Raw genomic sequence first — 56,178 nt, forward strand, 5'->3', positions numbered from 1 at the left:
GCCCACCGGCCCGTCAGGCGGGACCCCCACGCGGGGCGGCTCGTGCTCGTGACTCCCCCTCTCTCCCGAGCCGCCCCGCGCGGTCCGCTTTTTCTTGTTTCCAGGCGCGTTCTGCATAACGGTGCAAGTAGCGGAACCTCAGAAGCCTTCTCGACTCCGGGATCCCCGACTTACGTATGCCCAATACGCGGCGTCGGGGCTGTCCTCGCGAGAAGGCCTCTGAGAACCCGCGGCGGTGCAAGTTGCGAGGGTGGGCTAAGCGGCTGCGCCGCTTGCGACGGCTCCGGCACCCGCGGCGTTGGGCGTCGCGGGTGCCGGCTACCGAAGCAGAGGAAGAGAAAGCGGCTACGCCGCTTGCCTGGCGTATTCGTGCCCCCTCTGCCGGTCCTTCCGGCTCAGAGAGTTGTCTTGCGGAGGGCTTTGCGGCGGCGGTGCAAGAGCCAGGCCGCCGTTGCCGGCACCGCGAGCACCACCGCGAACGGCAGCACCGCGCCGAAGGCCGTCAGCAGGAACGCGCCGATCTCAGACAGCGCCCGCCAGCCGCCGAAGAGCCCCGCCAGGAAGCCCGTGTCGTCGTCGGCGACCGCGGCCGGGCGCTCCAGCCGCACCGTCACCGTGGCCAGCTCGACCTGGCCGGACAGCGTCGCTTCGCGCCGTTCGAGGGCGTCCAGTTCCGTTTCGCGCGAGGTCAGCTCGCTCTCGATCGACACGATCTCGTCGACCGTCGCGGCGCGGTCCATCAGCGCGCGCAACCGCTGCACGCTGGCCCGCTGGGAATCGATCCGGCTCCGCGTGTCCACCAGCTGGTCGGTGACGTCCTCAGCCTGCTGGCTGCGCGACGTGACCCGCCCCAGAGCCGACAGCTCGCCCAGCACCTGGTCCAGCCGGTCCGCCGGAACCCGCATCGTCATCGTCGTGCCCGACCGGTAGGCGTCCTCCTGCTGGAGGTAGCCGCCCGAGCCCTCGCTGCGCCGCCGCACCTCGGCCGCGCCCCGCTCGATGTCGTCGACCTCGATGTCCAGCTCGGCCGTCCGGATCACCTCGCGCGCACCGGTCGCCGGGCTCTGCGCGTCGCCGGATGCCGTGTCGGTCGCGAAACCGCTGTCCGAGGTGTTGCGCTCCTGCGGAGCCGCCGGCGCCACCGCGCGCGACTCCGAGACCGCCGAATCACCCGCCCCCGAGGAACACCCGCTCAACAGGCCGAGCGCGACCAGCGCCATGATCGGCCCGCGTAATCGCCGCTTGCCCATGCCGTTCTCCTCCGCATCGTCGTGAACACGGCGGAGACGGAGCGGGACGATCTTCCGGTTGCACCGATCGGGCGACGAGCGCCGCTACGGCCGGTCGTGCAGGGGCTGGACCGGGCCGTCGCGCTCCACCAGCTGCCGGAAGGGCTGGAGGTTCGCCAGGGACTCGCCGCGCGACTCGCGCCAGCCCCACTCGCGCCGGATGGCCGTGGCGAACCCGAGCTCCAGCAGGGTGTTGAAGTCGCCGTCGGCCGCCTCCAGGACCTGCCCGAGCACCCTGTCGAGCTCGTCGGCGGTCACCGCGTGCAGGCCGATCCGGCCGACCAGGTAGATGTCGCCGTTGCCGTCGATCGTGTAGTGCACGCCGTAGAGCCGGGCGTTGCGGCGCAGCAGGAACCGGTAGACGTCCTCGTGCGCCTCGTCGGGCTGCCGGCACACGAACGCCTCGACGACCAGGGCGTGCTCGGCGACGATGAGCCAGCAGTTGGTCTGCAGCTTCTTGGTGCCGGGCAGCGTGACGAAGTACCGCCCCGCGCCCTTGGGCGCGTACTCCAGCCCACTCGCGTCCAATGTGGACTTGATGACCTCGTCGACGCTCACGCCGTGACCTCCCGGATGCGCAGCTGCGCGTGGAACGACATCTTCGCCTGCGCGTAGGCGTCGAGCAGGGCCTCGGTGGTGCGCTGCCACGAGAAGCGCGCTGCGTGCGCGGTGGTGTTCGCGGCCAGCCGAGCGCGCAGCCCCGGTTCCAGCATCGAGCCGAGCGCATCGGCCCACTGCCCGGCGCCGTGCCCGTCCACCAGCAGCCCGGACACCCCGTCGTCCACCGCGACCGGCAAGCCGCCGACGGCGGCCGCCACCACCGGCGTGCCGCAGGCCTGCGCCTCCAGCGCGACCAGCCCGAAGGATTCGTTGTAGCTCGGCACTGCCACGACGTCCGCCGCCCGGTACACGTCGCGCAGCGCCGCCCCGCTGCGCGGCTGGAGAAAGCGCACCACGTCGGTGATGCCCAGCTGCACGGCGAGTTCCTGCAGCGCCCTGGGACGTTCCAGCCCGCTGCCGGACGGGCCGCCGACCACCAGCACCACGAGGCGGTCGCGAATCTCCGGCCGACGGGCGAGCAGTTCCGCGGTCGCCCGCAGCAGCACGTCCGGGGCCTTCAGGGGCTGGATCCGGCCGACGAAGGCGAGCACCACCGCGTCCGGCGGCAGGTCCAGGGCCGCCCGGGCGGCAGCGCGGCCGCCGGGGGTGAAGAGTTCCAGGTCGACGCCGGGCGGGATGGTCGCGACCGCATCCGGATCGGCGCCGTAGCGTTCGATCAGGTCGGCGGCCTCGAACTCGGTGTTGGCCACCAGCATGTCCGCCTCGGCCACCACCTGCTCCTCGCCGAGCACCCGGCCCCGCGGCTCGGGGCTGTCGCCCTCGGCGAGGTTGGCGTTCTTGACCTTGGCGAGGGTGTGCGCCGTGTGCACCAGCGGGACGCCCCAGCGCTCCCGCGCCAGCCAGCCGACCTGCCCGGATAGCCAGTAGTGCGAGTGCACGATGTCGTAGTAGCCGGGCTCGTGGCGGGCCTCCACCCGCAGCGCGCCGGCGGCGAAGGCGCAAAGCTGGGACGGCAGGTCGTTCTTGTCGAGCCCCTCGAAGGGGCCCGCGACCACGTTCCGGACCAGGACGCCGGGGGCCAGTTCCGCGATCGGCGGGATGTCCGAGGAGGTCGCCCTGGTGAAGATCTCGACCTCGGTGCCGAGCGCGGCGAGCCGCTTGGCGGTCTGCGCGACGTAGACGTTCATGCCCCCGGCGTCGCCGGTGCCGGGCTGCTCCAGCGGGGAGGTGTGCAACGAGAAGACGGCGGCGCGGCGCGGCCGCATGCGTAACGTGCTGGAAGTCATCTGCTGCCCATCGCAAGCCGAGCGGCCCGAATTTTTCGGGCCCGCGTCAAACCCCGACACCCGGCGCGGCGGAAACATTCCCGTCGCCGTTCCGGAACACAGCCGGGGCCGACGCGACGCTACCGCTCAAGGGCCGCCGGACGGTCCTGCCAGGCGGCCCCGGGTGGCACTGCTCACACGTCGACCGACCGACCGGCACGCAGCGCGAGCAACGTCCCGACGAGCGCGATCACCGCCGTGGCCGCGACCGCGGTGCGCAGCCCGTCGGCCGTGCTGGTGCCGGCGAGCGCGATCAGCAACGCGAGCCCGACGGCGCCGCCGACCTGCTGCGCCGTTGACGCCATCCCGGACGCAACACCCTGCTCGGCCGGCGCCACGCCCGTGCCTGCCGCGATCCACATGCCGGTCCAGGTGAAGCCCTGCCCCAGGCTCAGCAGGACGATCCCGGGCAGCAGCGCGAGGTAGCCGTTCTGCTCGGACATCGCCAGCGCCACCGCGCCCATCCCGATCGCGCCCAGGACCAGCCCGGACGCCAGCGTCGCGCGGATCCCGAACCTGGCGATCAGCCGCTCACCGGTGAGCGTGCCGACCGTGGTGACCAGCGTTTGCGGCAGGAACGCGAGCCCGGTCGCCAGCGCGCTGAAGCCCAGCACCTGCTGGAAGTGCAAGGTCAGGAAGTAGTACTGGATGCCGAAGGTGGCCATGAACACCGCAGTGATCGCCATCGCCCCGACCAAGCTCCGGTGGCGGAGCAGCCGCAACGGCATCAGCGGGTCGCGGCTGCGGGCCTCGGTCCGCGCGAACACGACCAGCAGCACGGCGCCGAGGACGACGCCGGTCAGGATGCTCGGGTCCGCCCACCCGACTTCCGGGCCCTGCACCAGCGCGAACACGACCGCAGTGACGCCGACCGTGGCGGTCAGCGCGCCGAGCAGGTCGAAACTGCGCTGCCGGTCGACCGGCCCGTCCGCGGCCAGCAGCGGGAACGCCGCCACCGCCCCGAGCAGCCCCAGCGGCACGTTGACCAGGAAGACCGACTCCCAGCCGAAGGCGTTCGTCAGCACGCCGCCGAGCAGGGAGCCCAGCGACAGGCCGACGGCCGATGCGGCGCTCCAGACCGCCAGCGCCCGGTTGCGGTCGCGGCCTTCGGCGAACGTCGTGTTGATCAGCGCCAGCGTCGCGGGGAACAGCAGCGCGCCACCGAGCCCCTGCGCGGCGCGCGCGGCGATCAGCGGCCACGTCGCCGTGGCCAGCCCGCCGACCAGCGATCCGGCGGCGTAGAGGGACATGCCCAGCACGAACATCCGGCGCCGGCCGAGCAGGTCGGCCGCGCGCCCGCCGAGCAGCAGGAAGCCGCCGAAGGCCACCGCGTAGCCGCTGACCACCCACTGCAGGGTTTGCGCGGAGAAGTCCAGCCCGGCCCCGATCTCGGGCAGCGCCACGAACACGATGTTGTAGTCCAGCGCGATGATGAACTGCGAGAACGCCAGCAGGGCCAGGGTCAGGCCGAGGCGCGGTCGCGATCTGGTCTTGGCGGGATGGGCCACCAGGGCTCCTTGGTTCGACAGTACGGGAACAGTCGTACAGTTCGACTGTTCGCCGATCTTCGAACAATGGGAGCGGCGGGGTCAACGCCGACGTGATCAGTACGACAGTTTGCGTACAATCGGCCCGTGGCGTTGAATCACCCGACACTCGAACAGATCCGGCTGCCGGAGGTGCTCACGGCGCTCGGGCACCCGGTGCGGCTGTCGATCGTCCGCGCGCTCGCCGACGGCGTGGAACGCTCCTGCGGCAGCCTGCCGTCGCCGGTGTCGAAGTCGACCATGACCCACCACTGGCGGGTGCTCCGCGAGAGCGGCGTGATCTACCAGCGGCCGTCGGGCCGCGAGATCTTCCTGACCCTGCGCTGCGCCGACCTCGACGAGAAGTTCCCCGGCGTCCTCACGGCGATCCTCGCCACCGACGCCGAGGACTGAACCCGGAGAACGCGAAGGGGCCGCGAGTCCCCCGGGCCGCGGCGGCGACCCGAAGGGCTCACGGCCCCGTCCCAGCAGCAGCTCAGACCGCGGACTTCTTGGTCCACTGCTCCCAGTTGAGCAGCCAGTCGTAGACGTCGAACTGCGGCGGCATGGTGCTCGCCGAGCCCGTCACCTCGATCGGGTCGCCGAGCAGCGCGCTGTCGTAGTAGTCCTTCGCGTCGGCCGCGCTGAGGTTGATGCAGCCGTGCGAGTTGTTGACCTTGCCGAGCGCGGCGGCGTTCTCCTGGTTCTCGTGGATGAACTCGCCGTGGTTCGAGAACCGCGCCGCCCAGGTCTTGCGCACGTCGTGGTAGCCGTAACGGGGGTTGTCCATGATCTCCACCGGGCGCTTCTCCATGACGATGAACGTGCCGTTGGGCGTGTTGCGTCCCGGGTCGTACTCCTCGCCGTAGCTCGCCGCGTAGCTGGCCACCTGCTCGCCGTTGCGCATCACGACCAGCCGGTGGGTGCCCACCGCCGCCTTGACGATCTGCGCCCGGCCGATGTCGAACTCGGTGCTCAGGTCCGCCAGCCCGTAGGAGCCCTGGCCGTAGGACTGGCCGTAGAGCTTGGCGTGCACGCTGACGTGGGTGTGCGCCGGCCAGTACTCCTTCGGCCGCCAGTCGACCTGCCGGTCCGACAGCCAGGCCCAGGAGCCTTCGACCGGCACCGAGGTCTGCACGGTCAGCGCCCGCTGGATCCCCGCCTTGTCCTGGACCGCCTCGTCGAACTTCACGCTGATCGGCATCGCGATGCCGACCTCGGCGTTGTCCGTCGGGTTGATCGTGGCGCGGATCGTCTTCTTCGGCTGCAGCGTGCTGAAGGCGCCCTGCACCGGCACCTGCTTGCCGTCGTCGCCGATGGCCTGGCCGGTCCAGGAGTAGCTCTTGCCATAGCCGAGCGCCTCGGTGGCGTGCCAGTTCTTGCCGTCCTTGGACAGCTCGCCGGCGACCTGCTTGCCGTCGGCGTTGGTCAGCGCGATGGAGTCGAACCTGCCTCGATCCACGGTGGCCGTGATCGGCGCAGCCGGGTTGACCTCGCCGGCGTCGGCGCCCGGTTCGAAGGACACCTTGGCGACCGGATCCGCGGGTTTCTGCTCCTGCGGAGCGGACGCACCGCAGCCCGAGATCAGCAGCAACGCCGCCACAGCTCCCGCCAGCGCAGCCCACCTCGACCGCAGCTTGGAACCACTCACCTTCTGACCTCTATCCCCTTAGAGAATGTGCGCACGACCATCCGCTTTGCCCGAAATGCAACGGGACGGTCGTCGAAAAGTGACCCGTTATCCATAAGACGCCCGAAGGCGAAAAAAGATGTCTGGAAACCCCAGTGTGTCGTGTCACATCCGGCACGTCACATCAGCCCCGGCCGGACGTGGTCCGATGGACGCGGGCAATCGGCCGTCTCCCGGGAGGAAGAAGACGTGAGCACAAGTTCTGCAGGCCGCTGGGCCGTGGTCACCGGGGCGAGCTCCGGCATCGGCGCGGCCACCGCGCGCCACCTCGCCGCCGCGGGCTTCCACGTGGTGCTGGGCGCCCGGCGGCTCGAACGGCTGACCGCGCTCGCCGAGGAGATCGGCGGCACCGCGCTGCCCCTGGACGTCACCGACCCGGATTCGGTGGCGGCGTTCGTCGAGCAGGTGCCGGAATGCCACGTGCTGATCAACAACGCCGGCGGCGCGAAGGGCCTGGCCAAGATCGCCGAAGCCGACGAGGACGACTGGCGCTGGATGTGGGAGACCAACGTGCTCGGCACGCTCCGGGTCACCAAGGCGCTGCTGCCGAAGCTCGTCGCCTCGGGCGACGGGCACGTGGTGACGGTGACCTCGGTGGCGGCCTCCGAGGTCTACGACAACGGCGCGGGCTACACCTCGGCCAAGCACGCGCAGGGCGCGCTGCACCGCACGCTGCGGGGCGAGCTCCTGGGCGAGCCGGTGCGGTTCACCGAGATCGCGCCGGGCGCTGTGGAGACGGAGTTCTCCGAGGTGCGCTTCGGCGGCGACAAAGAGCGCGCGGCGGCGGTCTACCAAGGCATCACGCCGCTGGTCGCCGACGACATCGCGGACATCATCGCGTTCGCGGTGACCCGCCCGTCCCACGTGAACCTGGACTTCATCTCCGTCAAACCCCGCGACCAGCACTCGGCCACCCGCATGCACCGCCGGACCGAGTGATCCCTTCCGGGTGAAGGTCCGCAATTTCAATGGAAATCGAACCTCTGATTTCCATTGAAATTGCGGACCCGACCGGCCGGGGGCCGATCGGGTCTGGGCAGCAGGGGCGTGGGGTCAGACTCGGATTCGCTGGGATTCGGTGCAGAGTTCCACGTCGAGTTCCGCCAGCACGTCCGCGATCGGGCTGGCGAAGCCGAACGCCCCGCCGCGGCTGCCCGCCACGTGCAGGCCGATGATCCGCCCGCCCGGATCGAGCACCGCCGCCCCGGCGTCGCCCGGCCCGCAGAACCGCAGGTCCGCGGCCGCGATCCGGATCTGCTCCCGCAGCACCCGGACGCCCAGGGCCTCGCCGTGATCGATCCGCACGGTCGCATCGACCGAGGTGACGACGCCGAGCGTCACGCCCGTGCCGAAGCCGTTCTTCCGGACCCGCTCGCCCGGGTACGCCGACGCGTGCCCGGTGACCGGGCCGATCCCGTCGACCACGCACGACGTCTCCGAACCCGGCGCGATCGCGACCGCGGCCGCGTCGACCCGGCCGGACAGCGCCGCCCGCGCCAGCTCGGTGTGCACCCGGCCGTCGTCCGGATCGGCCATCCGGTCGCCCACCGCCCAGGCGTCGTCCAGGCAGGCCACGTCGAAGGTGGTCAGGCCCATCGTGACCACCGTCGGCGCGGTGCCGGTGACGATCGCCCCGAGCGTTCCGATGCGGCAGTACTCGCCGGCGCTCGGCACAGTCGGCGGCGCCAGGTAGACGGCCCGGCAGGGCGCTAATCCGCCGCCGGCCCGCACCACCCCGTAGCGGTCGCCGCGGTGCCGGTTCGGCACCATCGGCTCCTGCCGGGCGCAGTGGATGTGCTGCAGGACCGGCTGTTCCTCGATGACGTCGGTCGGGATGCCGAAGATGTCGCCCGGCACGCAGGTGCCCGGGACGAGCTGATCGCGCGGCCTCTTGCGGATCACCGAGACGACGATCGCCTGATGGCCGGTGGGTGCCCCGGCACGGTGCTTCACACCGATGTCGACAGCGGTCACCCCGGGCAGGTCCAGGAGCTGGTCCTCGACCGCCCTCTTGATCGGGCGGATGACCGCCCGATCCCTAAGCTCCCTGATGCTCAGCATGGTGGCCCCCTCCACCTACCCCATTTAACACTCAGGGTTACGCATCAGTCACGAAGAGTCACTCTTACGGCCGTTCGGCTCTTCGGCTGCTACAGCGAACAGTCCACCAACACGGGCTCGGGTGCCAGCGAAACGCCGAAGGCCACGCGTACCCCGTCCCGAACTTCACGCGCTAGAAGTAGCAGGTCGCGGGTCGTCGCGGCGCCGCGGTTGGTCAGCGCGAGGGTGTGCTTGGTGGACAGCCCCACCCGTCCGCCGGGGCCGGGGTGCCCCTTGGCGAACCCGGCGCGCTCGATCAGCCACGCCGCGGACAGCTTGGTCCGGCCGCCGTCCGCCGGGTACTGCGGGATCCGCTGGTCCGGGCCGATCTCGGCGACGATCCGGGACAGCACCTCGGGCAGGTCGTCGGCCTCGACGATCGGGTTCGTGAAGAACGAACCGGCGCTCCAGGTGTCGTGGTCGGCCGGGTCGAGCACCATGCCCTTGCCACGCCGCAGCGCCAGCACCGCCTCGCGGGCGGCGGCCACGTCGACCTGCCCGCCGGGCTCCACGCCGAGCGTGCGCGCGAGCTCGGCGTACCGGATCGGGGCCGACCGGCCGCCGTCGCGCAGCAGGAACCGGGCGCGCAGCACCACGGCCGTGTCGCTGTGCTTGAGCACGCTGGTCCGGTAGGCCAGCCCGAGCTCGTCGGCCGGGACCGTGCGCACGCGCCCGGTGGCGCGGTCCAGCAGGTCGACCGAGACCAGCAGCTCGGACACCTCGACGCCGTAGGCGCCGACGTTCTGCACCGGCGTCGCCCCGGTCAGGCCGGGGATTCCGGACAGGCATTCGAGCCCGCCCAGGCCCTGGCGGACCGTGTCGGCGACCACCTCGTCCCAGTCCTCGCCGGCCTCCGCCGTGAGCTGCACCAGCCCGTCGCCGACGCTGTCGTACTGGCGCCCCTTGGTCGCGATCCGCACCACATGCCCGGCGTAGCCCTCGTCCGCGACCACAACGTTCGAGCCGCCGCCCAGCACCAGCAGCCGCTGCCCGGCCGAATCCGCGGCCCGCACCGCGGCGGTCAGCTCGTCCGGGTGGTGCGCGACCACCAGGTCGGCTGCCGGGCCACCCAGCCGCAGCGTTGTGTAGCCGGCCAGCGACCGTCCGTCGGCGCCGTGCCCGACGGCGGTCCCGGCTGGGTGCGGATCCGACGACCGAGTGTTGTCGCGCACTTCTTCGGCACCGGACATGGAGGGATTCACGGTTGCCAAAGGTAGCCTCCGCTGCATGGCACGCCGCATCGAGCACCGGAGCACCTCCGAGTGGCCCGCCGCCCGGGTGTACGAGGCGCTGATCGACAAGGACTACCTCACCGACCGGTTGGCGGAGATCGGCGGCGCCAGCGCGGCGCTGGTCCAGCACGTCAAAACCGAGAACGGCGCGCGGTTCCAGCTGCGCCAGGGCGTGCACGCCGACTCGCTACCGTCGGTGGCCCGCACGGTGGTCGGCGGCGACCTGACTATCGACCGCAGCGAATCGTGGCGGCGCGAGGAGGACGGGCACTACACCGGCGAGATCGCCGCCGAGGTCGCCGGCGCGCCCTGCTCGATCACCGGCTCGATGTGGCTGCGCGACCTGGCCGAACCGGCCGGAGCCGCGGTCAGCGAGTTCGTGGTGTCCGGGAGCGTGCGGGTGAACGTGCCGTTCCTGGGCGGCAAGCTGGAAGATCTGATCGTCGACCAGGTGCAGAAGCTGCTGGCCGACGAAGAGCGCTTCACGACCGAGTGGCTGGCCCGCCGGGGATGAACTCGGCCCCGAAGAAGCGGGCGCCCCGGCTCGCCGCCGGTCGGGCCCGCGCCCTGGGCATGCCCACGCGCGGCACCACCAACCCGAACCGGCTGCGGCGCATCGACCGGTGGATCGCCGGCACGCAGTGGGTCGCCGACGCGCTGCGCAACGCGGCGGAGCCGGTCGTCATCGACCTCGGCTACGGCGCCACCCCGGTGACCACCGTGGAGCTGGCGGCCCGGCTGCGGCCGCTGCGCCCGGACGCGCGGGTGGTGGGCCTGGAGATCGACCCGGACCGGGTGGCGGCCGGCAAGCTCGTCGCCGATCCGCCCGCGCTGGAGTTCCGCCGCGGCGGGTTCGAGCTGGCCGGACTGGCCGCCGGGGTGCGCGACTTCCCTGGGCCTGCGCTGGTGCGGGCGTTGAACGTGCTGCGCCAGTACACCGAGCCCGAGGCGTGGAAGGCGTGGGAGGAACTGTGCTCCCGGCTGGCGCCCGATGGGCTGCTGGTGGAGGGCACCTGCGACGAGATCGGTCGGCGCTGCTGCTGGGTGACGCTGGACCGGGGCGGGCCGCGGACGCTGACGCTGGCCTGCCTGCCCGCCGACATCGAGCGGCCGTCGGACCTCGCCGAGCGGCTGCCGAAGACCTTGATCCACCGCAACGTGCCGGGCGAGAAGGTGCACGCGATGCTGGCCGATCTCGACGCGTGCTGGGCGAAGGCCGCCCCGATGGTCCCGTTCGGGCCGCGTGCCCGGTGGGCGCAGGCCGCGCAGTCGTTCGCGGAGCTGGGCTGGCCGGTGCTGGACCGGCGACGCCGGTGGCGGCTGGGCGAGCTCACCGTCGACTGGTCCGCGGTGGCGCCCTGAGCCGACCCGGTCGAGCGGGGTCCTGCCGAGAATGGATTCCGCGCACGCGCCCGGCTCCACCAGGACTTCCGCGACGGCTGATCTCGCGGGCCCGCCGCCGGTGCCCACGACGACGTCCGGATTCCTATTGTGGAGGCATGGCTAGCGACTTCTTGCACCGCGCATTCCGGGACCAGGCCGCTGCCTTCCGCAGCGCCGTGCTCCAGGCCGGACCGAACGCCGAGGTCTCGACCTGCCCCGGCTGGGACGTCCGCAAGCTGGTCCAGCACCTCGGGCAGGCCTACGGGAGGGCGGAGCTCTCCCTGCACCTGGAGCCGGGCAGCGAGCGCCCCGAGGACCTGCGGCCGCCGGCCGAGTTCGACGACGTGGTCGCCTGGTGGGACGAGCGGCTTGCGATCCTGCTCCAGACACTGTCCACAATGGATCAAGATCGGCCCGTGCGGTCGCTCTACCCCGGCGGCACCCCGAAGACCTGGACCCGGCGGATGGCGCACGAGACGGCGATCCACCGGCTCGACGCGGAGCACGCGCTCGCCAGGCTCGGCCCGGACCACGTGCACGACCTGATCTTCGACCCGGAGCTGGCGGCCGACGGCATCGACGAGTTCCTGACCGTGCTGCTGCCCCTGGGCGACTGGGCAGAGCAGGAGAACGAGGGCAAGGTGCTCTTCCACGCTCCGGACGCGGGCCGCGCGTGGCTGGTCGAGTACCGGCCGGGCCGGCCGCCGCTGGCCGGGGCGCCGACCGACGCGGCGCTGGAGGTCGACGCGACGGTCGCGGGCACCGCGGACGCGGTGTTCCGGCGGGTCTGGGGCCGCCCGAGCACTGCCGTGGTCACCGGCGACGCCGCCCTCGCGGCCCTCGCCGCCGGGCGCTGACTACGGCCCGTGCGTACTTTGTGCTGCTAGAGAGCCTGTTTCCAGGCTCGTTTTGCGTGGCGGTGCGGGTAGCGGAACCTCAGGTGTCTTCTCGCTGTGGGATCCCCGACATCATGAATGCCAGCTGGCCGCCGAGGCGGGCATGTCGCGGGCGGCGTTCGCGGACCGGTTCCGCCGGCTGGTCGGCCAACCGCCCATGGCCTACCTCGCCGAGTGGCGCATCTGCCAGGCCGCCGACCTCCTGGCGCGGACCGATGCGACGGTCGACGACATCGCCCGCCGGGTCGGGTACTCCAACGCCTACGCGCTCAGCGTCGCCTTCAAGCGCAGCCTCGGCATTCGCCCCAGCGAGCACCGCGCCACCCTCGCCGGCTGACCGCGCGAGGTTCGCCGTTCATGTCGATGGGCGAGGCGAACAGCTCCGCCCGAGCCGGGCGCAGCACCCGACCAGGCGAAACGATGACTCCTAGTGGGCGTCACGCGGCTCGGCCTGTTGCCGGTACAACCATTGCTACCTGCGATAATCACCGGCCGTGAGCCCTTCCGAACGTCGTTTCGTCATCAGCCTCGGGTGCCCGGACCGCACCGGGATCGTCGCCCGCATCGCGACCTTCATCGCCGAGCACGGCGGGTGGATCGTCGAGGCCGGCTACCACACCGACATCAACACCGGCTGGTTCTTCACCCGGCAGGAGGTCCGCGCGGACTCGCTGCCGTTCGGCATCGACGAGCTGCGCCGCCGGTTCGCCGCCGTCGCCGACGAGCTCGGCAGCCGCACCGACTGGCGGGTGGCGGACACCGGCGAGCGGCGGCGCGTGGTGATCCTGGTGTCGAAGGAAGGCCACTGCCTGCACGACCTGCTCGGCCGCATCGGTTCCGGGGAGCTCGACGTCGACCTGCGCGCGGTGATCGGCAACCACCGGGACCTGGGCCCCATCACCGAGGCGCACGGCATCCCGTTCCACCACGTGCCGTTCGGCAAGGACCCGGACGCGAAGGCGGCGGCGTTCCGGGAGGTCCGGAAGCTGGTGGACGACCACGACCCGAACGCGATCGTGCTCGCCCGCTTCATGCAGGTGCTGCCGCCCGAGCTGTGCGAGGCGTGGGCCGGCCGGGCGCTGAACATCCACCACAGCTTCCTGCCGTCGTTCGCCGGCGCCCGCCCGTACCACCAGGCGTACGAGCGCGGCGTGAAGCTCATCGGCGCGACGTGCCACTACGTGACCGCGGAGCTCGACGCGGGACCGATCGTCGAGCAGGACGTGATCCGCGTGGACCACACCGACGACGTGACCGACATGGTCCGCAAGGGCCGGGACGCCGAGAAGCTCGTGCTGGCCCGGGGCCTGCGCGCGCACCTCGAAGACCGGGTCCTGGTCCACGGCCGCCGCACCGTCGTCTTCTGAGCTACCGAGGCGGGGCCGCCGGGTAGTCGGTGTAGCCCTCGGGACCGTTGGTGCAGAGGCGGGTTTCGTCGATCTCGGCCAGTGGCGCCCCGGTGGCGATCCGGTGCGGCAGGTCCGGGTTCGAGATGAAGAGCCGTCCGAAGGACACCAGGTCCGCGCGGCCCTCCTCGACCAGCGCCGCCCCGGCCTCCGGCGTGGTGGGATGCCCGAACTCGGTGTTGCCGATCAGCGTTCCGGTCCACCGTGGACGGAGGTCCCGCAGGGCCGGGTAGCGGCTGTTGTCGGTCAGGTGCAGGTACGCCAGGCCGAGGGGCTCGAGCGCGTCGACGAGCGCCCGGCGCACCGGGGCCGGGTCCGCCTCGACGAGCCCGGTCAGCGGATTTCCCGGCGCCAGCCGGATTCCGACGCGGTGCGCACCGATCGCGTCCGCCACCGCCTCGGCCACCTCGACGGCGAACCGGATCCGGCCGCGGCCGCCGTACCGGTCGGTTCGGATGTGTTGTCGGCGAGGAACTGGTGCAGCAGGTAGCTGTTCGCGCCGTGCAGCTCGATCCCGTCGAAACCCGCTGCCACGGCTTTCCGCGCCGCAGCAACGTGTTCGTCGATGGCGGCCACCGCGAATACGCGGAGTCCGATGTGGACAAGGTGTCGCTGGTGCAGCGGCTGATCGGGGCCGGCGTGTCGAGCGCGAAGATGGCGGAGATCTTCCCGTGCGTCTTCGGTGGCCACTCCAAACCCACCGTCGAGGTGGTCGCCGACCTCTGCCAGGGACGGGAGCGGATCAACGGGATGATCGACGACCTCGTCGCGCCCCGCGCGATCCTGGACGACATGATCATCGAAGCCCGCGTCGCCGCCGGCGTGTGACTCCAGGCGCGAGCGCGAAGGCCGGCGAGAACCGGCTTCCGCACTCGCGGTTCAGCGGCCGAGGCCCTCCAGGACTTCTGCACCCGGGAGCTGCGCCAAGACCTCGCCCGGCGTGATGATCTTGCTGCGCCGGACGCCGCTGCCGACGACCACGGCCGGGGCCCCGGCCACCTCGGAGTCCACCAGGATCGGCCAGTCGGCGGGCAGCCCGAACGGCGTGATCCCGCCGTACTCCATGCCGGTGAGCCGCACCGCGTCGTCCATCGGCGCGAACGATGCCTTGCGCACGTCCAGCCGCCGCTTGACCACACCGTTGACGTCGGCGCGGGTCGTGGCCAGCACCACGCACGCGGCGTAGCGCACCTCACCGGCGCGCTTGCCCGCGACCACCACGCAGTTCGCCGACAACTCCAGCGGCGAGCCGTACTTCTCGCAGAACGCGGCGGTGTCCGCCAGATCCGGGTCGATCTCGGTCGCCCCGATCCGCTCGTCGTCGAGCTCGCGAACCGCGGCCACGACCGGCTCGGCGAGCAGTTCGAGGCGCTCCAGCGCCGACGTGACGTCCAGCGTTCCAGCCGCCGCAGACCAATCAACACCCATGACCAGACAATACGAATCCCGCCGGAGCGGCCGGACGCGGGTTCAGCCGAGGAAGTCCACCAGCAGGCGGCGCAGCTCCCGGCGGTGCGTGAGCATCGGCGCCGGGGAGGGCAGGATCTCCAGCCGCGCGCGGGCGAAGGCCGCGGCCACCGCCTTCGCGACCTCGGCCGGGTGCAGCGGATCGTCGGTGGCGCCGACGACCAGCACCTCCGACCGGACACCGGCCAGCACGGCGGCGTCCGGCACCGGAACCTGCTCCGGCAGCTCGCGCAGCGCGTCTTCCAGCCGCAGCAGCGCCTCGGCACGGCGTTCGACGTAGTCGCCGACCTCCACGCCCTCAGGCAGGTCTGCGGCTACCGTCTCGCGCAACGTCTCGCCGCCGGCCGCGACCGCCGCCGCGAGCCGCTCGAACGCCCAGGTCGCGGCCACCTCGCGCGGCCTATCCAGGGCTGCGGGCAACAGCAGCGCCAGCCGCTCGAACCGGTCCGGGTGCTCCGCGGCGATGCGCGTCAACGCGCCGGCGCCGAGCGAGACGCCGACGGCGCGGGTCGCCTCGACCTCGTCCGCCACCGCGAGGACATCCGCCGCGATCGAGCCGTAGTTCCAATAGTCCGGCGGCGCGTCGTCGGCGCTGCCGTGGCCCGGAAGCGCCAGGACGACGCGGGTGCCCGGCAGCCCGGAGGCCGGGATGCGGGCTTCGCCTTCGGTCGCGCCCAAACCGTGCACGACCAGCGTCACCGGGGCTCCGCGGCCGTGCGCCGTCCAGCGAGCCCCCACTACCAGGACCGCCCCTGGACTTCCTTCACCTTGGGCCGGACGTCGACGATGTAGACCAGCGAGGCGATCAGCCCGGCGATCCAGATGATCGTGAACGGTCCCAGCGTGCTGAAGATCAGCACGAGCGCCGCGACGCCCGTGATGCCCATCCAGGCCAGCTTGTTCAGCTTGTCCACGGCGGTGAAAGCGTCCGCGCGCTGCGACGCCGCGTGCACGAAAGCGAAAACCCCGACCGGGATGCCCGCAATCCAGATGATCGTCAGGATCCAAAGAGCCAGCTCCACATGCCCACCCTACGGGGTCGCAGGCGCAGTGGGCACCCTGCCGGACCGTCAGCTCTCGCTGGACTTGCTGGTCGAGGACTTCTTCGCGGCGGTCGACTTGGTCGCGGTCTTGCGCGTGGTGGTCCGCGCGGCCGTGGTCTTCGCGGCGGGCTTGGCGGCGGGCGCCTCGGCCTCGGGCTCGGCGGCCTTCGGCTCCTCGGCGGTCGCTTCCTCGGTCTTGCCGAACGGGCGGCTGACCTTGCCGAGCACGTCGTCGGCCAGGTCGCGTACCTCGTCGACGGTGTCCTCGACCTTGCCCTGCGCGGTGCCCACCTGGTCCCAGACCTTCTTGACCTGCGGCTGGTCCTGCAGCCGGTGCAGCGTCTCCTCGCCGCGCTCGGCCAGGTAGTCGTAGAGGTTCTTCGCGGTCTGGCTGTAGGCGTCGACGCGCTTGCGCAGCTCGGCCGGGTCGAACTTGTCGCGCAGCTCGCCGAAGTCGGCGGGCAGGTCCTGGCGCGCGGCCTCGGCGCGCTCGTTGAGCTGGGTGCGGACCTTGTTGACCGCCTCCACGAGGGCCTGGGCGGCGAGGTCACCGGCGCCGAGCGCGGCGAGCAGCGGGGTGCGGGCCTGCTCGACGGCCTCGCCCAGGGCGTGCGCGGCCTGCTCGCGCACCTTGTTCACGTCGTCGGTCTTCGGGAAAGCCGGCATGGCGGTCACTCCTCGGGTTGCTCGGTGTCCCCGTCCGCCGCGGTGTCGTGCTCCCGCCGGAACGAGGCGTAGATGTCCAGAAGCACTTGTTTCTGCCGCTCGTTGAGCTCCGGGTCGGCGAGGATCGCGTCCACCACCGGCCCGCTCTCGCGGCGCTCCAAGATCCCGGCCTGCACGTAAAGCGCTTCGGCGGAGATCCGCAGCCCCTTGGCTATCTGCTGCAGGATCTCCGCGCTGGGCTTGCGCAGCCCGCGCTCCACCTGGCTCAGGTAGGGGTTCGACACGCCGGCGAGTTTCGCCAGCTGCCGCAACGAGATCTGGGCGTTGTTGCGTTGCGTCCGGATGTAGCTGCCGAGGTCGCTGACCGCCTGGTTGACGGCCTTGTTGACGGCTTTGTCCACGCGTTCCATCGGGCTAGCACCTTTCCGGTCACCAACCACGATACGCATGAGTGCTAACTCCTGCAAGCACCCTGCTTGCACTCGATCGGGCAGCCCCGCCGTCGTTTGCCGGCGACAGCGGGGCCAAGGCGGCTTCCGGGAGCAGGCCCGCTCCGGCGATCAGTCCTCACCGGCGCACATGCAGAACGGGTGGCCGGCCGGGTCGGCATAGACGCGCCACTTCGCATCCGGATGGTCGGACGGTTGCGGCAGCAGTGTCGCGCCCGCCGCGATCGCCTGCTCGTGGCCCTCCGCGAGCGTGCGCACCCGGATGTCGAGGTGCATCATCTGCGGCACGTCCCGGCTCGGCCAGGTCGGCGGACGGTAGCCGGGGTCGCGCTGGAACGCCAGCCGCGCGCCGCCGGCCGGGTCCACGAGCTCGATCCAGCCCTCGTCGGCCTCGGAGTCGTCGATCTCCTCCCAGCCCAGCAGCCGCCCGTAGAACTCGGCCAGCGCCCGCGGGTCCGGGCAGTCGATCGCGAAGGCGGCCAAGCGCAAGGTCGTCGTCATCGTCATCCCTCTCGTCATCAGTTGAGGCAGCCGCGCGGAGCCGGACCGGGGTCCACCGCTGCGCCGGGCCGCAGCGCCGCCGTCGCCGAGGCCCACCAGTTGGCGAACCGGTCGAGCAACTCGGGACGGAGCCGGCCCCCATCCTTCAGCGCCCGGTCGATCTCGGCACCGCGCGCGGCGCGCGCAGTCAGCTCGCGACTGCTCTCCGAGTACCCGTACGACTCGATCTGGATCGGATTCACCGCCACACTCCAACCTCTCAAACACGTTCACCGGTTACTAACCGGTGTAGTGATTATGTTGGTTACATGAGGTCGGCACAACCCCCTATTGGCTTACGATGGTGTTCGTGAACAGCAGAGCTGTCGCTCCGGAGGTGGATCGCCCGTCGGCGCCGGAGGGCGTCGAACTCGACTTCGACCACGACATAGAGCTGGTCCTGGCCTTCCTGAACACCTGCGACGCCGAAAAGGGCACCGAGATCCTGGACGATCCCGGGCAGTGGCAGCAGTGGTGCATCGACCAGGGCCTCGGCAAGGCACCGGGCGTCGATGCGGCGCGGGAGATCCGGGACTCCATGCGCAACGCGGTGTCCTGCGGTGTCCGGCCGCAGGCGGGTTTCGAAACGGCCTGGCCGGTCCAGGTCCGGTTGCACAACGGCGTTCCGACGCTGACCGGCGGCGATGCGATCGGGAGCGTGCTGGTGGCCGCGGCCAGACTGGTGCACACCGGGCGCTGGGACCGGATCAAGATCTGCCCGGCCGACGACTGCCTGTGGGCGTTTTACGACCGCTCCCGCAACCGCTCCCGCACCTGGTGCTCGATGCGCGTGTGCGGCAACCGCGAGAAGGCCCGCTCCTGGCGCGAACGCCACACCAGCTGAAGAGCTTGTTTCCAGGCTCGTCTTGCGTGGCGGTGCGGTAGCGGAACCTCAGGTGTCTTCTCGCTGTGGGATCCCCGACATCAATTCACCACGTCGGGGCTGTCCTCGCGAGAAGACCCCTGAGAGCCCGCGGCGGTGCCGGTTGCGCAGGTGGGCTAAGCGGCTGCGCCGCTTCAAAGACAAAGGCCCGCCCTCCCGCACCGCATCCGAACCACCTGCGGCGCTCAGAGGAACAGCTGGGAGAGGGTGTAGATCAGCAGGCCGGCGAGGGCGCCGACCACGGTGCCGTTGATGCGGATGAACTGCAGGTCCCGGCCGACCTGGAGCTCGATCTTGCGGGACGTCTCCTGCGCGTCCCAGCGCTCCACCGTCTCCGTGATCAGCGTGGTCAGCTCGTCGCGGTAGTTGGACACCACGTACACCACGGCGCCCTCCACCCAACCGTCCACCTTGGACTGCAGCTCCGGCTCCTCGACCAGCCTGCGGCCGAGCGAACGCAGCCCTTCGCGCACCCGCACCCGCAGCTCGCTCGACGGGTCCTCGGCCGCGTCGAGCAGCATCTTCTTGGCGGTGCCCCACGCCGATGAGACGAGGTTCTGCACCTCCGGGTGCTCCAGCACCTGCTGCTGGATCTGCTCGGCCTTGGCCATCGTCTTCGGGTCGTTCTGCAGGTCGTCGGCGAACTCCACCAGGAAGCGGTCGACGGCCTTGCGCATCGGGTGCTCCGGGTCGGTCTTGACCGCCCACGCGAACGACAGCACCTCGGCGTAGATCTTGTCGGCCACGATGGTGTCGAAGAACTTCGGCGACCACGACGGCGCGCGCTGGCTGACCACGCGCAGCACGGTCTCGTGGTTGTCCCGCACCCAGTCGTAGGCCCGGTCGCAGATCAGGTCGACGAGCTTGTGGTGCGAGCCGTCGGCGAAGACCTGGCCGAGGATCCGGCCCAGCGGCGGCCCCCAGGGCTGGGCGAGCACCTTGCGCACGACCGCCTGCTCCAGCACGGCCTGCACGTCCTCGTCCCGCAGCACCTGCACGGCCCCGCGCACCGCCGTGGCCAGCTCCGAGGTGACCCGCTCGGCGTGGTCGGCGTCGTCGAGCCAGCAGCCGAGGCGGCGGCTGATCTCCGCGCGGCGCAGCTTGTCCCGCACCACATGCTCCGCCAGGAAGTTCGAGCCGACGAAGTCGCCGAGGTTGCGGCCGATCATGTCCTTGCGGGTCGGGATGATCGCGGTGTGCGGGATCGGCAGGCCCAGCGGCCGCCGGAACAGCGCGGTGACCGCGAACCAGTCCGCCAGCGCACCGACCATGCCGGCCTCGGCCGCGGCCCGCACGTACCCCACCCAGGCACCGGCGCCGGCGTTCTCCTGCCAGCGGGCGATCACGTAGATCAGGGTCGCGAGCAGGAGGAACCCGCCGGCCACCGCCTTCATCCGCCGCAGGCCACGGCGCTTGTCACTGTCGGTTTCCGCTGTCGGCTGCACATACCGATTGTGGCAGCGCTTGAAGAGCACCGACGCGTCACGGCGATCCGGCAGCGGCTGCAGGCCCCCCGCACCCACGGCTCCCCGACCACAGCGCAAGACGACCGAGCGTGGCACCGGCAGTTTCGACTACCCTGCGGAAACGTGCGTACTCCTGCCCTCACCAGCCGGTTGCGGCCCTTCACGTCCACGATCTTCGCCGAGATCACCGAGCTCGCCCGGCGGACGGGCGCGGTCAACCTCGGGCAGGGCTTCCCGGACACCGACGGCCCCGCGGGCATGCTGCGCGTCGCGCAGGAGGCCATCGCCAACGGCGTCAACCAGTACCCGCCGGGCGCCGGCGAGCCGGACCTGCGGGCCGCGATCTCCGAGCACCGCCAGGCGCGCTACGGCATCGAGCACCGCCCCGAGGACGAGGTGCTGGTCACAGTCGGTGCGACCGAGGCGCTGACGGCCGCGATGCTCGCCCTGGTCGAGCCCGGCGACGAGGTGGTGCTCGTCGAGCCGTACTACGACTCCTACCCGGTCGCCATCGCGATGGCCGGCGGGGTGCGCCGGACCGTCGCGCTGCGGCAGGGCCCCGACCACCGCTTCGAGCTCGACGTCGAGGCGCTGCGCGCCGCCGTCGGGCCGCAGACCCGCGCCTTGGTGCTGAACTCGCCGCACAACCCGACCGGCACCGTGTTCACCGACGCCGAGCTGGCCGTGATCGCCGAGGTCTGCCGCGACAACGATGTGATCGCCATCACCGACGAGGTCTACGAGCACCTGATCTTCGACGGCCGCAAGCACCGGCCGCTGGCCACCCTGCCCGGCATGGCCGAGCGGACGCTGTCGATCTCCAGCGTCGGCAAGAGCTTCAGCGCCACCGGCTGGAAGATCGGCTGGATCTGCGGCCCGGCCGAGCTCGTCGCCGCCGTGCGGGCGGCCAAGCAGTTCATGACCTTCGTCGGCGGCGCGCCGTTCCAGCCCGCCGTCGCGCACGCCCTGCGCAACGAGCTGGACTGGGTCGATCGGTTGCGCGACGACCTCCAGCGCAAGCGGGACCGGCTCGCCGGCGGGCTGACCGAGGCGGGCTTCGACGTACTCGCCAGCGAGGGCACCTACTTCATCTGCGCCGACGTCCGGCCGCTGGGCTTCGAGGACGGCGCCGAGCTGTGCCGCTCGCTGCCGGAGCGGATCGGGCTCGCCGCGATCCCGGTGCAGGTCTTCTGCGACCACCCGGAGGACGCCAAGCACCTGGTGCGGTTCGCCTTCTGCAAGCGCGACGAGGTCCTGGACGAAGCGATCCGGCGGCTCCACAAGCTCCGCTGACGCGGCACGTACCGGTCATCGACCACCTCCGTATCCGAGGCAGACGAATCCGGTTTCGCCGTGCTCCGCTTGGGCTTCCGCCAGCGCCGCAGCGGCGGGGCGGCCCGCGCGGAGCGCGCGGTGCAGCGACGTCATCACTCCTGCCGTGCGCTCGTCCGGGACCGGCACGACGCTGGCGATCACCGTCGCGGTGCCGCGCCCGAGGAGCGTGGTCGCCAGGCCGCTGAGCTGGTCGCCTCGGCTGACCACCGACCGGCCCACGTCGCAGGCCGACAGCACCACCGTGGTGGGGCCGCGGTGCAGCCGGTCCAGGTCGTAGGCGTACAGCGGCCCGTCGGCGAGATCCACGCACGACAGCAGCGGTTGGTCGTCCCGGAACCGGCCGTGCGCGGCGATGTGCACGATCGCCGCCCCGTCCACAGTGGATAGGACCCGCTCCGAGATCGCCTCGGTGCCCACCAGCAGCCGCCCGCCCGCGACCGCGTGCAGACCCTCGACCTCCCGCTCCGCGTGCTCCAGGCCGGGGCCCGCGATCCACACCTGCGCACCGGCCCGATCCGCGCTCCGCGAGTCCGATGCGCCGCGCAACCAGCACCGCAACGACGGGCTCACGGTCACGCTGCGCCCGCGGCACGCCGGTAGCGCCGCCCACGGCAGCACGTGCAGGCGCCCGGTCGGGATCACGACGAGCGGCCGACCTCGTTCGAGCGCGGGCAGCACCGGCGCGAGCAGCTGCGCCTGCAGCTCCTCCGCCTCGCGGCGCGCGCTCATCTCGAAGACCGGCGCCGCGCTCGGCGCGGTGCCCACCGCCTGCCGTGCGAGCAAGTGCCGGAGCCGGCCCGCGTGGCCTTCCGCGTTCGCCTCCGGACCGAGCACGTGCAGTCGGACATCCCCATCCACAATGGACACCGCGAACAGCCGATCGTCGTGGGAGAAGAGGCTGAGCAGCACGGAATCGCCGAGCTCCGCGATGACGTCGTCGATGCCTCCGGGCGCCCGGAGGCCGCTGGTGCGGCCGCGCACCAGCATCGCGCGGTGGCGCACCTGCTCCTCCAGCTCCGCGATGCTGGCCAGCGCTCGCTTCGGGTCGCGGCTGCCCTGCGCCTCCAGCACCGCTGCGCGCAGCCGCACCAGCGCGGAGTTCAGCCTCGAATCCGTCGGCGGCCGCAGCACCCGGCGGTGCAGCGCGCTGCACCGCGACCGCTCGGTCCAGCGCAGGACCAGCCGTGGATCGCCGGTGCGGAGCGCGGCGCCGACCGCGATGTCGCCCAGCTCGCCCGCCAGACCGAGCGCGTGCACCCGCAGCTCGAAGGCCGCCATCCCGGCCGCCTGGCCGTCGACTGCCTGCAACCCGCCCCGGCACGCCGCGAACACCCGGTCCACATCGCCGTCCTGGTCGGCCAGCAGCGCTTCGGCCAGCCACCCCAGCGCCCGATGTTGCGGAGGCCCGGAAAGCTCGTCGCGCAGCGGGACGCACAGCGCGAAGAGCTTTCGGGACAACGCGTGCATACCAGCGCGGGCAGCACTCCGGCCGGCGATGAGCCGCAGCTCGGCCGCAGGCCCGATCCACCCGGCCTCCTCGCACGCGGCGGCGGCTCGCCGCGCGGCACCGAACGCGTAGCGGGAGCACTGGCCGCCGCGCAGCTTCGCCTGCCACGCGATGGCCGTCGCCAACGCCGCCCACGCCGGGCGCCGCTGAGCGCGGAACAACTGCCGTGCGCTGCCCGCGGCCTCTGCGGCGGCAGCCGCATCGCCGTCCCGCAGCGCGCAGCCGGCCAGCGCCAGCCGGGTTTCGGCGAGCCGACCGGCCCGGCCGCAGGCGGCCAACCGGTCGGCCGCGTGCTCCATCGCCGCTCTGGCCTCGCCGCGCAACCCGGCCGCCGCCAACGCCTCCGCCCGGTCCACCAGCGCCTCCGGGTTCGACTCGACGTCCAGCCCGGCGGCCACCGCCTCCTCGAACAGCCGCAGCGCACGCGGCAGATCACCGGCCCGGAACGCGACGCAACCGCGGTTGTGCAGGCAGCCCGCCGCCCGCGCGGTCCTGCCGTCCGAGGCGAAAACCCGTTCCGCAGCGGCAAGATCCGCCTCCGCGGCGGCCAACCTGTTGGTGTAGAGGTTCGCCAGGCCACGCCCCAGCAGCGCGTTCGCCCGCCAGCGCCGATCGTCGCCCGCCGACAGGCTCCGCAATGCCCGGCTCAGCTCGGCTATCGCCTCGTGGTGCTGGTCGCTCTGGCAGTGCAGGAGGCCGCGCAGGCAGGCGGCCCGGGTCTGGTCCGCAGCAGGCAGCGACGGCTCCGCCGCCACCAGCTGCGCCCAGCTCGCGCTCGTCGCGCCGCGCTCCATCTCGATCCACGCGAGCGTGAGCCGCAGCTGCGCGGCCCGCTCCGGCTGCCCGGTCCGGTTGGCCGCGGCCAACCCGAGGCGCGCTTGCCGCTGTGCCTGCCGCACCTTCCCGCGCTCGACCGCGGCGAGCGCCGCGATGTGCCGGGCGAGCACCCTCAACTCCGCGTCGCCGGTGCCCGACAGCAGTTCCTCCGCCTTGCGCATGGCCGGCTCCGGTGCCGCGCCGGCGTTGTCCCGCCACCACAGCGCCGCAGTGATCTCATCCGGCGGTGCCACCGCCGTCCCGGCGCTCAACAGACCAGCCAATCGGCGACGGCGGGCGCCGACCGGAGCGGCCGGAACACCACGCTGATCGGGCCGCGGGGCACGTCTGCCACCCGGAACGCGCCGTGCTCGTCCAGCGGGCCCGCGCATTCCCCGGCCGGATGGCGGAGCACGACCTCGCCCGCCGGCGGGGCGTGGCCCGCCCGGTTCAGCACCATCCCGGACGCCCGGTACTGGCCGGCCACGGTCGGGACCAGGTCGATCTCCAGGACCCGGCCGGGCATCGCGAAGGTCAGCACCCGCGGCTCCGGCCGCCCGGACCGGATCCTCGTCGGCGACTCCGCCGAGTCGCCGACGAGCTCCAGCGCCAGCTGGTCCGGGTGCGGCGAGCGCCGCGCCATGGCCGAGTACGCGCCCGCCAGGGCGTGCTCCGGAACCGGGTCGCAGGACTGGAACATGTCGCGCAACCGCCACAGCTCCGACGGCATCCACCGGCTCATCCCGCCACCTCCTCCGGGACGTCGGCGGCCAGCATGAGCCGCCGCAGCTCCGCCAGGCAGCGGCTCTTCTTCGGCCCGATCGTTCCCCTCGGCATCCCCAGGGCCTGGCTGACCTGGGAATAGGTCGTCTCCGGCGCGACCGCCAGCACCCGCAGCAACTGCTGGCAGCGCTGCGGCAGCTGGGCGAACGACTGCGCCAGCCGCGAACTCGTCATGGCCCGCAGCACCTTGTGCTCCGGGTCCTCCGCGTGGTCCGGCGGCCCGAGATCGCCGGAATCCAGCCCGACCGGCGATTCCCGCCGCCGCGCCCGGCGCAACCGCATCGACTCCCGCCGCGCGGTGGTCACCAGCCACCCGGACAGCGACTCCGGTTCGCGCAGCCGCCCCAGGTTCTCCGCCAGCAACAACCAGGTGGCCTGGTAGATGTCCTCGGCGTCCGCGTTGTTCGTCGTGAACGCCCGCGACACGCCCCAGACCACCGGCGCGTTGCGATCCACCAGTTCCTGCCACGCCTGCTGATCACCGGATGCCGCGCGGCGCAACAGCACCGTCGACGTCCGGGCCTCCCCGACCTCGTGCACGACCAAGCACCTCTCCCCGTTCGGCGATCTTCTTTCCTCCCGCGTAATAAGAGGAAGCAGAGGTGCTCGTAGATTCACTTCGCGCCGATTACCGCTCGAACGGGTAATGCCGACGAGCAAGATCGCGTGCCTCGTTCGGATTCAGGCCGTCCCGCAAGGCGTTCGCAGCGGCGGCGGCCACCTGCGGCGCGGCGAACGACGTCCCGCTCCAGCGCGCGTAGCCGAATCGGCGATCGCCGCCGGGAGTCATCCGCACGAAGCTGCTCGCCACATCCACCCCGGGCGCGGCTGCATCGACCCACGGCCCGGAGTTGGAGAACCCGGCGACCGCGCCGTCGGCCCCGGTCGCCGCCACCGCAACCACCGAGGGCAGCGCCGCAGGCCAGAACGGCCTGGTCTGCGCGTGATTCCCAGCGGCGGCGACAACGACGGTGTCCGGCCAGTTGCGCAGCTCCTCGCGCAGGATCGGCGGGCATTCGTCGTCCGCGGTGTGGCAGCCGGCGGTCAGCACGACGACACCGATGCGTTCGCCGCGCGCCTCGGCCGATCGTCGCAACGAACGAAGCCCGGTCGCGACGGTGCAGTCGTCGGTGAACCCGAGCGACGAAAGCACCCGGCGCGCACGGATCACCGCGCCCGGCGCGTGTTGCAGCACCACGCCGCTGACGAACGTGCCGTGGCCCGCCTGGCGGTCCTGGCCCGCGTCACCGTCGGCGTCCAGCACCTCCGGCACTGCCTCGAACCACGGCCGGTCCTGGAACCACGGGTGCGGGTCGCACCCGGTGTCCAGCACTCCGACCACGACCGGCGGATCCCACTGCCGCGACGGCGGTTCCGGAAGTGCCGGGCCCGCCTGCGCATCCGCCCCGGTTCCCCACATCACCGGCATCCCGTACATGATCGAACAGCCGAAGTGCACGTGGTTGGCGGCGACACCCGCCTCCCGGGCGAGATCGACGCACCGGTCCCGCTCCGCGCCCCGCAGCCGAACCCTGGCCAGCAGCAGCTCGTCGTCGTGCTGCACGTCGTCGACCCAGCGGCGGTAGCGGTCGAGGACCGGATCCAAGTCGCTCGCCGGCGCGATGAGCTCGCCCCGCCGCACCAGGCATTCGCCGCTGCCGCCGGGATCGTGCAGCAGCAGATCGTGCCCGTGGGAAGCCCAGAACTCCTGGAGTTCACCGATGCTCAGCCGGATTTCGCGCTCCTGATCCACAGCGGACACTGTGCCGGGCACCCGATCTGTCCACTGCGGACACGCCGCCGCCCGCCGCCGACCTCACCCGTACGACGACGCCGGAGATCTTTCCTGGTCGCCCGATTCCGTGGAGAATGCGAGTGCGACCGCCGCACCCGTCGCGGTCGGTGCCCCGAAACCGCCACCTCAGGTGGTTGAATGCTCATACCGCGCCGATCACCCCGGCGCACCCGACGCCAGCGCCGCGCCCGGCCGCGCGGACCCGACCGACAGGCGGTGGTGACCGTGACGGGAGCCTGCGCGCAGCGCAGTCCCTGGTCGCGGCTCCGCGCGCTCGCGACGCGGGCGGTGTTCATCGGCGGCCTGGGCATCGGCGGGTGGCTCGGCATCACCGGCGCCGCCGATGCCGTCGAGCTCGATCCTCCCCGGATCGAGGTGGAGCACGTCGTCGTCGACCTGGCGGCGAAGCCCGACACCGAGCTCGATCCGGTGGCACCGCCCGTGGTCGAGCCGCCCGAACCGGCAGCACCCGCGATCGAACCACCGCGAATCGACCGCCCGGTCACGCCGATCGGCGAAGCCGACCAGCCCACCGCCATCGCCGACGACACCGACGATGTCCCGCCGGCTCCGGCGACGTTCGCGCCACCACCGCACCAGCGCGCCGCCGCGCCGGCCACCGACGACCGGGCGGCCCTGCTGCCGAAGCGGTCGCCGGTACCCACCACGGCCGCCCGCACCCTCCCGGAACCCCGGGCCCCGGACGCGGCCGCCCCGTCCCACATCACGCCACCGACCAGCCCGGCGCCGGAACCACCGGCGTCCCCGGCACCGGCCACGTCGCTGTCCGCAGGAACGACCTCCTGGGGCGGCGGGCTGCGAGGTCAGCTGGCGATCCTGCCGACCGGCCCCGACCAGGCCGGATCGGCGAGCGCCGGCGTCGCCAACCCGGAAGACCGGCCGGCGACCGGCGTCCCGTCATTCGAACCATCTACGTCGCCCGACTGACGCTGCACCGAGCCGCTCCGGCGGCAATCCTGGGGAAGCGTTCGCACCCACCAGCTCCGAGCCGGCCGTCTGCGCCCGGCCGGATCGGAATCGGGGCGCCCCGGCCTATCCCCCGGCAAAGTCGGTGACCTGCCGGAAAGCCGAGGACTGGGCCCCCGGAGCCCCGGTGCCGCAATGCCCCTGCGGCACCGGGGCGGCGCCCGCGGTCGAACCGCCCGTCGGCACGACGAGGGGCCGTGCCGACGGGCGGTCGGCTGTTCAGGCGAGCGGCGCCGTCAAGGCGGTCGGGCCGGGCCCGTCCGGCATCGACGACGCCGCCGCCGCGAGACGGCGGATCGCCTCTTCCAGCTGATCGACCGGCAACGTGTACGGGACGCGCATCCAGCGCTCCAGCGAACCGTGCACCGAGAAGCGCACCCCCGGCGCCACCCGCACCCCGTGCTGCTCCGCAGCCACCGAGAGCCTGCTGCTGACCGGTGCGCCGATGTCGCACCACAGCGAAAGGCCACCGTCCGGGACGCGGAAGCGCCAGTGCGGCAGGTGTTCGCTCAGGACCGCGATGAGGTGGTCGCGTCGCTCGATGGACTCGGCGCGCCGACGCTCCAGCAGCCGGTCTGCATCCACCAGCAGCTCCGCCAGCACCAGCTGTTCGAGGACCGGGCTGCCGAGGTCCACCGCGGCGCGACCGACCACCGCGCGCTGCACGAAGTCTTCGGACGCGCGGATCCAGCCGAGCCGGAGCCCGCCCCAGAACGACTTGCTCGCCGACCCGACCAGCAGCGCCCGATCGGTGAACGAGGCCATCGGCAGCGGCGCATCGTCACCGGTCAGGTCGATCTCGGCGAGCGTCTCGTCAATGACCGCCGTGGTGCAGGTGCGCGCCAGCTCCCGGGCGAGCCGCTCCCGGCCGGCCGCATCCAGCCGGATTCCGGTCGGATTGTGGAAATCCGGGATCAGGTACGCCAAGCGCGGCGAGGTCTGCCGCAGGCTCGCGGCCAGCAGCTCCAGGTCCCAGCCGTCCGCGACCATCGGCACCGCCACCGGGGCGGCGTTGAGCCCGCGGATCGCCTCCAGCGCGTTCGGGTACGTCGGGTGCTCGACGAGCACCCGCTCGCCCGGCGACACCAGCATCCGGAGCAGGAGGGCGAAGCCGTGCTGCGCGCCGCTGGTGACGAGGATCTGGTCCGGATTGGTCGGCAGCCCCCGCTTCGCGTAGCGCTCGGCGATTTGTTCGCGCAGCTCCGGCAGCCCGTGCGGCTGGTAGCCGTGGCTGGACAGCTGCTCGGCGAACCTCAGCCGCGCGCGATCCACCGCGGCGCACAGCTCCGGCGGCGCGCTCGGCGTGGCCTGCGCGAGGTTCAGCACCTCGCTGTCCGCGGCCGGGAACCACCCGCCGTGGGATTCGTTGTCGCGCTCCCGGTCCGGCAGCTTCACCCACGACCCGGCCCCGCGCCGGCTCGCCGCGAAACCTTCTTCGCGCAGCCGGTCCAGCGTGCGCGCGACCAGCGTCCGGCTTACCCCGAGGGCGTCGGCGAGCTCGCGTTCCGCCGGCAGTCTGGTGCCCGGCGGCAGTCGCCCGTCCAGCGCCAGCTGCCGCAGCGCCGCGGCCAACGCCTGGGAGGACGGGCGCGCCGTACCGTGCCAGGAACCGAGCAACTCGACGAGCTTGTGGCCGTGGATGTGCGCGGACGGAGTGAACGACATGTGACCAATATAGTTCAATTGGCTATCGACTTTAAGTCCAATCACAGGCTAGAAAGTCCACATGGCGTCAACATCAGCCCTAGTGGACCTCTCACCGCTCCCGATCCGCACCCGGCCGCTGCTCCGGTTCGGACAGCTCTTCGGCGGCCTGGTGCTCTTCGGCGCCAGTATGGGGTTCATGGTGCGGGCCCAGCTGGGCCTCGACCCGTGGGACGTCCTGCACGAGGGCCTGTCCGAGCGGCTCGGCTGGAGCTTCGGGGCGGTCACCGCGCTGACCGGCGTGGCGGTGCTGCTCGCCTGGCTGCCGCTACGGCAGCGGCCCGGCATCGGCACGGTCGCCAACGTGGTGGTCATCGCGTTCGCGGTGGACATCACACTCGCCGTGACACCACCGGTCGACGCGCTACCGGGGCAAATCTCGCTGATGGCCGCCGCCATCGTGCTCAACGGAATCGCGACGGCGGTGTACGTCGGCGCGCGGCTCGGCCCGGGCCCGCGGGACGGCCTGATGACCGGCCTGCACGCTCGTACCGGCTGGTCGGTGCGCCTCGTCCGCACCGCCATCGAGCTCAGCGTCCTCGCCGCCGGATGGCTGCTGGGCGGCACCGTCGGCGTCGGCACCGTGCTCTACGCGTTGGCCATCGGGCCGCTGACCCAGTTCTTCCTCCGGTTCGCGGCGGTCCGGGAGAAAAAAGATCTCTGCCCCTAGAGACATCTCGGATACCACGAAGTAGCATGGACGCCGTCCACCTGACCCCCAGGGGTGGACCTTGACGCCCCTGCACTCCCGGTAACCCCCAGGCCGGTTGAGCGCGGGGGCGTCCCTATTTGGTTTCCGCCTCGTCTTGCGTAGCGGTGCGGGTAGCGGAACCTCAGACGCCGCCTGGTCTCCGGGATCCCCGACTTACGTATGACCAATACGCGGCGCTGGGGCTGTCCTCGCCAGACGACGTCTGAGAACCCGCGGCGGTGCAAGTTGCAAGGGTGGGGCAAAGAGGAAGCGGCTTCGCCGCTTGCCTGACGTCGCTTGCGTTAAGGCTCCTCGGCTGCGGTCAGGCTGGCGGGTGGAGGCCGGAGAGGTGGCCCTTGCCGCCGCACTGCGGGCAGGTCCGCCATTCCGCCATGGTCATGCCGGTCTGCATGTCCTCGGTGGCCTGCACGACGTAGATCCGCGGCTCGCTGAGCTTGCGGAGTCCGCCGCAGGTGAAGCACAGCGCGTTGGGGCCGCCCGCCAGGTCTGGCTCCTCGTTGTCCGGCATGCGGCGATCCTTCCACGCCCCGGCGTCCGGTCGGTCCTCGGTCAGATCGCGGCGATCGTGGCAGGTGCGCGCTCCGCCCGGCTCAGCGCCCGCAGCACGGCCGTCTGCCCATGCCGCCGCACCGCGAGCTGTGAGAGCAGCGCGAGCACGTGGCCGCATACCTCGGGCGGCAGCTCCGGCGTGGCGATGCCCACGCTCGACGCCAGGTCGTCGGAGTGCACCGCGATCTCCATCATCCGGGTGATCAGGAAGTCGTCGATGCGCAGCACCCGCCAGGAGAACGCCACCGCCCGGTCCGCCGGCGTCGCGGGCAGGGCCGAACGAAGGTCTCGAACGGCCGCGTCGACCTCGGCGACCAGCGCCGCGGCCCCGTCCGTCGCCAAGTCCTCGCCCATCTCCCGGAGCCGGACGTTGACCTCCGCGTTGACGTCGGCGCCGATCCACTCGCTCTGCGCGTAGTAGCCGAGGAGCGACACGGGGCCTTCTTCCGGTTCGGCGGCGGCAAGCACCCGGGGAACGAAGAGGACCTGCGACGCCAGGTGCCCGGCCAGCCCGCGGACGCTGAACTCCGCCAGGGCGCTGGGCCGGTCCCACGCGGCCGCGACCGCCGGATCGCCCAGCACCGCCGCGGCCGATTCGGCTGCCTGCAGATAAGCCTCTCGGATCGCGCTCATCCCTGTCCCTTCTCGATGCCGACGCCGTTGATCAAGCTATCGGCCGGGTACGACAACGGGACGACCAGCACCGGGCGAACAGGCGAACGCTCACCCCACGAGCTCGGTGAGCTTCCCGTCCGCCATCTCCAGGCGGCGGTTGGTGCGCACCGCGTCGAGCATCCGGCGGTCGTGGGTGACCAGCAGGAGCGTGCCGCCGTAGGAGTCCAGCGCCGACTCCAGCTGCTCGATCGCGGGCAGGTCGAGGTGGTTGGTCGGCTCGTCCAGCACCAGGAGGTTGACGCCTCGCCCCTGCAGCAGTGCCAGCGCGGCCCGCGTGCGCTCGCCGGGCGACAACGTGGCGGCCGACCGCAGCACGTGGTCGGCTTTGAGGCCGAACTTGGCGAGCAACGTGCGCACCTCGGCGGTCTCGGTTTCCGGCACGGCCGCGCAGAACGCGTCGAGCAGTGACTCCGAACCGTGGAACAGCGCGCGGGCCTGGTCGACCTCGCCGACGATGACGCCCGAGCCGAGCGCGGCGATCCCCGCGTCCAGCTGGATCCGCCCGAGCAGCGCGCCGAGCAACGTCGACTTGCCCGAGCCGTTGGCCCCGGTGATCGCGACCCGGTCCGCCCAGTCGATCTGCAGCGTCACCGGCCCGAACGCGAAGTCGCCGCGCCGCACCTCCGCATCGCGGAGGGTCGCGACGACCGCGCCGGAGCGGGGCGCCGCGGCGATCTCCATCCGCAGCTCCCACTCCTTGCGCGGTTCCTCGACGACGTCGAGCCGCTCGATGAGCCGTTCGGTCTGCCGCGCCTTGGCGGCCTGCTTCTCGGTGGATTCGGAGCGGAACTTGCGGCCGACCTTGTCGTTGTCGGTGTTCTTGCGGCGGGCGTTCTTGACGCCCTTCTCCATCCACCCGCGCTGCATGCGGGCGCGCGCCTCCAGCGCGGACTTCTTGTCGGCGAACTCCTCGTACGAGTCCCGCGCATGCCTGCGCGCGACCTCGCGCTCCTCCAGGTAGGAGTCGTAGCCACCGCCGTAGAGGTTGATCTGCTGCTGGGCCAGGTCGAGTTCGAGGACCTTGTTGACGGTGCGGGTGAGGAACTCGCGGTCGTGGCTGACGACGACGGTGCCGGCGCGCAGCCCGCGCACGAAGTCCTCCAGCAGTTCCAGGCCCTCCAGGTCGAGGTCGTTGGTCGGCTCGTCGAGGAGGAACACGTCGTAGCGGGACAGCAGGAGCGAGGCGAGCCCCGCGCGGGCGGCCTGGCCGCCGGACAGCGAGGTCATGGCCTGGTCGAGTTCGATGATCAGGCCGAGCGAATCCGCGACCCCTTCGGCGCGCTCGTCCAGGTCGGCGCCGCCGAGGTTCAGCCAGCGCTCCAGGCTCGCGGCGTAGGCATCGTCGGCTCCGGGCGCGCCTTCCGCGAGGGCATCCGCCGCCGCATCCATCGCGCGCTGCGCAGCGGCGACGCCGGTGCGCCGGGCGAGGAACTGGGCCACCGTCTCCCCGGGCTTGCGGTCGGGCTCCTGCGGCAGGTATCCGACGGTCGCGGTGGGCGGGGAGAGCCGCAGCTCGCCCTGCTCCGGGTCATCGAGCCCGGCGAGGAGCCGCAGCAGCGTGGACTTCCCGGCGCCGTTGGCGCCGACGAGCCCGATCACGTCGCCGGGCGCGACGACGAGGTCGAGCCCGGTGAACAGGGAGCGGTTGCCGTGGCCGGCGGCGAGATTCGTGGCGACGAGGGTTGCAGACATCAGGCCGCCGAGAATAACAACCGACGCGCGACCCACTTCGCAGCTCTTCGCGGTGGCCAGGGGCGGGGTCGAACCGCCGACCTTTCGCTTTTCAGGTCGGCGCTCGGCCGAGTGCCGAAGTCGGCCGGCCACGGTCGGTCCCAGCACCACCCCGCGTGGTCGGCGAACCTGCTGCGCACCCGGGGCCGAGGCGCGGGGCAAGCAGATCCCGTGCGAGCTGGTCACCGAGGCTGCTCCGGAGATCGGGAGATCCGCGTCTTCGCCCTCTCACCCAGCGCCTGAACGCGGGCTCGGTCGTCAGGCCCGGCCTAGGCTGGAGCCGAGCAGCCGGGGGGAGGAGCGTGGATGGGTCCCAGGGACAGATCACCGCGCGGCGGCTCGCGGGGGTGGCCCTATCCGCAGCGCAGCGCCATCGAGCAGCTCGGGAGCATGGACCGCGACGACGCCCTCGCCTTCGTGCGTCAGACCGGCGACCTGCTGATGGTGCACAAGTTCGGCGTCGACGAGCTCATGACCAAGCTGCGGATCTGGAGCGAGGAATTCGACTACGCCCACGAGCACGACCCGATCGAGCACATCACCTCGCGGATCAAGCGCCCGGAGGCGATCGCGGCCAAGCTCGCCCGGCGTGGGCTGCCGGTCGACCCGGTGTCGGCCCGCGAACACCTCACCGACATCGCCGGTGTGCGCGTCGTGTGCCCGTTCATCTCCGACGTCTACCTCCTCCGCGATCTCATCCGCCAGCACCAGATTGAGATCGTGCAGACCAAGGACTACATCGCCGCGCCGAAGCCGAACGGCTACCGCAGCCTGCACCTGATCATCAAGGTGCCGGTGCACCTGTCCGACCGCACCGAGCTGGTCGCCGTCGAACTCCAGCTGCGCACCATCGCGATGGACTTCTGGGCCGCGGTCGAGCACGAGCTGCTCTACAAGAGCGGTGGCGAGGTGCCGGAGAGCTTCGCCGCCGAGCTCAAGGCGGCGGCCGAGGCCGCTGCCGGACTCGACGCTCAGATGTCTTCGCTGCACCAGCGCAGCGAGGGGGCGTCCGATTAGAGCCGGGAGTTGGACCGAAACACCAGCAAGTGAGACAAAACAGCCCCCGTCGATCTCGACGGGGGCTGTTTGGCAGCTCTTCGCGGTGGCCAGGGGCGGGGTCGAACCGCCGACCTTCCGCTTTTCAGGCGGACGCTCGTACCAACTGAGCTACCTGGCCGAAGCGTCGGCTCAATGCCGTTCGCCTTGGCGACCCAGACGGGACTCGAACCCGCGACCTCCGCCGTGACAGGGCGGCGCGCTAACCAACTGCGCCACTGGGCCATGCTCTATCTTCAGTTGTTCGTACCCCCAACGGGATTCGAACCCGCGCTACCGCCTTGAAAGGGCGGCGTCCTAGGCCGCTAGACGATGGGGGCTTGGCCGATTCGGAACCGACCCGGCCTTGCCTCCAACCGGCTTTCCCTTTCGGGGCGCCCCGTTGGCAGTGATGAAAGCTTACGACACCCCTGCACGGGCCCCGCAACGGGGGGTCCCTTAAGTCGCGCACAGCCCTCGAGCGCCGCCGATCCGACACGGCCCGAAGCCCCACAATAGCCGTTCTACCTGCAGATTTCATCAATCATGGAGGACCGCCGCTCGACCGCGGCAACGAGCACTCGACAGCCTCCAGGGGGCTCCCAGGAGCCCGAAACCCGGCAAAGAGGATCAATCGCAAACTTGTGATCCACGCCTCAGGGTCGGCCGGTCAGTTCGGCGTCCGCGCGCCAGCCGTCCCGGGCGACCCCGGCGAGCACCACGCGCCAGATCTCCTCGAAGCGATCGACCAGCCCCTCGGGCTCGTCGCCGACCGTGTGCGCGCCCACCAGCGCCGCGTAGAGCACCCGCGCCGCTTCCGCCGGATCGACGCCCGGGCGCAGCTGTCCCGCCTCGGTCGCCTTCAGCACCAGCTCGCAGATCGCCTCGTACCAGCCGTCGGACTCCGCCCCGATCCGATTGCAGGCCAGCAACATGCCGGCCCGCAGGACGACGTCGCGCTCCAGCCTGCGGGCGGCCTCCGAGGTCAGGCCGACCAGCGTCGACAGCGGGTCCAGACTGCGGCCGGACCACCGCTGCCGCATCGCCGTCAGGTTCAGCAGGTACTGCTGGGCCAGCGCCTCGGCGACCGCCTCCTTGGCCGTGAAGTGGAAGTAGAAGGCGCCCTTGGTGATACCGGAGCGCCGCAACACCGAACTCAGCGTGGCGGCTTCGTAGCCGATCAGGTCGAACTCCTCCGCCGCAGCGGCCAAGATGGCGCGGCGGGTGAGCTTGGCCCGATGCTGCTGGGGCATGGCGCGACTCCGGCACGAAGAGGGCGTCCGGGATCCGCCGCCCGAGCGACGTGGTCCACGAACGGATGATCAACTACGCCACCGGAAGTTACCGCGAATCCGGCCGGTCCGCCCGCCGGACGCGGCGTGGTGCCGGCTCGCCGGAGAACTCCCGACGAGCATCCACCGAAGCACCACGCGGCGGCGCGGCCGACTCCCGGTCAGCGGACGACCGGCGGCTGCCCGTCATCGTCCGGTGCCAATCCCAGCATGTCCAGCAGGAGCTTGCAGTCCTCGGCGTTCTCCGCACCGCGGGCGACCGCCATCCTGGCGCGGTGCACCTGCTCCGACGAGATCCGCGAGGGCTCACCGGCGCGCGGCACGGGCACCGCGGACGGCTGCCGCGAGGTCCCGTCGTCCTGCTGCCACAAGAACTTCCGTACGTCCAGCGACCCGTACATGACGCCTCCCCGGCCTCGGGTTCCGGGCGCAGGTTATCCACAGGTTGTCAACAGCCGCAGCCCCCCAGAGAGTGATTTACCTTCGACGGAGAGTAATCATTCGGCGGTCCTCGATCCACTTCGGATGTTGACCTCGCCGCACCCGCCGGGGCAACCCCCGCCTGTGCCGTCCACACTGGACGTTCGGGACAGTTGCGGCGGTATCCGCATCCGGTCGTGGCAGGAACTGCCAGGAGGGAATTCGCATGAGCAATCAGACGTTCACCGTGGGCGGCATGACGTGCGGCCACTGCGCCAGGTCGGTCACCGAGGAGCTTTCGGAGCTGCCCGGCGTCAGCGACGTGCAGGTCTCGGTGGAGAACGGCCAGGTGTCCGTCACCAGTGCCCAGCCGCTCACCCTGGAAGCCGCGACCGCGGCGATCACCGAAGCCGGCTACACGATCACGGACTGGCCGAGCTCGAACTGAGCCGGTACCACCTCGGATCGTTGCGCAGGACCGCCGTCCGGCCCTCGTCCGAAGGTGCCGGACGCACGAATCATGCGTCGAAGGCTCCCCACCGCGACCTACGGCGTGTCACAATCGGGTCGCTGACACACCCCCGGTCAGCACCTGTGGAGATCCCCTCCGGCCCCCGCGCTCTCCCCCTGGCGCGGGGGCCCTCCGCGTTTCCGGGCCAGTGAGAGGGCTCACAGCGATTCGCGCGCCGCAACACAACCGTTATCGTGTGCCGGTGGCTCTAGGACGAACCAAGACCAGCAGGCGGCAGCAGAAGCCCGCCGAGCCGGCCGAACCGGATCATGAGTTCGAGTCGTACCTGGCTGCGCTGGCCCCGGAGGAGAACGTCGAGTCCACCGGGTCCGGACGCCGCTTCGGCGGCTCCCAGGTCTACCAGCTGCGGCTGCCGCTGATGGCCAACGAGCGCCTCCGGGAGCTCGCGGTCAAGCAGGGCACGTCGCCCGCTGCGCTGGCCCGGGACTGGGTGATGCAGCACCTCGCCGAGGTCGAAGCCGAGCAGGAACCGATCGGCCAGGCCCCGATGGGCCAGGCGCCGGACGGCTACGGGCCCGTGTGGCCCGGCGAGGAGACCCAGCAGGACTTCCGGCCCGTGCCCGAGTACGGCGACCAGGCCGGTTACCCCGGCATCGAGCAGACCGACGAGATCACCGTGCCGCAGAAGCGGTTCCGCTGATCCCCTCGACCGAACCGAACAACCCCGACCGATGACGTTCCGGCCGGCGGAGGCAACCCCCCGAAGCCTCCGCCGGCCGTCTTCGTTCCCGGCTCCGCGCCCGTTCGAAGCGGCGCAGCCCTGAGCCCCGTCCCACGCCGCGGCGCGGCGCGGGACGGGCCTGGAACGAGCTCTAGGCCGGGAGGCCCAGCTCCCGGGCGATCAGCATGCGCTGGACCTCGCTCGTGCCTTCGCCGATCTCCAGGATCTTGGCGTCCCGGTAGAAGCGGCCGACCGGGGTCTCGTTCATGAAGCCGTAGCCGCCGAAGATCTGCGTGGCGTCCCGGGCGTTGTCCATCGCCGCGTTCGACGAGGCGAGCTTCGCGATCGCGGCCTGCTTCTTGTACGGCTCGCCGCGCAGCATCCGCGACGCCGCGTCGTAGTAGGCCAGGCGCGCGGTGTGCGCGCGCAGCTCCATGTCGGCGACCTTGAACTGCATCGCCTGGTACTCGCCGATCTTCCGGCCGAAGGCCTCCCGTTCGCCCAGGTAGCGCAGGCATTCGTCGACGCAGCCCTGGGCGAGGCCGACGCCGACCGCGGCGATCGCGACCCGCCCCTCGGTGAGCGTGGCGAGGAACTGGGCGTAGCCGCGGCCGCGCTCGCCGAGCAGGTTCGTGGCGGGCACCCGGCAGTCGTCGAAGGACAGCGCGTGGGTGTCGGAGGCGTTCCAGCCGACCTTCGAGTACTTCTTCGCGACGGTGAAGCCGGGCGTGCCCGCGGGCACGATGATCGTGGAGATCTCCTTGCCGCCATTGGGCTTCTGCCCGGTGACCGCGGTGACCGTGACGAGGCCGGTGAGATCGGTGCCGGAGTTGGTGATGAACGCCTTCGAGCCGTTGATCACCCAGTGGTCGCCGTCGAGCACCGCCGTGGTGCGGGTGCTGCCCGCGTCGGAGCCGCCGCCCGGCTCGGTGAGGCCGAACGCGCCGAGGATCTCCCCGGCCGCCAGCCGGGGCAGCCAGGTGCGCCGCTGCTCATCGTCGCCGAACCGGTAGATCGGCATGACGCCCAGCGAAACCCCGGCCTCCAGGGTGATCGCGACCGACGAGTCGACCCGGGCGAGCTCCTCCAGGGCCAGGCACAGCGCGAAGTAGTCGCCGCCCATGCCGCCGTGCTCCTCGGGTACCGGCAGCCCGAACAGGCCCATCCGGCCCATGGTCTGCACCAGCGGGTACGGGAATTCCTCGCGTTCGTAGTAGTCGCCGATGACCGGCGCGACTTCCTTGCGGGCGAAGGTCTGCACGCTCTCGCGCAGGGCTTCGTGCTCTTCACTGAGCCGGTGGTCCACCATCGATCAGGCCTCCTCTTGAGCGGCGAGGACAGCCAGCGGCTGGTCGAGTCCGACCGACTGCCCCTTCCTGGCGTGCACTTCGGCGACTACGCCGTCGATCGGCGCGGTGACGGTGTGTTCCATCTTCATCGCCTCCACCACGAACAATCTCTGTCCACTTTGGACTTCCTGGCCCGGGCTGACGTCGGCGACCAGCACCGTGCCGGGCATCGGGCTGGTCACCACGCCGTCCGACCGGCCGCCGCTGCCGCCCCGGTCGGCGAGCATCCGGTGCTCGGCGAGCGCCCAGGTGCGGCCGTCGGCGGCGAGCCAGGTGGTGCCGTCGACGTGCGCGTACCGGTAGCGGCGGGTGCGGCCCCGGTAGGTGACGATCAGCTCGTCGCCGTGGGCCTCGACCGAGGCCCGGTGGACGGTTTCAACGAAAGCTGCCGGTCCTGGCGCGGTTTCGACTGAAACTTCGGCGTCCCGGGACCGGCCGCGCAGGCGGATGGCGACCTCGTCGGGTGTTCCGGCGAAGCGCCAGGTGCTCCAGGCGGGCTCGCCGAGCCGCCAGCCGTCGGTCACGTCCCACGGGTCGACGACCGGGTCGGTCGGTTCGCCCGCGAGCAGCCGCTCCAGGGCCGCGGCGACGTAGGCGTCTTCCGGCGTCGTGTTGCTCTCCGCGATGAGTTCGGTCAGGTCGCGCTCGACGAGCCCTGTGTCGAGGCGGCCCGCCAGCACGTCTTCGTGCCGCAGCAGCGCGCGGAGGAACGCGACGTTGGTGTGCAGGCCGAGGACCGCCGTGTCGGCCAGCGCGGCGTCCAGGCGCCGCAGCGCGTCGGCCCGGCTCGGCGCCCACGCGATGACCTTGGCCAGCATCGGGTCGTAGTCCGAGCCGACGCGCCCGCCGGCGCGCACCCCGGAATCGACCCGCACGCCGGGCCCGGAGGGCTCGTGCACGGCGAGGACGTCGCCACCGGTCGGGAGGAAGTTGCGGGCCGGGTCCTCGGCGTAGACCCGCGCCTCCACCGCGTGGCCCTCGATCGACAGGTCTTCCTGCGCCCACGGCAGCGGCTCGCCCGCGGCGACCCGGACCTGCTGTTCGACGAGGTCGACGCCGCGTTGCCCGCCGACCGAGGTGACCAGCTCGGTCACCGGGTGCTCGACCTGCAGGCGGGTGTTCATCTCCATGAAGAAGAACTCGTCCGGCCGGTCCGCGGAGACGATGAACTCGACGGTGCCCGCCCCGACGTAACCCACCGAGCGGGCGGCATCGACGGCCGCGCCGCCGATGCGGGCCCTGGTTCCGGCGTCCAGCAGCGGCGACGGGGCTTCCTCGATGATCTTCTGGTGCCGCCGCTGCAGGCTGCACTCGCGCTCGCCGAGGTGCACCACGTTGCCGTGCTCGTCCGCCAGCACCTGGACCTCGATGTGCCGAGGGCGGGCCACGAAGCGCTCGACGAACAGCGTGTCGTCGCCGAACGCCGACCGCGCCTCCCGGCGCGCCGAGGCGATCTGATCGTCCAACGTGGACTCGTCGTGGATCAGTCGCATGCCCTTGCCGCCGCCGCCCGCGGAGGGCTTCAGCAGCACCGGGAACCCGATCTCGATCGCCGCCGCGTGCAGGTCGGCGTCGGTCATGTCCGGCTCGCTGCGCCCGGGCACGACCGGGACGCCGGCGGCGGAAACCGTTTGCTTGGCGCGGATCTTGTCGCCCATCGAATCGATCGCCGAGGCCGGCGGGCCGATGAACTCGATGCCCGCCTGCGCGCACGCCTCGGCGAAGCCCGCGTTCTCGGCGAGGAAGCCGTAGCCGGGGTGGATCGCCTGGGCCCCGGTGCCGCGGGCGGCGTCCAGGATGCGCTTGACGTCGAGGTAGCTCTCGGTCGCCGGGCTCGGTCCGATGTGGACGGCGGTGTCGGCCTCGGCGACGTGCCGCGCGCCGCGGTCGGCGTCGCTGAACACCGCGACGGAGCGGATGCCCAGCCGCCGCAGCGTCCGGATCACGCGCACCGCGATCTCGCCCCGGTTCGCCACCAGCACCGTGTCGAAGTGCCGCATCGTCATCCCTTCGCCTTGCCGAACGGCAGGATCGCAACGTTCTGCCTGGTCAGTGCCCGTGCGTGTTTTGGAGTGCTATAGCGCTCCAAAGCACTCACGAGCTTTTTGTCCTTGAAGCGGCGCAGCCGCTTAGCCCGCCCTTGCAACTCGCACCGTCGCGGGTTCTCAGGCGTCTTCTCGCGAGGGCAGCCCCGACGTGGTGAATTGGCATTCATGATGTCGGGGATCCCACAGCGAGAAGGCGACCGTGATTCCCGCAGGGGGGCCGCTACCCGCACCGCCACGCCAGGTGAGCCGCTCATTGGAAAATCACATCCGGAATACGCCGTAGGAGACGGGTTCCAAGGGGGCGTTGGCGGCCGCCGAGATCGCCAGGCCCAGGACCGTCCGGGTCTGCTTCGGGTCGATCACGCCGTCGTCCCACAGCCTCGCCGTCGCGTAGTACGGGTGGCCCTGGTGCTCGTACTGGTCGCGGATCGGCTGCTTGAACACTTCCTCGTCCTCGACCGGCCATTGCTCGCCGCGGGCGTCCAGCTGGTCGCGGCGCACCGTCGCCAGCACCGACGCCGCCTGCTCGCCGCCCATCACCGAGATCCGGGCGTTCGGCCACATCCACAGGAACCGCGGCGAGTACGCCCGGCCGCACATCGAGTAGTTGCCCGCCCCGAAGGAGCCGCCGATCACGACGGTGAACTTGGGGACCCGGGCGCAGGCCACCGCGGTGACCATCTTCGCGCCGTGCTTGGCGATGCCGCCCGCCTCGTACTCCTTGCCGACCATGAACCCGGAGATGTTCTGCAGGAAAACCAGCGGGATGGACCGCTTGTCGCACAGCTCGATGAAGTGCGCGCCCTTGAGCGCCGACTCGCTGAACAGGATCCCGTTGTTGGCGATGATGCCGACCGGGTGCCCGTGGATGCGGGCGAAGCCGGTCACCAGCGTCTGCCCGTAGTCGTGCTTGAACTCGGCGAACCGGCTGCCGTCGACGATCCGCGCGATCACCTCGCGCACGTCGTACGGGGTGCGGCTGTCGGTCGGCACCGCGCCGTAGAGCTCGTCGGGGTCGACCGCCGGCGCTTCGACCGGCGCGACGTCCCAGGGCCGGGACTCGCGGGGGCCGAGCGTGCTGACGATGGAGCGGACGATGCGCAGCGCGTCCGCGTCGTCGACGGCGAGGTGGTCGGTGACGCCGGAGGTGCGCGAGTGCAGCTCGCCGCCGCCGAGCTCCTCGGCGGTCACCTCGGCCCCGGTCGCGGCCTTCACCAGCGGCGGGCCGCCCAGGAAGATGGTGCCCTGCTCGCGGACGATCACCGCCTCGTCGCTCATCGCCGGGACGTAGGCGCCGCCCGCGGTGCACGAGCCCAGCACGGCGGCGATCTGCGGGATGCCCCGGGCCGACATCGTGGCCTGGTTGTAGAAGATCCGGCCGAAGTGCTCGCGGTCCGGGAACACCTCGTCCTGCCGGGGCAGGAACGCGCCGCCGGAGTCGACCAGGTAGAGGCACGGCAGGTTGTTGTGCAGCGCGACTTCCTGCGCGCGCAGGTGCTTCTTCACCGTGACCGGGTAGTAGGTGCCGCCCTTGACGGTGGCGTCGTTGGCCACGACCACGCATTCCCGCCCGGACACCCGGCCGATGCCGGTGATGATGCCCGCCGACGGCGCTTCGTCGTCGTACAGGCCGTGCGCGGCCATCGGCGAGAGCTCCAGGAACGGCGAGCCGCGGTCGAGCAGCGCGTCGACCCGGTCGCGGGGCAGCAGCTTGCCCCGTTCGACGTGCCGGATGCGGGCCTTCTCCGGCCCGCCCAGCCGGGCGCGGCCGAGCTGGGTGTTGAGGTCGTCGACGAGTTTCGCGTGCTGCTCGGTGTTGCGGGCGAACTCCGCCGAGTCCGGGTCCACGGCCGTGCGCAGGGCGGGCGCATCCATGCGGGGGCACCTTCCACCGGGAGTTAGTCATCGTTAACGCGACCGATGTTAACGATGACTAACACCTGCGTCTAGTATCGACGCTGATGTCCACCGATGCAGCCAAGCCGTCCCGCCGCGAGCAGATCCTCACCGCCGCGGCGGAGAAGTTCGCGCGCTCCGGCTTCCACGGCGTCGGCATCGACGACATCGGCGCCGCCGTCGGCATCTCCGGGCCCGGCCTGTACCGGCACTTCCGCAGCAAGGACGCGATGCTCGCGGAGCTGCTCACCGGCATCAGCGACCGGCTGCTGCTCGGCGGCCAGGACCGGGTGGGCGCCGCCGCGGACCCACGCGACGCGCTGGACCGGCTGGTGCGCTGGCACGTCGAGTTCGCGCTGGCCAACCCGGCGCTGATCACCGTGCACATGCGCGACCTGGACAGCCTCGCCGAGACCGACCGGCACAAGGTCCGCGAGCTGCAGCGCAGCTACGTCGAGGTCTGGGTGGACGTGCTGTGCCAGGTCCGGCCGGACCTGGACCGCCCGACCGCGCGCGCCGCCGCGCACGCGGTGTTCGGCCTGATCAACTCGACGCCCTACAGCGCCCACCTGGACGCCGAAGCGATGTCCCGGCTGCTGCACCGGATGGCCCTCGCCGCCATCGAGAACGCGGCCTGAGCAGGGTCACGCGCGGGAGCCCTTTCCGAGCAGTGCGGCGACGAGCAGCGCACCGAAGGCGAGGAGCGCAGCCGCGATGGTGAGCGCCAGCGAGAAACCCTCCGACGGATCGGCGTCCTGGGCGCGACCTGCGGCCAGGGCGACCAGCACCGCCACCCCCACTGCGCCGCCGACCTGCTGGACGGAGCTCAAGATGGCCGAGCCGAGGCCGGCGTCCTGCTCGGTGGTGCCCTCAACCGCGCCGATCGCCAGGGCGGGATTGCCCAGACCGCATCCGAGGCTCGTGACGAGCATGCCGGGCAGCACGACCGTCGCGTAGTCGTCGCCCGGTGCCACGCCGGCCAGCAGGAGCAGGCCGACCGCGCCGATCAGGAAGGCCGCGACGAGCGTCCGGCGCATCCCGAACCTGATCACCGCGCGGGACGAGAACCACAGGCCGGTGAGCATGCCGGCGGCGTAGGGCATGTAGGCGAGGCCGGCCCTCAGCGGCGGGTAACCGAGCACGGTCTGCAGGTGCACCATCAGCAGGAAGGCCATCGCGAAGAAGGCGGCGGAGAACAGCAACGACGCGCAGTTGGCCACCGCGCGGATGCGGACGGCCAGGAACGACAACGGCACGAGCGGTTCAGCAGCGCGCGCCTCGACCGCCACGAACGACGCTGCCAAGGCGCCAGCGAGGACGAGGGGGCCGACGGCGGCGATGTCGCCCCACCCCGAATCCGCGGTCTGGAGCAGGCCGTAGACCAGGGACACGAGGGCGCCGGTGCCCAGCACCGCGCCCGGAACGTCCACCCGTCCCGGCCGACCCGCCCGGCTCTCCGCGACGAGACGCGGGAGCAGCGCGAGGGCCGCGACCGCGATCGGCAGGTTGATCAGGAAGATCCAGCGCCAGGACGCGAGACCGGTCAGCGCGCCGGAAATCACCAGGCCCGCCGTGCCGCCCAGCCCGGCGATGCCGCCCCAGATGCCGAGCGCCCTGGCTCGCTCCTCGGAACCGGGGAACAGCAGCGTGATCAGCGCCAACGCGGCCGGGCTCGCCATGGCCGCGCCCGTGCCCTGGGCGAATCGTCCGGCCACGAGCTGCCAGGGCTCCTGCGCGATCCCGCAGACGAGGCTCGCCGCGCCGAACAGCGCCACACCGCTCAGGAAGACGCGGCGGCGGCCGAACAGGTCGGCCGCGCGGCCGAACAGCAGCAACAGGCCGCCGAAGGCGACGAAGTACGCGTTGACGACCCAGGTCAGGCCCGCGGCGCTGAAGCCGAGGTCGTCCCGGAGGCTGGACAGCGCGACGCTCACCACGGTGTCGTCCAGGACGAGCATGAACTGCACGAAGCACAGGACCACCAGGGCCGGCCCGCGGCGGCCTGCGGCCACGGTGGATGTCGTCGTCATTCCGTCGTCCTGTCGCGGCGCTCTTGGCGATGATCAGTCGGCATGCCACGACGCTATGCACCGGCCAATCTGTCCGCGATGCGCTACCAGGCCGAATGATGTCGCGCTGAGGACATAGGCTGGCGACATGGCCGAGGCAATCACGGGCGCCGTCCCGCCCGGGGTCGGGGCGATCGTCGTCGGCAACTTCCCGCTGTCGTCGGGGCAGTGGTTCGAGGAGCACAGCCATCCGCAGCACCAGCTGGCCTGGACCCGGCGCGGCGTGCTCGGCGTGGCCGTGGGGGACGTCCACTGGGTCCTGCCGCCCACCCTGGCGCTGTGGCTGCCCCGTGGGGTCGTGCACCGGACCGGCGCGACCCGCGATGCGGTGCTGAGCAGCCTCTACTTCGAGCCGGACCGGTGCGCCCTGGACTGGGCCGAGCCCACGCCGGTCGGGGTGGACGGGCTGCTGGCGCAGCTGATCGCGTACCTGGGCCGCGACGATCTCGCCGATGACGCGCGGCTGCGCGGCGAGGCGGTCGTGTTCGACCTGCTGCGCCCCCTGCCCGCCACGCCCATCGACGTGCCGCGCCCGGCCGACGAACGCGTCCGCGCCGTGGCGGATGCGCTGCTCGCCGACCCCGCGGACCAGCGGGGCATGGAAGCGCACGCCCGGGCCGTCGGGGTGAGCCGCCGCACCCTGACGCGGCTGTTCGTCCACGACACCGGCATGTCCTTCGACCGCTGGCGCACCCACGCGCGGCTCCGCGCCGCGCTGGCCCTCCTCGCCGAGGGCCGGCCGGTCTCGCGGGTCGCGCACGCCGTCGGGTACGCGACGCCGAGCGCGTTCCTCGCCGCGTTCAAACGCACCGTCGGGACGTCTCCGAGCCGCTACCTCGGCGGCGATGCCTAGCCCGGCCGATTGCGGGTGGTCGCGGGCGGGTTGAGACTGGGTTGGTCCCGGGTCCGCAGGAGACGAGCATGGCCACCGCCAGGATCGAACCCACCCAGGTTCCGACCCGGTCGCGCACCACGCCGCGACCGGTCAAGGGCAGGCGCTTGGTCCCGTGGCTGCGCACCACCGATCCCAAGGACATCGGGATCCTCTACCTGATCGCCTCGTTCTTCTTCTTCATCGCCGGCGGCGCGATGGCGCTGCTGATCCGCGGCGAACTCGCCGGGCCCGGACTGCAGTTCCTCTCCCAGGAGCAGTACAACCAGCTGTTCACCATGCACGGCACGATCATGCTGCTGCTGTTCGCCACGCCCATCGTGTTCGGCTTCGCCAACGTCGTGCTGCCGCTGCAGATCGGGGCGCCGGACGTGGCGTTCCCGCGGCTGAACGCGCTGTCGTTCTGGCTGTTCCTGTTCGGCGGGCTGATCGTGCTGAGCGGGTTCCTGCTGCCGGGCGGCGCCGCCGACTTCGGCTGGACCGCCTACGCGCCGCTATCGCGCGGGATGTTCAGCCAGGGACCGGGCGGCGACGTGTGGGCGGCCGGGCTGATCCTCAGCGGGCTGGGCACGATCCTGGGCGCCGTCAACATGATCACCACGCTGGTCTGCCTGCGCTGCCCCGGCATGACGATGTGGCGGATGCCGATCTTCTGCTGGAACATCCTGGCCACCAGCCTGCTGATCCTGATGGCGTTCCCGATCCTGGCCGCCGCGCTGTTCGGGCTCCTGGTCGACCGGCACCTCGGCGGGCACGCGTTCGACCCGGCCAACGGCGGCGCCATCCTGTTCCAGCACCTGTTCTGGTTCTTCGGTCACCCCGAGGTCTACATCGTGGCGCTGCCGTTCTTCGGCATCGTCACCGAGATCCTCCCGGTGTTCAGCCGGAAACCGCTGTTCGGCTACACCGGCCTGGTGTTCGCCACGCTGATGATCATGGGCTTGTCGATGATCGTGTGGGCGCACCACATGTTCGCCACCGGCGCGGTGCTGCTGCCGTTCTTCTCGTTCGCGACGTTCCTGATCGCGGTGCCGACCGGCATCAAGTTCTTCAACTGGATCGGCACCATGTGGCGCGGCCAGCTGACCTTCGAGTCGCCGATGCTGTTCTCGGTCGGCTTCCTGGTGACGTTCCTGCTGGGCGGGCTGACCGGCATCCTGCTCGCGGCGCCGCCGCTGGACTTCCACATCACCGACACCTACTTCGTGGTCGCGCACTTCCACTACGTGCTGTTCGGCACGATCGTGTTCGCGGTGTTCGCCGGGGTGTACTTCTGGTTCCCCAAGATGACCGGCCGGATGATGGACGAGCGGCTGGGCAAGCTGCACTTCTGGCTGACCTTCGTCGGGTTCCACACCACGTTCCTGGTGCAGCACTGGCTGGGCGCCGAGGGGATGCCGCGGCGCTACGCCGACTACCTGGCCTCCGACGGCTTCACCGCGCTGAACATCGTGTCGAGCATCGGCGCGTTCGTGCTGGGCGCTTCGATCCTGCCGTTCCTGTACAACGTCTTCACCAGCTACCGGTTCGGCGCGGTGGTCGACGTGGACGACCCGTGGGGGCACGGGAACTCGCTGGAGTGGGCCACGTCCTGCCCGCCGCCGCGGCACAACTTCGCCGCGCTGCCGCGGATCCGCTCGGTCCGGCCCGCGTTCGAGCTGCACTACCCGCACATGGTCGAGCGCATGGGTCGGGAGGCGCACGCCAGCCTGCGGCCCGGTGCGAAACAAGAATCGTTCGGCGAGTGAACGATTCTGTACAGTGTTCGCGTGGCAGCAGACCTCCCCGCGCCCGGTGTTTCGTTCCTGCTCACGCAGCTGGGCGCGCACGCCACGGCGAAGTTCGCCGCCCGCGTCGGCGAGCTCGGCCTGACCCCGCCCCAGGTGGGCATGCTGCGGATGATCTCCGCGCAGCCGGGCCTGAGCCAGCAGGCGCTGGCCGGGAACCTCGGGATGCTGCCGAGCAAGGTCGTCACGTTCGTCGACGAGCTGGAGGGCCGCGGCCTGGTCACCCGCACCCGCAGCACCCGCGACCGCCGGGTCCACGAGCTCACCCTCACCGAGGCGGGGACCGAGCTGCTGGACGAGGTCCACGCGGTGGCGGCCGAGCACGAGGCCGACTTCTGCCAGGCCCTCGACCAGGACGAACGGGCCCGGCTCAAGTCCCTCCTGGAGCGCCTGGCGAACAGCCACGACCTGACACCCGGCGTCCACCCCGGCTACCGCACCATCCGCTGACGTACTACCAGCGCGGTATCGACCGGTACGCCCCGGGGAAGACGCGTCGTCGCGGGCTCGTCCGTACCGTGAATGCGTGAACCAGCACGCGCGGCCCAGGCAGGTGTGGCTGGACGTCCTGCTCGCGGTGATCGTGTTCGCGATCATCGTCGGCACGTCGATGGTGAACCGGCCCGCCGAGCTGCCATGGACCGCCGGGCTCGGCGCCGTCCTGTGCGGCCTGCTCGTCTTCCGCCGCCGCTGGCCGATCCCGGTCCTCGCGTGCACCGGCCTCGGCTCGGTCGTCTACCTGGCTTTCGGCTCGCCGCCCCGCCCGCTCCTGCTCACCGCTCTGGTCGCGCTGTTCACCGTGGCGACGCTGTCCGAGCGGCGGACGGCCTGGACGGCGGGCGCGATCACCGCTGCGGCGCTGGCCGGGTCGTCACTGCTGTCGGCGCACTGGCCGTGGCTGCTGCCGGACGTGCTCGGCGTGCTCGCCTGGTCGGGCATGGCCATCGCCGCCGGAGACGCCGTGCGCAGCCGGCGGGCGTATGTGGCCGAGATCGAGGAGCGCGCCCGGCGCGCGGAGCGGAACCGGGACGAAGAGGCGCGGCGGCGCGTCGTGGAGGAGCGGCTGCGCATCGCGCGCGAACTGCACGACGTGCTCGCGCACCACATCGCGTTGATCAACGTCCAGGCCGGCGTGGCCGCGCACATGCTCGACAGCGAGCCGCAGCAGAGCCGGACCGCGCTGGCGCACATCCGGACCGCGAGCCGCTCCGCGCTGGAAGGCCTGCGCACGACGGTCGGGTTGCTGCGGCAGGACGGCGAGTCCGTCGCGCCGACGGCTCCGACGGCGGGGCTCGCGCAGCTCGATGAGCTGATCTCGTCGTTCCGCAGCGCCGGGCTGGTGGTCGAAACCGCCGTCGAAGGCACCGCCGCGGCCTTGCCGGACGCGGTGGATCTGGCCGCCTACCGGGTGATCCAGGAATCGCTGACCAACGTGCACAAGCACGCCGGGCCGGCGACCGCCACCGTGCACCTCGACTACACCGGCACCGAGCTCCGGCTGTCCGTCGTCGACGACGGTCGCGGCGCTCCCTCGGTGGACGCCGGGCAGGGGCACGGCATCATCGGCATGCGGGAACGGGTGACCGCGCTCGGCGGCCGGCTCGCCGCAGGCCCGCGAACCGCAGGAGGATTTCAAGTGCAGGCATGCCTTCCGCTGCCGAAGGACGACCGGTCGTGACCATCCGCGTGCTGCTCGCCGACGACCAGTCCCTGGTGCGGGCCGGATTCCGGGTGCTCATCGACTCCGCGCCCGACCTGGCGGTCGTCGGCGAGGCTTCCACCGGCCGGGAGGCGGTCTCGCTGGCCCGCAGCACCCGGGCCGACGTGGTGCTGATGGACATCCGGATGCCCGACCTCGACGGGCTGGCCGCGACCCGCGAGATCACCGCCGACGAAGACCTGGCCGGGGTCCGGGTGCTGGTCCTGACGACCTTCGAGATCGACGAGTACGTGTTCGCCGCGCTGCGGGCGGGCGCGAGCGGATTCCTCGGCAAGGGTGTGGAACCCGAAGAGCTCATCGACGCGGTCCGCGTCGTCGCGGGCGGCGAGGCGCTCCTCTCGCCGCTGGCGGTGCGCAGCCTGATCGCCCGGTTCCTGGCGCAGCCGGAGCAGCCGGTCGACGCCGATCCGCAGCGGCTCGCGGTGCTGACCGCGCGGGAGCGCGAGGTGTTGGTGCTGGTCGCCGCCGGGTTGTCGAACGAGGAGATCGCGGAGCGGCTGTTCGTCAGCCCGCTGACCGCGAAGACCCACGTGAACCGGTCGATGATGAAGCTCGGCGCGCGGGACCGCGCCCAGCTGGTGGTGATCGCTTACGAAACCGGCCTGGTCCGCCCTGGCGCCGCCTGATCCGGAAGCTTTCTTCCAGCCCCACCACCCACACCGGTGCCGGTATCGGAACCCCGCAATTTCAATGGAAATCAGAGGTCCGATTTCCATTGAAATTGCGGAAGTTGTCCACAGCCGTCGGAGTGTCATGGCCCGACACGCCGGTGGTCCGCAAGTTCCATTGAAATCGAAGGTTCGATTTCAATGGAACTTGCGGGACACCCGATGGGTGGGGGACGGGGCGCCTCTGGAGGCGCTTGGGGCGTCGGTACTGCGTTCGCAGTACGTCGAGGTGTCCGCGTTGGGCGGACGCGAATTCCGTTCCCACCGACCATCGTGGACACCGGGCGACCGGCACCGCCGCCTGGTCACCCGTGCTGCGCATGCCGCGGACCGATGCCGATCGGCTCGGGTCGGCGGACACTGCCGCGGTGCGAGGTGAGTCCCACACCGGCGAGCGGGCGACTCCGCTCCCGGAACCGAACCTGCGCGGATTCGGGCCTGCCCAGCGGCTTGGCGGCATGCGAACCCGGTCCACGCGGCCCGCCGATCTGAAGGAACCACCCCGACATGTCCGCACTAGCCAGACTGAGCCTCGCCAATCGGAGCCTCGTGGCGCTCATCGCGCTCGTCGTCGCCGGGTTCGGGGCGGTCGCCGTCCCCGCGCTCAAGCAGCAGCTGCTGCCGCCGATCGAGCTCCCGATGGCGTCGGTGATCGCCGCCTATCCGGGCGCCTCCCCCGAGGTGGTCGAGCAGCAGGTCACCGTCCCAGTGGAGGACAGCCTGCGCGGCATTCCCGGCATCACCGGCACGACATCGACCTCTCGCGAGTCGTCGGCCTCGGTGCGGGTGGAGTTCGAGTACGGCACCGACATCGACGAGGCGCTGGGGCAGCTGCAGCGGTCCGTGTCGCGGATCCAGGCGCAGCTGCCGGAAGGCGTGGAGCCGCAGGTCGTCGCCGGCAGCACCGCGGACCTGCCGGTGGTGACCCTGGCCGCCGGTACGCCCGGTGACCAGCAGCAACTCGCCGCTCGGCTGGACGAGCGAGTGGTGCCGGAGCTGGAGAGCATCGACGGTGTCCGGGACGCCGCCGTCTCCGGCACCCGGCAGCAGGTCGTCACGATCGTCCCGGACAACGCCGAGCTCGCCGCCGCCGGATTGAGCCCCAGCGCGATCGGCACCGCCCTGCGATCGGCCGCCTCGCCGGTGCCCGGCGGCACGTTGACCGAGCACGGGCAGACGTTGACCGTCCAAACAGGACGCGCACCGAGCACCGTCGACGACCTGCGGAACCTCTACCTCAGCCCCGCCCAGGCCGGGGCCCGGCAGCAGCCCGTGCGGCTGGGCGACGTCGCGGAGGTGACCGCCGAACTGGCCGCCCCGACGTCTCTGACCAGGACCAACGGCCAGCCCAGCCTCGGCGTGTCGGTGACCATGAAGCCGGACGGCAACGCGGTCACCATCTCGCACGAGGTGCGCGACCGGCTGCCGGAGCTGACCGCCGCGCTCGGCTCGGGCGCCGCCCTGACCGTGGTCTTCGACCAGGCGCCGGCGATCGAGAAGTCGATCGAGAGCGTCACCACCGAGGGCCTGCTCGGGCTGGCCATGGCGGTCGTCGTGATCCTGGTGTTCCTGCTGTCGATCCGATCGACCCTGGTCACGGCCGTGTCGATCCCGCTGTCGGTGCTGATCGCGCTGATCGCGCTGTGGACCGGTGACCTGTCGCTGAACATGCTGACCCTCGGCGCGCTGACCATCGCGGTCGGCCGTGTGGTGGACGACTCGATCGTGGTGTTGGAGAACATCAAGCGGCACCTCTCCTACGGCGAGGACAAGCGCCGCGCGGTGCTCGGCGCGGTCCGCGAGGTGGCCGGCGCGGTCACCGCCTCGACGCTGACCACGGTCGCCGTGTTCCTGCCGATCGCCCTGGTCGGCGGCATGGTCGGCCAGCTGTTCAGCTCGTTCGCGATCACCGTCACGGTGGCCCTGCTCGCGTCGCTGCTGGTGTCGCTCACGGTGATCCCGGTGCTGGCGTACTGGTTCCTGGAAACGCCGTCGCGGCACGTCGACGTCGAGGCCGTTCGCCGCGAAGCCGAGGAGCGCGAGCAGCGCGGCCTGCTGCAACGCTGCTACGTCCCGGTGATCGCCTTCGCCACCCGCTTCCGCTGGACCACCGTCGCGCTCGCTTTGGTGGTCCTGGTCGGCACGCTCGGGCTGGTGCCGCTGCTGCAGACCAACTTCCTCAGCCCGGCCGACCAGAACACGCTGCGCATCAGCCAGCAGCTGCCCGTCGGGAGCAGTCTGGAGGCCACCGACGCCGCGGCGAAGCAGGTCGAGAACGTGCTCGCCGACTTCCGCGAGATCGAGTCCTACCAGGTCAGCATCGGCGGCGCCGGCGGGCCGTTCGGCGCGATCGCCGGTCTCATGGGCGCGGGCAGCGGCGCCTCGACGGCCAGCTTCTCGCTCACCCTCGACGATGACGCCGACTCGACCGAGCTGTCCGACGAGATCCGGGAGCGGCTCGCCGGGCTGACCGACGCGGGCAAGATCACCATCGACCAGGAGGGCGGCGTCGGCGGCAGCAAGCTGCAGGTCATCGTGCAGGGCTCCGACCAGGCCGAACTGGCCGCGGCGGCGGATTCGGTGCAGCGCGCGATGAGCGAAACGCCGGGCGTCACCGACGTCACCGGCAACCTCGGCGACAGCGCGCCGCGCATCGACGTCAACGTCCGGGATGCCGACGCCGCGCGCTACGGGCTGACCGAGGCGACCATCGGGCAGGCCGTCGCGCAGGCGATGCAGGGCGCCACCCTGACCGAGCTGACGATCGACGGCTCGCCGCACGACGTGGTGCTCCGGGGCAGCGATGCGCCTGCCGGGCTGGATGCGCTGCGGGCGCTCCCGCTGCCGACGGCCACCGGCACGGTGCGGCTCGACCGGGTCGCCGACGTCGGCCAGATCGATGGGCCACAGGAGCTCACCCGCACCGATCGCGACCGCAGCGTCACCATCAGCGGCAACGTGACCGCGGCCGACCTCGGCTCGACCACCGCGGATCTGCAGGAGCGGCTCGCCGACCTCGACCTGCCCGCCGGGGCGTCCTACGAGCTCGGCGGCGTCAGCTCCGACCAGCAGGAAGCGTTCGGGCAGCTCGGGCTGGCGCTGGCGGCGGCCATCGCGATCGTCTTCCTGATCATGGTCGGCACCTTCCGCAGCCTGGTGCAGCCGCTGATCCTGCTGGTGTCGGTGCCCTTCGCGGCGACCGGCGCGATCGGGTTGCTGCTGGTCACCGGCACCCCGCTGGGCGTGCCCGCGCTGATCGGCATGCTGATGCTGGTCGGCATCGTGGTCACCAACGCGATCGTGCTGGTGGACCTGATCAACCAGTACCGGGCGGACGGGGCGAGCATCCGGCAGGCGGTGATCGACGGCGGCCGGCGGCGGCTGCGCCCGATCCTGATGACCGCGGCGGCGACCATCTTCGCCCTGATCCCGATGGCCATCGGGATCACCGGCGGCGACGGCGGATTCATCGGCAAACCGCTGGCAATCGTGGTCATCGGCGGGTTGATCAGCTCCACGCTGCTGACCCTGGTGCTGGTGCCGACGCTGTACACGATGGTCGAGACGGCCAAGGAGAACGCGCGGCGCCGACGCGAGTCGCGCCGGTCCCGCACGAATGGTGCTGCCGAGCCGGCTGCCGCCCTGCTGGCGAAGCTGGAGCAGGAGAACGCCGAACTCCGCCGGAGCAACGAATCGCTGAAGGAGACCTCCGTGCAGCTGACGAAGGAGCTCGACCAGCTGCGTCCCCAGCGGTGATCGCGCCGCCGTGCGCCGGGCACGACCCGGCGCACGGCGGTCACCCCGCCGGAGCCGGTTCGGAGCGGGCTAGGACCTGGCCGCTGGCGTCGAGGGCTTCGACCGCCGCGAAGGCCTCCGGTGCCGGTAGCGCAGCCGCGGTTTCGAAGCCCGCCCTCGGCACGTCCGTGATCGGCCGGAGCTGGTCCGGGGCCGGGCCCGCCAGGATTCGCCAGGCTCGGACTTCGGTGGCTCCGTTCCAGCTCGCGTACACCGTCGCGACGCCGTCCGCTTCGCGCAGCGCCGCCACCGGTGGCTCGGTGGGCGCTCCGGTCCAGGCCAGCCGGAAGGCCCGGTAGGAGGGCATGCCGTCGCCGAACGAGCCGTGCAGCGCCACCGCCCCGCTCTGGTCGAACTCGGTGAACTGCGGCTGCGAGCCCCAGCCGACGAAGCTGTTGCCGCCCAGCAGCACCTGGTGGTCGCCCTGGCTGACGCTGGTGTCGCCGCCGGGGTGCGGGAAGGCCCGCGCCAGCCGGGCGGTGCGCGCCTGCTGGTCGACGTCCAGCACGATCGCCCGCGACACCGGGCCGGGCTCGCTGGCCGCGTTGTCGAACAGGCTCATGGTTCCGTCGGGCAGCCAGCGCGCGTCGTGCTGCCTGGCGAATGCCGCGTCCGGATCGACCGCGAAGTCGCTGCGGGTGCCGCCGAGCCGCCACCGCACGTCGCCGGTGGCGCGGTCCAGCAGGTACAGCGCGTCGGTGTGCCGGGCGGAGATCAGCAGGTTGCCCGCCGAGTCCTCGGTGATCGAGTTGAGGTGGATGTAGTCGTACGGCGCGGCGGGATCCTCCGGCAGCGGCACCGTCGACTCCTCCGGCGCGACGTGGTCGAGGCTGCGCCAGTCGAACAGCACCTCGCCGGTGGCGATGTCGATCTCCTGCACGACGCCTTCCACGACGGGCCGGTCCCGCTGCACCGTGTGGTAGGCGATGATCAGCGCGGTGTCGCGCGGCGTGATGACCATCTCGTGCAGGTCGGCGCGCAGCCCGCCACCCGCGTCGACCTTGCCGATCTGCCGGTAGGAGCGGTCGCGGATGACGTACTCGCCCTCGCCGTAGCCGGGGTGCGGCGCGCCCTGCCACCAGGTGAGCACGGGCTCGCCCCGGTAGGCCTGCGCCTTGAGGTCCATTGTGAACAGTCCGGCGCCGTCGCCGACCGGCTCGGACCACACCGGCTGCCCGGTGTCGTCGATGATCATCGGCCCGCTCTGGGCGGCGGTGCCGTGGGGCGCGAGGAAGATGTAGCCGGGCTCGGTGCCGTTCGCCGGGGTGTCGATGCGCACCACCGGCGGGTTCAGGTCCGGCCTGGTGACGAAGCGGTGCGGTTCCGGCGGCGCGGCGACGCCGGGTGTGGCGGCCGCCACCAGCAGCGCCAGCGCCGCCGTCATGACCGCGAGGGCTTTCGAGCGCATCGGACCTCCGTACGCCTGGGGATCGGTCCGAGAGCTATCACCGATCGGCGGGCGGCCGACAGCCTGTTGCGAAAAGTTTCCACGTTCTGCTTTTTGCCAGAGTGCACAACGCGACCACTCCCCGGATGTGCACCGCGCACCGATTCGGGTCCACTGTGGATGGAAGGTTTTCCTTGCCTGCTCGGCTGAACGAGCGGTTTCCGACGTGGCGCGGTTCATAACCGCTTCGGGAACAGCGGGGCGCCGGACTACTGTTGAACACGCCTGGGGAGCGCCACCGACAGTCGACTTCCTGAATCGTTCTCGAAGACCGGAACGCGACGCGCACCCCCGTGCGCCCGACCGGCGAGGACGCAAAGAACCAGTCCGGCACGTTCGTTTCAGGGGAGACTTCCTTGCCCATTGCCCTGTTGGCCCTGGCCATCGCCGCATTCGGGATTGGAACGACCGAGTTCGTGATGATGGGCCTGCTGCCCGAGGTCGCCACCGATCTGCAGGTGTCGATCCCCGACGCCGGCGGCTACATCTCGCTGTACGCACTCGGCGTGGTGATCGGCGCACCGCTGCTGACCATGCTGGGCATGCGGTTCAAGCGCAAGACGATGCTGCTGAGCATGCTCGTGCTGTTCACCGTCGGGAACCTGTGCTCGGCGTTCGCGCCGACCCACGAGCTGCTGCTCGGCGCCCGGTTCCTCGCCGGCCTGCCGCACGGCGTGTTCTTCGGCATCGGCGCCGTGGTCGCCGCGAGCCTGGTCGCCACCGACAAGCGCGCGCAGGCCATCTCGATGATGTTCATCGGCCTCACCGTGGCGAACATCGTCGGCGTCCCGGTCGGCACGCTGCTCGGCCAGGCGCTCGGCTGGCGCTGGGCGTTCGGCCTGGTCGCGGTCATCGGCGTGGTCGCGCTGGCCGCGGTCGCGGCGCTGGTGCCCGACCAGCCCAAGCCCGCCGACGTCAGCGTGCGCGGCGAGCTGCGCGCGTTCCGCCGCCCGCAGGTCTGGCTGGCGTTCGCGGTCGTCGTCTTCGGCTTCGCCGCGACGTTCTCCTTCTACAGCTACATCAAGCCGGTGCTGACCGACGTAACCGGCTACTCGCCGACCGCGGTCACGCTGCTGCTCGCGCTGTTCGGCGTCGGCATGACCGTGGGCACCGCGGTCGGCGGGCGGCTCGCCGACAAGGCCCCGATGAAGACGCTGTACGTCTTCCTCGGCGCGCTGGCGGCCTGCCTGGCGCTGTTCGTGGTGACCGCGCACAGCGCGGTGCTGGCGCCGGTCACGGTGTTCCTGATCGGCGCGACCGGGTTCGCGGCGATCCCCAGCATCCAGGCGCGGATCCTCGACCAGGCCAAGGAGGCGCCGGCGCTGGGCTCGGCGAGCATCCAGTCGACCTTCAACATCGCCAACTCGCTGGGCGCCTACCTCGGCGGCGTGGTGATCGCGGCCGGCCTCGGGCTGACCGCGCCGAGCTGGGTCGGCGCCCTGCTCGCGGTGGTCGGCCTGGGCTTCGCGCTGGTCTCCGGCTGGCTGGACCGGCGGCCGCAGCGGACCGGGGCGACCGTCTCGCACCGCGCCGCGCAGCCCACCGAGTCGGTCGAGGTCGGCTGAGGCTTCCCGCGGAACAGATCGGCTAGCCGGGGCCGACCGCACCTAATACGGTGGCCGCAGGGCGGACACCAGCCCGCGAACGCGGATTCGCGGGGCGAACAATCCGACATCGGCGGAGGAAAACACCCCCATGACACAGGTTCCGAACGTCACGCTGAACACCGGCGCACAGATGCCGCAGCTGGGCTACGGCGTCTTCCAGGTCCCGGCCGACCAGGTCGTCGAGCCGGTGCGGGCGGCGCTGCAGGCCGGGTACCGCAGCATCGACACGGCCGCGGCGTACGGCAACGAGGAAGGCGTGGGCAAGGCGATCGCCGAATCGGGCCTGAAGCGCGAGGAACTGTTCGTGACCACGAAGCTCTGGAACGACTCGCAGGGCTACGACAGCACGCTGAAGGCGTTCGACGAGAGCCTCACCAAGCTCGGGCTCGACCACGTCGACCTGTACCTGATCCACTGGCCGGTGGCGCCCAAGGACAAGTACGT

At 71.5% G+C, this 56,178-nt stretch carries 53 protein-coding genes, 3 tRNA genes and 2 pseudogenes (1 of these 58 only partly in view); 24 read left to right on the forward strand and 34 right to left on the reverse strand.

Going from position 1 to position 56,178, the window contains the following annotated elements:
- Positions 1-395: 395 nt before the first annotated feature.
- From E1288_RS27060 to E1288_RS27075, 4 genes are all read right to left on the reverse strand, one after another.
- Positions 396-1,250: a DUF4349 domain-containing protein gene (locus tag E1288_RS27060; RefSeq protein ID WP_132489838.1), complete on the reverse strand. Its 855-nt coding sequence runs from the start codon at positions 1,248-1,250 to the stop codon at positions 396-398.
- 84 nt (positions 1,251-1,334) lie between these two features.
- Positions 1,335-1,847 (reverse strand): type III secretion system chaperone family protein, encoded by a 513-nt coding sequence (locus E1288_RS27065; RefSeq protein WP_132489840.1) that lies wholly within the window; start codon positions 1,845-1,847, stop codon positions 1,335-1,337.
- On the reverse strand, positions 1,844-3,136 hold the full coding sequence (gene mshA, locus E1288_RS27070) for a D-inositol-3-phosphate glycosyltransferase (RefSeq protein ID WP_132489842.1): 1,293 nt from the start codon (positions 3,134-3,136) through the stop codon (positions 1,844-1,846). The genes E1288_RS27065 and mshA overlap by 4 nt, the downstream gene beginning before the upstream one ends.
- 173 nt (positions 3,137-3,309) lie before the next feature.
- Positions 3,310-4,683 carry an MFS transporter gene (locus tag E1288_RS27075; protein ID WP_132489844.1) on the reverse strand — a complete coding sequence of 458 codons (1,374 nt, stop codon included), beginning with the start codon at positions 4,681-4,683 and terminating at the stop codon, positions 3,310-3,312.
- Between the two features lie 126 nt (positions 4,684-4,809).
- Between E1288_RS27075 and E1288_RS27080 the strand changes: the two genes are divergently transcribed.
- Positions 4,810-5,115: an ArsR/SmtB family transcription factor gene (locus E1288_RS27080; RefSeq protein WP_132489846.1), complete on the forward strand. Its 306-nt coding sequence runs from the start codon at positions 4,810-4,812 to the stop codon at positions 5,113-5,115.
- Positions 5,116-5,197: 82 nt separating this feature from the next.
- Here E1288_RS27080 and E1288_RS27085 read toward each other — a convergent pair whose 3' ends face one another.
- Positions 5,198-6,352 carry a L,D-transpeptidase gene (locus E1288_RS27085; protein ID WP_132489848.1) on the reverse strand — a complete coding sequence of 385 codons (1,155 nt, stop codon included), beginning with the start codon at positions 6,350-6,352 and terminating at the stop codon, positions 5,198-5,200.
- A 228-nt stretch (positions 6,353-6,580) separates the two neighbouring features.
- Here E1288_RS27085 and E1288_RS27090 point away from each other — a divergent pair, with 228 nt between their 5' ends.
- Positions 6,581-7,330, forward strand: a complete 750-nt coding sequence (locus E1288_RS27090) for an SDR family NAD(P)-dependent oxidoreductase (RefSeq protein ID WP_132489849.1) — start codon at positions 6,581-6,583, stop codon at positions 7,328-7,330.
- A 114-nt stretch (positions 7,331-7,444) separates the two neighbouring features.
- Here E1288_RS27090 and E1288_RS27095 read toward each other — a convergent pair whose 3' ends face one another.
- Both E1288_RS27095 and E1288_RS27100 read right to left on the reverse strand, forming a co-directional pair.
- Entirely contained in the window at positions 7,445-8,452 is a 1,008-nt protein-coding gene (locus tag E1288_RS27095; protein ID WP_132489851.1) for a chymotrypsin family serine protease, read from the reverse strand.
- Positions 8,453-8,541: 89 nt separating this feature from the next.
- Positions 8,542-9,681, reverse strand: coding sequence for a UDP-N-acetylmuramate dehydrogenase (locus E1288_RS27100; protein WP_408013952.1), 1,140 nt, complete (start codon positions 9,679-9,681; stop codon positions 8,542-8,544).
- A gap of 37 nt (positions 9,682-9,718) precedes the next feature.
- On the opposite strand from E1288_RS27100, the gene E1288_RS27105 reads away from it, so the two are divergent.
- The 5 genes and pseudogenes from E1288_RS27105 (at position 9,719) to purU (ending at position 13,369) form a co-directional block, all read left to right on the forward strand.
- A complete protein-coding gene (locus E1288_RS27105) occupies positions 9,719-10,237 on the forward strand; it encodes a DUF2505 domain-containing protein (protein WP_132489855.1) in 519 nt (172 codons plus the stop codon).
- Positions 10,234-11,085 (forward strand): methyltransferase domain-containing protein, encoded by an 852-nt coding sequence (locus E1288_RS27110; protein WP_165968275.1) that lies wholly within the window; start codon positions 10,234-10,236, stop codon positions 11,083-11,085. Before E1288_RS27105 ends, E1288_RS27110 begins: the two co-directional genes overlap by 4 nt.
- Before the next feature lie 137 nt (positions 11,086-11,222).
- Positions 11,223-11,963, forward strand: coding sequence for a maleylpyruvate isomerase N-terminal domain-containing protein (locus E1288_RS27115; protein ID WP_132489859.1), 741 nt, complete (start codon positions 11,223-11,225; stop codon positions 11,961-11,963).
- Between the two features lie 124 nt (positions 11,964-12,087).
- Positions 12,088-12,339 (forward strand): annotated as a pseudogene (locus E1288_RS27120) (helix-turn-helix transcriptional regulator); the annotation flags it as partial.
- 157 nt (positions 12,340-12,496) lie between these two features.
- Positions 12,497-13,369, forward strand: coding sequence for a formyltetrahydrofolate deformylase (gene purU / locus E1288_RS27125; protein WP_132489863.1), 873 nt, complete (start codon positions 12,497-12,499; stop codon positions 13,367-13,369).
- 1 nt (position 13,370) lies between these two features.
- Here the strand turns inward: purU and E1288_RS27130 are convergent.
- Positions 13,371-13,984: pseudogene (locus E1288_RS27130) on the reverse strand (oxidoreductase).
- On the opposite strand from E1288_RS27130, the gene E1288_RS48155 reads away from it, so the two are divergent.
- The gene (locus E1288_RS48155) at positions 13,886-14,236 is read left to right on the forward strand and encodes a MerR family transcriptional regulator (RefSeq protein ID WP_207954564.1); all 351 of its coding nucleotides are present in this window, start codon (positions 13,886-13,888) and stop codon (positions 14,234-14,236) included. The pseudogene E1288_RS27130 and the gene E1288_RS48155 sit on opposite strands and share 99 nt — an antisense overlap.
- 51 nt (positions 14,237-14,287) lie before the next feature.
- Here the strand turns inward: E1288_RS48155 and E1288_RS27135 are convergent, their stop codons facing one another.
- From E1288_RS27135 to E1288_RS27165, 7 genes are all read right to left on the reverse strand, one after another.
- Positions 14,288-14,836, reverse strand: coding sequence for a YbaK/EbsC family protein (locus E1288_RS27135; RefSeq protein ID WP_132489865.1), 549 nt, complete (start codon positions 14,834-14,836; stop codon positions 14,288-14,290).
- 42 nt (positions 14,837-14,878) lie between these two features.
- Positions 14,879-15,574 carry an alpha/beta fold hydrolase gene (locus tag E1288_RS27140; RefSeq protein WP_235883838.1) on the reverse strand — a complete coding sequence of 232 codons (696 nt, stop codon included), beginning with the start codon at positions 15,572-15,574 and terminating at the stop codon, positions 14,879-14,881.
- A gap of 38 nt (positions 15,575-15,612) precedes the next feature.
- The gene (locus E1288_RS27145) at positions 15,613-15,897 is read right to left on the reverse strand and encodes a DUF2516 family protein (protein ID WP_132489869.1); all 285 of its coding nucleotides are present in this window, start codon (positions 15,895-15,897) and stop codon (positions 15,613-15,615) included.
- 48 nt (positions 15,898-15,945) lie between these two features.
- A complete protein-coding gene (locus E1288_RS27150) occupies positions 15,946-16,584 on the reverse strand; it encodes a hypothetical protein (protein ID WP_132489871.1) in 639 nt (212 codons plus the stop codon).
- A 5-nt stretch (positions 16,585-16,589) separates the two neighbouring features.
- Complete coding sequence (locus E1288_RS27155) at positions 16,590-16,994, reverse strand: helix-turn-helix domain-containing protein (protein ID WP_093269388.1); 405 nt, start codon at positions 16,992-16,994, stop codon at positions 16,590-16,592.
- Between the two features lie 150 nt (positions 16,995-17,144).
- Complete coding sequence (locus E1288_RS27160; protein WP_408013940.1) at positions 17,145-17,534, reverse strand: VOC family protein; 390 nt, start codon at positions 17,532-17,534, stop codon at positions 17,145-17,147.
- 17 nt (positions 17,535-17,551) lie between these two features.
- Positions 17,552-17,776 carry a hypothetical protein gene (locus E1288_RS27165; RefSeq protein WP_132489875.1) on the reverse strand — a complete coding sequence of 75 codons (225 nt, stop codon included), beginning with the start codon at positions 17,774-17,776 and terminating at the stop codon, positions 17,552-17,554.
- A gap of 98 nt (positions 17,777-17,874) precedes the next feature.
- Here E1288_RS27165 and E1288_RS27170 point away from each other — a divergent pair, with 98 nt between their 5' ends.
- Positions 17,875-18,417, forward strand: a complete 543-nt coding sequence (locus E1288_RS27170) for a CGNR zinc finger domain-containing protein (RefSeq protein WP_132489877.1) — start codon at positions 17,875-17,877, stop codon at positions 18,415-18,417.
- A 224-nt stretch (positions 18,418-18,641) separates the two neighbouring features.
- On the opposite strand, the gene E1288_RS27175 is transcribed toward E1288_RS27170, so the two are convergent.
- A complete protein-coding gene (locus tag E1288_RS27175; protein ID WP_132489968.1) occupies positions 18,642-19,850 on the reverse strand; it encodes a DUF445 domain-containing protein in 1,209 nt (402 codons plus the stop codon).
- A gap of 195 nt (positions 19,851-20,045) precedes the next feature.
- On the opposite strand from E1288_RS27175, the gene E1288_RS27180 reads away from it, so the two are divergent.
- Positions 20,046-21,215, forward strand: coding sequence for a pyridoxal phosphate-dependent aminotransferase (locus tag E1288_RS27180; RefSeq protein ID WP_132489879.1), 1,170 nt, complete (start codon positions 20,046-20,048; stop codon positions 21,213-21,215).
- A 15-nt stretch (positions 21,216-21,230) separates the two neighbouring features.
- On the opposite strand, the gene E1288_RS27185 is transcribed toward E1288_RS27180, so the two are convergent.
- The 4 genes from E1288_RS27185 to E1288_RS27200 all read right to left on the reverse strand — a co-directional run bounded on the left by E1288_RS27185 (position 21,231) and on the right by E1288_RS27200 (position 26,116).
- Complete coding sequence (locus tag E1288_RS27185; protein WP_132489881.1) at positions 21,231-23,852, reverse strand: CHAT domain-containing protein; 2,622 nt, start codon at positions 23,850-23,852, stop codon at positions 21,231-21,233.
- Positions 23,849-24,322 carry a hypothetical protein gene (locus E1288_RS27190; protein ID WP_132489883.1) on the reverse strand — a complete coding sequence of 158 codons (474 nt, stop codon included), beginning with the start codon at positions 24,320-24,322 and terminating at the stop codon, positions 23,849-23,851. Before E1288_RS27190 ends, E1288_RS27185 begins: the two co-directional genes overlap by 4 nt.
- The gene (locus E1288_RS27195; protein ID WP_132489885.1) at positions 24,319-24,903 is read right to left on the reverse strand and encodes an RNA polymerase sigma factor; all 585 of its coding nucleotides are present in this window, start codon (positions 24,901-24,903) and stop codon (positions 24,319-24,321) included. The genes E1288_RS27190 and E1288_RS27195 overlap by 4 nt, the downstream gene beginning before the upstream one ends.
- Positions 24,904-24,991: 88 nt before the next feature.
- Positions 24,992-26,116, reverse strand: a complete 1,125-nt coding sequence (locus tag E1288_RS27200; RefSeq protein WP_235883839.1) for a S8 family peptidase — start codon at positions 26,114-26,116, stop codon at positions 24,992-24,994.
- A gap of 267 nt (positions 26,117-26,383) precedes the next feature.
- Between E1288_RS27200 and E1288_RS27205 the strand changes: the two genes are divergently transcribed.
- Positions 26,384-27,106: a hypothetical protein gene (locus tag E1288_RS27205; protein ID WP_132489887.1), complete on the forward strand. Its 723-nt coding sequence runs from the start codon at positions 26,384-26,386 to the stop codon at positions 27,104-27,106.
- 258 nt (positions 27,107-27,364) lie between these two features.
- Here E1288_RS27205 and yczR read toward each other — a convergent pair whose 3' ends face one another.
- Positions 27,365-28,810, reverse strand: coding sequence for a MocR-like transcription factor YczR (yczR, locus tag E1288_RS27210; protein WP_132489889.1), 1,446 nt, complete (start codon positions 28,808-28,810; stop codon positions 27,365-27,367).
- A gap of 82 nt (positions 28,811-28,892) precedes the next feature.
- Here yczR and yczE point away from each other — a divergent pair, with 82 nt between their 5' ends.
- Positions 28,893-29,519: a membrane protein YczE gene (yczE, locus tag E1288_RS47195; protein ID WP_165968276.1), complete on the forward strand. Its 627-nt coding sequence runs from the start codon at positions 28,893-28,895 to the stop codon at positions 29,517-29,519.
- 343 nt (positions 29,520-29,862) lie between these two features.
- Here yczE and E1288_RS27220 read toward each other — a convergent pair whose 3' ends face one another.
- The 3 genes from E1288_RS27220 to E1288_RS27230 form a co-directional block, all read right to left on the reverse strand.
- Positions 29,863-30,069 (reverse strand): hypothetical protein, encoded by a 207-nt coding sequence (locus E1288_RS27220; protein WP_093269367.1) that lies wholly within the window; start codon positions 30,067-30,069, stop codon positions 29,863-29,865.
- A 41-nt stretch (positions 30,070-30,110) separates the two neighbouring features.
- The gene (locus E1288_RS27225; RefSeq protein WP_132489891.1) at positions 30,111-30,743 is read right to left on the reverse strand and encodes a maleylpyruvate isomerase N-terminal domain-containing protein; all 633 of its coding nucleotides are present in this window, start codon (positions 30,741-30,743) and stop codon (positions 30,111-30,113) included.
- A 90-nt stretch (positions 30,744-30,833) separates the two neighbouring features.
- On the reverse strand, positions 30,834-32,477 hold the full coding sequence (locus tag E1288_RS27230; RefSeq protein ID WP_132489893.1) for an ABC-F family ATP-binding cassette domain-containing protein: 1,644 nt from the start codon (positions 32,475-32,477) through the stop codon (positions 30,834-30,836).
- Between the two features lie 345 nt (positions 32,478-32,822).
- Between E1288_RS27230 and E1288_RS27235 the strand changes: the two genes are divergently transcribed.
- The gene (locus tag E1288_RS27235) at positions 32,823-33,533 is read left to right on the forward strand and encodes a GTP pyrophosphokinase (RefSeq protein WP_132489895.1); all 711 of its coding nucleotides are present in this window, start codon (positions 32,823-32,825) and stop codon (positions 33,531-33,533) included.
- An 86-nt stretch (positions 33,534-33,619) separates the two neighbouring features.
- On the opposite strand, the gene E1288_RS27240 is transcribed toward E1288_RS27235, so the two are convergent.
- From E1288_RS27240 to E1288_RS27260, 5 genes are all read right to left on the reverse strand, one after another.
- A tRNA-Phe gene (locus E1288_RS27240) sits at positions 33,620-33,693 on the reverse strand.
- A gap of 27 nt (positions 33,694-33,720) precedes the next feature.
- Positions 33,721-33,797 (reverse strand) — tRNA-Asp (locus tag E1288_RS27245).
- A gap of 22 nt (positions 33,798-33,819) precedes the next feature.
- A tRNA-Glu gene (locus tag E1288_RS27250) sits at positions 33,820-33,892 on the reverse strand.
- Positions 33,893-34,207: 315 nt separating this feature from the next.
- A complete protein-coding gene (locus E1288_RS27255) occupies positions 34,208-34,804 on the reverse strand; it encodes a ScbR family autoregulator-binding transcription factor (protein WP_132489897.1) in 597 nt (198 codons plus the stop codon).
- A 200-nt stretch (positions 34,805-35,004) separates the two neighbouring features.
- A complete protein-coding gene (locus tag E1288_RS27260) occupies positions 35,005-35,244 on the reverse strand; it encodes a hypothetical protein (RefSeq protein WP_132489899.1) in 240 nt (79 codons plus the stop codon).
- Positions 35,245-35,489: 245 nt separating this feature from the next.
- On the opposite strand from E1288_RS27260, the gene E1288_RS27265 reads away from it, so the two are divergent.
- Together E1288_RS27265 and E1288_RS27270 are read left to right on the forward strand one after the other, a co-directional pair.
- The gene (locus tag E1288_RS27265) at positions 35,490-35,711 is read left to right on the forward strand and encodes a heavy-metal-associated domain-containing protein (RefSeq protein WP_132489901.1); all 222 of its coding nucleotides are present in this window, start codon (positions 35,490-35,492) and stop codon (positions 35,709-35,711) included.
- A 265-nt stretch (positions 35,712-35,976) separates the two neighbouring features.
- Positions 35,977-36,435: a hypothetical protein gene (locus E1288_RS27270; RefSeq protein WP_132489903.1), complete on the forward strand. Its 459-nt coding sequence runs from the start codon at positions 35,977-35,979 to the stop codon at positions 36,433-36,435.
- A 172-nt stretch (positions 36,436-36,607) separates the two neighbouring features.
- Here the strand turns inward: E1288_RS27270 and E1288_RS27275 are convergent, their stop codons facing one another.
- From E1288_RS27275 to E1288_RS27285, 3 genes are all read right to left on the reverse strand, one after another.
- Entirely contained in the window at positions 36,608-37,765 is a 1,158-nt protein-coding gene (locus tag E1288_RS27275) for an acyl-CoA dehydrogenase family protein (protein ID WP_132489905.1), read from the reverse strand.
- 3 nt (positions 37,766-37,768) lie between these two features.
- Positions 37,769-39,811, reverse strand: a complete 2,043-nt coding sequence (locus tag E1288_RS27280; RefSeq protein WP_132489907.1) for an ATP-binding protein — start codon at positions 39,809-39,811, stop codon at positions 37,769-37,771.
- Between the two features lie 303 nt (positions 39,812-40,114).
- A complete protein-coding gene (locus tag E1288_RS27285; protein WP_132489909.1) occupies positions 40,115-41,728 on the reverse strand; it encodes a carboxyl transferase domain-containing protein in 1,614 nt (537 codons plus the stop codon).
- Positions 41,729-41,814: 86 nt separating this feature from the next.
- On the opposite strand from E1288_RS27285, the gene E1288_RS27290 reads away from it, so the two are divergent.
- Positions 41,815-42,387, forward strand: coding sequence for an SACE_7040 family transcriptional regulator (locus tag E1288_RS27290; RefSeq protein ID WP_132489911.1), 573 nt, complete (start codon positions 41,815-41,817; stop codon positions 42,385-42,387).
- Between the two features lie 6 nt (positions 42,388-42,393).
- Here E1288_RS27290 and E1288_RS27295 read toward each other — a convergent pair whose 3' ends face one another.
- The gene (locus tag E1288_RS27295) at positions 42,394-43,779 is read right to left on the reverse strand and encodes an MFS transporter (RefSeq protein WP_132489913.1); all 1,386 of its coding nucleotides are present in this window, start codon (positions 43,777-43,779) and stop codon (positions 42,394-42,396) included.
- Positions 43,780-43,906: 127 nt separating this feature from the next.
- Here E1288_RS27295 and E1288_RS27300 point away from each other — a divergent pair, with 127 nt between their 5' ends.
- The 6 genes from E1288_RS27300 (at position 43,907) to E1288_RS27325 (ending at position 52,641) form a co-directional block, all read left to right on the forward strand.
- Entirely contained in the window at positions 43,907-44,671 is a 765-nt protein-coding gene (locus E1288_RS27300; protein WP_132489915.1) for an AraC family transcriptional regulator, read from the forward strand.
- Between the two features lie 68 nt (positions 44,672-44,739).
- Positions 44,740-46,458 (forward strand): aa3-type cytochrome oxidase subunit I, encoded by a 1,719-nt coding sequence (gene ctaD, locus E1288_RS27305; protein WP_207954566.1) that lies wholly within the window; start codon positions 44,740-44,742, stop codon positions 46,456-46,458.
- Between the two features lie 21 nt (positions 46,459-46,479).
- Positions 46,480-46,947: a MarR family winged helix-turn-helix transcriptional regulator gene (locus E1288_RS27310; protein WP_132489917.1), complete on the forward strand. Its 468-nt coding sequence runs from the start codon at positions 46,480-46,482 to the stop codon at positions 46,945-46,947.
- Positions 46,948-47,023: 76 nt separating this feature from the next.
- A complete protein-coding gene (locus E1288_RS27315) occupies positions 47,024-48,175 on the forward strand; it encodes a sensor histidine kinase (protein ID WP_207954567.1) in 1,152 nt (383 codons plus the stop codon).
- The gene (locus E1288_RS27320) at positions 48,142-48,843 is read left to right on the forward strand and encodes a response regulator (RefSeq protein WP_207954568.1); all 702 of its coding nucleotides are present in this window, start codon (positions 48,142-48,144) and stop codon (positions 48,841-48,843) included. The genes E1288_RS27315 and E1288_RS27320 overlap by 34 nt, the downstream gene beginning before the upstream one ends.
- Before the next feature lie 549 nt (positions 48,844-49,392).
- Positions 49,393-52,641 carry an efflux RND transporter permease subunit gene (locus tag E1288_RS27325; RefSeq protein WP_132489921.1) on the forward strand — a complete coding sequence of 1,083 codons (3,249 nt, stop codon included), beginning with the start codon at positions 49,393-49,395 and terminating at the stop codon, positions 52,639-52,641.
- A 40-nt stretch (positions 52,642-52,681) separates the two neighbouring features.
- On the opposite strand, the gene E1288_RS27330 is transcribed toward E1288_RS27325, so the two are convergent.
- On the reverse strand, positions 52,682-54,088 hold the full coding sequence (locus E1288_RS27330; protein ID WP_132489923.1) for an arylsulfotransferase family protein: 1,407 nt from the start codon (positions 54,086-54,088) through the stop codon (positions 52,682-52,684).
- Between the two features lie 395 nt (positions 54,089-54,483).
- Here E1288_RS27330 and E1288_RS27335 point away from each other — a divergent pair, with 395 nt between their 5' ends.
- A complete protein-coding gene (locus E1288_RS27335; RefSeq protein ID WP_132489925.1) occupies positions 54,484-55,692 on the forward strand; it encodes an MFS transporter in 1,209 nt (402 codons plus the stop codon).
- A 130-nt stretch (positions 55,693-55,822) separates the two neighbouring features.
- Positions 55,823-56,178 carry the beginning of an aldo/keto reductase gene (locus E1288_RS27340; protein WP_132489927.1) on the forward strand. Its footprint extends 475 nt past the window's final position, so 356 of the gene's 831 nt are visible here — the first part of the coding sequence; it begins with the start codon at positions 55,823-55,825; its stop codon lies off the right edge, out of view.

Source organism: Saccharopolyspora elongata (assembly GCF_004348985.1).
Lineage (GTDB): Bacteria > Actinomycetota > Actinomycetes > Mycobacteriales > Pseudonocardiaceae > Saccharopolyspora > Saccharopolyspora elongata.

Bases quoted from the DNA above. Each gene is read 5' to 3' on its own strand.
- E1288_RS27060 (WP_132489838.1), bottom strand. From the start codon at position 1,250: ATGGGCAAGCGGCGATTACGCGGGCCGATCATGGCGCTGGTCGCGCTC.
- mshA (WP_132489842.1), bottom strand. From the start codon at position 3,136: ATGACTTCCAGCACGTTACGCATGCGGCCGCGCCGCGCCGCCGTCTTC.
- E1288_RS27095 (WP_132489851.1), bottom strand. From the start codon at position 8,452: ATGCTGAGCATCAGGGAGCTTAGGGATCGGGCGGTCATCCGCCCGATC.
- E1288_RS27100 (WP_408013952.1), bottom strand. From the start codon at position 9,681: ATGTCCGGTGCCGAAGAAGTGCGCGACAACACTCGGTCGTCGGATCCG.
- E1288_RS27105 (WP_132489855.1), top strand. From the start codon at position 9,719: ATGGCACGCCGCATCGAGCACCGGAGCACCTCCGAGTGGCCCGCCGCC.
- E1288_RS27110 (WP_165968275.1), top strand. From the start codon at position 10,234: ATGAACTCGGCCCCGAAGAAGCGGGCGCCCCGGCTCGCCGCCGGTCGG.
- E1288_RS27115 (WP_132489859.1), top strand. From the start codon at position 11,223: ATGGCTAGCGACTTCTTGCACCGCGCATTCCGGGACCAGGCCGCTGCC.
- E1288_RS27135 (WP_132489865.1), bottom strand. From the start codon at position 14,836: ATGGGTGTTGATTGGTCTGCGGCGGCTGGAACGCTGGACGTCACGTCG.
- E1288_RS27150 (WP_132489871.1), bottom strand. From the start codon at position 16,584: ATGCCGGCTTTCCCGAAGACCGACGACGTGAACAAGGTGCGCGAGCAG.
- E1288_RS27155 (WP_093269388.1), bottom strand. From the start codon at position 16,994: ATGGAACGCGTGGACAAAGCCGTCAACAAGGCCGTCAACCAGGCGGTC.
- E1288_RS27160 (WP_408013940.1), bottom strand. From the start codon at position 17,534: ATGACGACGACCTTGCGCTTGGCCGCCTTCGCGATCGACTGCCCGGAC.
- E1288_RS27170 (WP_132489877.1), top strand. From the start codon at position 17,875: ATGGTGTTCGTGAACAGCAGAGCTGTCGCTCCGGAGGTGGATCGCCCG.
- E1288_RS27175 (WP_132489968.1), bottom strand. From the start codon at position 19,850: ATGAAGGCGGTGGCCGGCGGGTTCCTCCTGCTCGCGACCCTGATCTAC.
- E1288_RS27190 (WP_132489883.1), bottom strand. From the start codon at position 24,322: ATGAGCCGGTGGATGCCGTCGGAGCTGTGGCGGTTGCGCGACATGTTC.
- yczR (WP_132489889.1), bottom strand. From the start codon at position 28,810: ATGTCGTTCACTCCGTCCGCGCACATCCACGGCCACAAGCTCGTCGAG.
- E1288_RS27220 (WP_093269367.1), bottom strand. From the start codon at position 30,069: ATGCCGGACAACGAGGAGCCAGACCTGGCGGGCGGCCCCAACGCGCTG.
- E1288_RS27225 (WP_132489891.1), bottom strand. From the start codon at position 30,743: ATGAGCGCGATCCGAGAGGCTTATCTGCAGGCAGCCGAATCGGCCGCG.
- E1288_RS27230 (WP_132489893.1), bottom strand. From the start codon at position 32,477: ATGTCTGCAACCCTCGTCGCCACGAATCTCGCCGCCGGCCACGGCAAC.
- E1288_RS27235 (WP_132489895.1), top strand. From the start codon at position 32,823: ATGGGTCCCAGGGACAGATCACCGCGCGGCGGCTCGCGGGGGTGGCCC.
- E1288_RS27255 (WP_132489897.1), bottom strand. From the start codon at position 34,804: ATGCCCCAGCAGCATCGGGCCAAGCTCACCCGCCGCGCCATCTTGGCC.
- E1288_RS27260 (WP_132489899.1), bottom strand. From the start codon at position 35,244: ATGTACGGGTCGCTGGACGTACGGAAGTTCTTGTGGCAGCAGGACGAC.
- E1288_RS27265 (WP_132489901.1), top strand. From the start codon at position 35,490: ATGAGCAATCAGACGTTCACCGTGGGCGGCATGACGTGCGGCCACTGC.
- E1288_RS27275 (WP_132489905.1), bottom strand. From the start codon at position 37,765: ATGGTGGACCACCGGCTCAGTGAAGAGCACGAAGCCCTGCGCGAGAGC.
- E1288_RS27280 (WP_132489907.1), bottom strand. From the start codon at position 39,811: ATGACGATGCGGCACTTCGACACGGTGCTGGTGGCGAACCGGGGCGAG.
- E1288_RS27285 (WP_132489909.1), bottom strand. From the start codon at position 41,728: ATGGATGCGCCCGCCCTGCGCACGGCCGTGGACCCGGACTCGGCGGAG.
- E1288_RS27290 (WP_132489911.1), top strand. From the start codon at position 41,815: ATGTCCACCGATGCAGCCAAGCCGTCCCGCCGCGAGCAGATCCTCACC.
- E1288_RS27295 (WP_132489913.1), bottom strand. From the start codon at position 43,779: ATGACGACGACATCCACCGTGGCCGCAGGCCGCCGCGGGCCGGCCCTG.
- E1288_RS27300 (WP_132489915.1), top strand. From the start codon at position 43,907: ATGGCCGAGGCAATCACGGGCGCCGTCCCGCCCGGGGTCGGGGCGATC.
- ctaD (WP_207954566.1), top strand. From the start codon at position 44,740: ATGGCCACCGCCAGGATCGAACCCACCCAGGTTCCGACCCGGTCGCGC.
- E1288_RS27320 (WP_207954568.1), top strand. From the start codon at position 48,142: ATGCCTTCCGCTGCCGAAGGACGACCGGTCGTGACCATCCGCGTGCTG.
- E1288_RS27325 (WP_132489921.1), top strand. From the start codon at position 49,393: ATGTCCGCACTAGCCAGACTGAGCCTCGCCAATCGGAGCCTCGTGGCG.
- E1288_RS27330 (WP_132489923.1), bottom strand. From the start codon at position 54,088: ATGCGCTCGAAAGCCCTCGCGGTCATGACGGCGGCGCTGGCGCTGCTG.